This is a genomic window from Kordia aestuariivivens, from assembly GCF_014397005.1.
GTDB lineage: Bacteria > Bacteroidota > Bacteroidia > Flavobacteriales > Flavobacteriaceae > Kordia > Kordia aestuariivivens.
In genome coordinates, this window is sequence record NZ_JACGWS010000010.1 from 173,015 (window position 1) to 230,685 (window position 57,671).

At 34.6% G+C, this 57,671-nt stretch carries 51 protein-coding genes; 24 read left to right on the forward strand and 27 right to left on the reverse strand.

Annotated features, from left to right (window positions below; genetic code table 11):
- Positions 1-102 precede the first annotated feature (102 nt).
- Positions 103-363 carry a hypothetical protein gene (locus H2O64_RS16470; RefSeq protein ID WP_187563309.1) on the forward strand — a complete coding sequence of 87 codons (261 nt, stop codon included), beginning with the start codon at positions 103-105 and terminating at the stop codon, positions 361-363.
- Positions 364-370: 7 nt separating this feature from the next.
- Here H2O64_RS16470 and H2O64_RS16475 read toward each other — a convergent pair whose 3' ends face one another.
- Positions 371-1,087 (reverse strand): DUF6090 family protein, encoded by a 717-nt coding sequence (locus H2O64_RS16475; protein ID WP_187563310.1) that lies wholly within the window; start codon positions 1,085-1,087, stop codon positions 371-373.
- A gap of 292 nt (positions 1,088-1,379) precedes the next feature.
- Here H2O64_RS16475 and H2O64_RS16480 point away from each other — a divergent pair, with 292 nt between their 5' ends.
- The 5 genes from H2O64_RS16480 (at position 1,380) to H2O64_RS16500 (ending at position 10,322) form a co-directional block, all read left to right on the forward strand.
- Positions 1,380-3,677, forward strand: coding sequence for a TonB-dependent receptor (locus tag H2O64_RS16480; protein WP_187563311.1), 2,298 nt, complete (start codon positions 1,380-1,382; stop codon positions 3,675-3,677).
- Positions 3,678-3,695: 18 nt separating this feature from the next.
- The gene (locus tag H2O64_RS16485) at positions 3,696-5,342 is read left to right on the forward strand and encodes a PQQ-dependent sugar dehydrogenase (RefSeq protein ID WP_187563312.1); all 1,647 of its coding nucleotides are present in this window, start codon (positions 3,696-3,698) and stop codon (positions 5,340-5,342) included.
- Positions 5,343-5,477: 135 nt separating this feature from the next.
- Positions 5,478-7,193, forward strand: coding sequence for a peptide-N-glycosidase F-related protein (locus H2O64_RS16490; protein ID WP_215907185.1), 1,716 nt, complete (start codon positions 5,478-5,480; stop codon positions 7,191-7,193).
- A gap of 79 nt (positions 7,194-7,272) precedes the next feature.
- Positions 7,273-9,432 carry a M1 family metallopeptidase gene (locus H2O64_RS16495; protein WP_187563313.1) on the forward strand — a complete coding sequence of 720 codons (2,160 nt, stop codon included), beginning with the start codon at positions 7,273-7,275 and terminating at the stop codon, positions 9,430-9,432.
- Entirely contained in the window at positions 9,429-10,322 is an 894-nt protein-coding gene (locus H2O64_RS16500) for a patatin-like phospholipase family protein (RefSeq protein WP_187563314.1), read from the forward strand. Before H2O64_RS16495 ends, H2O64_RS16500 begins: the two co-directional genes overlap by 4 nt.
- 17 nt (positions 10,323-10,339) lie before the next feature.
- Here the strand turns inward: H2O64_RS16500 and H2O64_RS16505 are convergent, their stop codons facing one another.
- Positions 10,340-10,864: a DUF7935 family protein gene (locus tag H2O64_RS16505; protein ID WP_187563315.1), complete on the reverse strand. Its 525-nt coding sequence runs from the start codon at positions 10,862-10,864 to the stop codon at positions 10,340-10,342.
- A 277-nt stretch (positions 10,865-11,141) separates the two neighbouring features.
- Here H2O64_RS16505 and H2O64_RS16510 point away from each other — a divergent pair, with 277 nt between their 5' ends.
- The 3 genes from H2O64_RS16510 (at position 11,142) to H2O64_RS16520 (ending at position 13,105) form a co-directional block, all read left to right on the forward strand.
- Positions 11,142-11,690, forward strand: a complete 549-nt coding sequence (locus tag H2O64_RS16510) for a hypothetical protein (protein ID WP_187563316.1) — start codon at positions 11,142-11,144, stop codon at positions 11,688-11,690.
- Between the two features lie 140 nt (positions 11,691-11,830).
- Entirely contained in the window at positions 11,831-12,475 is a 645-nt protein-coding gene (locus H2O64_RS16515; protein ID WP_187563317.1) for a hypothetical protein, read from the forward strand.
- Positions 12,476-12,625: 150 nt separating this feature from the next.
- The gene (locus H2O64_RS16520; protein ID WP_187563318.1) at positions 12,626-13,105 is read left to right on the forward strand and encodes a hypothetical protein; all 480 of its coding nucleotides are present in this window, start codon (positions 12,626-12,628) and stop codon (positions 13,103-13,105) included.
- Between the two features lie 92 nt (positions 13,106-13,197).
- Here H2O64_RS16520 and H2O64_RS16525 read toward each other — a convergent pair whose 3' ends face one another.
- The 5 genes from H2O64_RS16525 to H2O64_RS16545 form a co-directional block, all read right to left on the reverse strand.
- On the reverse strand, positions 13,198-14,757 hold the full coding sequence (locus tag H2O64_RS16525) for an FMN-binding glutamate synthase family protein (RefSeq protein ID WP_187563319.1): 1,560 nt from the start codon (positions 14,755-14,757) through the stop codon (positions 13,198-13,200).
- A 5-nt stretch (positions 14,758-14,762) separates the two neighbouring features.
- Positions 14,763-16,031 (reverse strand): amidohydrolase, encoded by a 1,269-nt coding sequence (locus H2O64_RS16530; RefSeq protein WP_187563320.1) that lies wholly within the window; start codon positions 16,029-16,031, stop codon positions 14,763-14,765.
- Positions 16,032-16,196: 165 nt separating this feature from the next.
- The gene (locus H2O64_RS16535) at positions 16,197-16,382 is read right to left on the reverse strand and encodes a hypothetical protein (protein WP_187563321.1); all 186 of its coding nucleotides are present in this window, start codon (positions 16,380-16,382) and stop codon (positions 16,197-16,199) included.
- 182 nt (positions 16,383-16,564) lie between these two features.
- A complete protein-coding gene (locus tag H2O64_RS16540) occupies positions 16,565-17,281 on the reverse strand; it encodes a protein-tyrosine phosphatase family protein (RefSeq protein WP_187563322.1) in 717 nt (238 codons plus the stop codon).
- A gap of 25 nt (positions 17,282-17,306) precedes the next feature.
- A complete protein-coding gene (locus H2O64_RS16545) occupies positions 17,307-18,563 on the reverse strand; it encodes a hypothetical protein (RefSeq protein ID WP_187563323.1) in 1,257 nt (418 codons plus the stop codon).
- Positions 18,564-18,710: 147 nt separating this feature from the next.
- Between H2O64_RS16545 and H2O64_RS16550 the strand changes: the two genes are divergently transcribed.
- From H2O64_RS16550 to H2O64_RS16565, 4 genes are all read left to right on the forward strand, one after another.
- Positions 18,711-19,745 (forward strand): hypothetical protein, encoded by a 1,035-nt coding sequence (locus tag H2O64_RS16550; RefSeq protein ID WP_187563324.1) that lies wholly within the window; start codon positions 18,711-18,713, stop codon positions 19,743-19,745.
- Positions 19,746-20,050: 305 nt separating this feature from the next.
- Positions 20,051-22,387, forward strand: coding sequence for an ATP-dependent helicase (locus tag H2O64_RS16555; protein ID WP_187563325.1), 2,337 nt, complete (start codon positions 20,051-20,053; stop codon positions 22,385-22,387).
- A gap of 37 nt (positions 22,388-22,424) precedes the next feature.
- On the forward strand, positions 22,425-22,595 hold the full coding sequence (locus H2O64_RS16560) for a hypothetical protein (RefSeq protein WP_187563326.1): 171 nt from the start codon (positions 22,425-22,427) through the stop codon (positions 22,593-22,595).
- Positions 22,596-22,598: 3 nt separating this feature from the next.
- On the forward strand, positions 22,599-22,934 hold the full coding sequence (locus H2O64_RS16565) for a hypothetical protein (RefSeq protein WP_187563327.1): 336 nt from the start codon (positions 22,599-22,601) through the stop codon (positions 22,932-22,934).
- A gap of 258 nt (positions 22,935-23,192) precedes the next feature.
- Here H2O64_RS16565 and H2O64_RS16570 read toward each other — a convergent pair whose 3' ends face one another.
- The 5 genes from H2O64_RS16570 to H2O64_RS16590 all read right to left on the reverse strand — a co-directional run bounded on the left by H2O64_RS16570 (position 23,193) and on the right by H2O64_RS16590 (position 26,710).
- Positions 23,193-23,672 carry a hypothetical protein gene (locus tag H2O64_RS16570; protein ID WP_187563328.1) on the reverse strand — a complete coding sequence of 160 codons (480 nt, stop codon included), beginning with the start codon at positions 23,670-23,672 and terminating at the stop codon, positions 23,193-23,195.
- Between the two features lie 143 nt (positions 23,673-23,815).
- Positions 23,816-24,262 carry an SRPBCC family protein gene (locus H2O64_RS16575; protein ID WP_187563329.1) on the reverse strand — a complete coding sequence of 149 codons (447 nt, stop codon included), beginning with the start codon at positions 24,260-24,262 and terminating at the stop codon, positions 23,816-23,818.
- On the reverse strand, positions 24,255-24,584 hold the full coding sequence (locus H2O64_RS16580; protein WP_187563330.1) for an ArsR/SmtB family transcription factor: 330 nt from the start codon (positions 24,582-24,584) through the stop codon (positions 24,255-24,257). The genes H2O64_RS16575 and H2O64_RS16580 overlap by 8 nt, the downstream gene beginning before the upstream one ends.
- A gap of 186 nt (positions 24,585-24,770) precedes the next feature.
- Complete coding sequence (locus tag H2O64_RS24315) at positions 24,771-25,745, reverse strand: hypothetical protein (protein ID WP_187563331.1); 975 nt, start codon at positions 25,743-25,745, stop codon at positions 24,771-24,773.
- A complete protein-coding gene (locus tag H2O64_RS16590) occupies positions 25,742-26,710 on the reverse strand; it encodes a hypothetical protein (RefSeq protein ID WP_187563332.1) in 969 nt (322 codons plus the stop codon). The genes H2O64_RS24315 and H2O64_RS16590 overlap by 4 nt, the downstream gene beginning before the upstream one ends.
- A 209-nt stretch (positions 26,711-26,919) precedes the next feature.
- On the opposite strand from H2O64_RS16590, the gene H2O64_RS16595 reads away from it, so the two are divergent.
- The gene (locus H2O64_RS16595) at positions 26,920-28,080 is read left to right on the forward strand and encodes a pentapeptide repeat-containing protein (protein WP_187563333.1); all 1,161 of its coding nucleotides are present in this window, start codon (positions 26,920-26,922) and stop codon (positions 28,078-28,080) included.
- Positions 28,081-28,227: 147 nt separating this feature from the next.
- Here the strand turns inward: H2O64_RS16595 and H2O64_RS16600 are convergent, their stop codons facing one another.
- The 9 genes from H2O64_RS16600 to H2O64_RS16640 form a co-directional block, all read right to left on the reverse strand.
- Positions 28,228-31,434: a VIT domain-containing protein gene (locus H2O64_RS16600; protein WP_187563334.1), complete on the reverse strand. Its 3,207-nt coding sequence runs from the start codon at positions 31,432-31,434 to the stop codon at positions 28,228-28,230.
- A gap of 94 nt (positions 31,435-31,528) precedes the next feature.
- On the reverse strand, positions 31,529-32,071 hold the full coding sequence (locus tag H2O64_RS16605) for a GNAT family N-acetyltransferase (RefSeq protein ID WP_187563335.1): 543 nt from the start codon (positions 32,069-32,071) through the stop codon (positions 31,529-31,531).
- A complete protein-coding gene (locus H2O64_RS16610; protein ID WP_187563336.1) occupies positions 32,068-33,165 on the reverse strand; it encodes an aminotransferase class III-fold pyridoxal phosphate-dependent enzyme in 1,098 nt (365 codons plus the stop codon). Before H2O64_RS16610 ends, H2O64_RS16605 begins: the two co-directional genes overlap by 4 nt.
- On the reverse strand, positions 33,158-34,249 hold the full coding sequence (locus H2O64_RS16615) for a hypothetical protein (RefSeq protein WP_187563337.1): 1,092 nt from the start codon (positions 34,247-34,249) through the stop codon (positions 33,158-33,160). Before H2O64_RS16615 ends, H2O64_RS16610 begins: the two co-directional genes overlap by 8 nt.
- Positions 34,246-35,325 (reverse strand): hypothetical protein, encoded by a 1,080-nt coding sequence (locus H2O64_RS16620; protein ID WP_187563338.1) that lies wholly within the window; start codon positions 35,323-35,325, stop codon positions 34,246-34,248. Before H2O64_RS16620 ends, H2O64_RS16615 begins: the two co-directional genes overlap by 4 nt.
- A gap of 32 nt (positions 35,326-35,357) precedes the next feature.
- Positions 35,358-35,942, reverse strand: a complete 585-nt coding sequence (locus tag H2O64_RS16625; protein ID WP_187563339.1) for an aspartyl/asparaginyl beta-hydroxylase domain-containing protein — start codon at positions 35,940-35,942, stop codon at positions 35,358-35,360.
- A gap of 21 nt (positions 35,943-35,963) precedes the next feature.
- The gene (locus H2O64_RS16630; RefSeq protein WP_187563340.1) at positions 35,964-37,100 is read right to left on the reverse strand and encodes a glycosyltransferase; all 1,137 of its coding nucleotides are present in this window, start codon (positions 37,098-37,100) and stop codon (positions 35,964-35,966) included.
- Between the two features lie 81 nt (positions 37,101-37,181).
- Positions 37,182-38,189 carry a hypothetical protein gene (locus H2O64_RS16635; RefSeq protein ID WP_187563341.1) on the reverse strand — a complete coding sequence of 336 codons (1,008 nt, stop codon included), beginning with the start codon at positions 38,187-38,189 and terminating at the stop codon, positions 37,182-37,184.
- Positions 38,190-38,642: 453 nt separating this feature from the next.
- Entirely contained in the window at positions 38,643-39,515 is an 873-nt protein-coding gene (locus tag H2O64_RS16640) for an alpha/beta hydrolase (protein WP_187563342.1), read from the reverse strand.
- Positions 39,516-39,744: 229 nt separating this feature from the next.
- On the opposite strand from H2O64_RS16640, the gene H2O64_RS16645 reads away from it, so the two are divergent.
- The 3 genes from H2O64_RS16645 to H2O64_RS16655 are packed head-to-tail and all read left to right on the forward strand — an operon-like array spanning position 39,745 to position 42,882.
- The gene (locus H2O64_RS16645) at positions 39,745-40,368 is read left to right on the forward strand and encodes an L-threonylcarbamoyladenylate synthase (protein WP_187563343.1); all 624 of its coding nucleotides are present in this window, start codon (positions 39,745-39,747) and stop codon (positions 40,366-40,368) included.
- Between the two features lie 19 nt (positions 40,369-40,387).
- Positions 40,388-41,431 (forward strand): endolytic transglycosylase MltG, encoded by a 1,044-nt coding sequence (gene mltG / locus H2O64_RS16650; RefSeq protein WP_187563344.1) that lies wholly within the window; start codon positions 40,388-40,390, stop codon positions 41,429-41,431.
- Positions 41,431-42,882, forward strand: coding sequence for an FAD-dependent oxidoreductase (locus H2O64_RS16655; protein ID WP_187563345.1), 1,452 nt, complete (start codon positions 41,431-41,433; stop codon positions 42,880-42,882). The genes mltG and H2O64_RS16655 overlap by 1 nt, the downstream gene beginning before the upstream one ends.
- A 163-nt stretch (positions 42,883-43,045) precedes the next feature.
- Here the strand turns inward: H2O64_RS16655 and H2O64_RS16660 are convergent, their stop codons facing one another.
- The 4 genes from H2O64_RS16660 to H2O64_RS16675 all read right to left on the reverse strand — a co-directional run bounded on the left by H2O64_RS16660 (position 43,046) and on the right by H2O64_RS16675 (position 46,892).
- Positions 43,046-43,783 (reverse strand): hypothetical protein, encoded by a 738-nt coding sequence (locus H2O64_RS16660; RefSeq protein ID WP_187563346.1) that lies wholly within the window; start codon positions 43,781-43,783, stop codon positions 43,046-43,048.
- A gap of 262 nt (positions 43,784-44,045) precedes the next feature.
- Complete coding sequence (locus H2O64_RS16665; RefSeq protein ID WP_187563347.1) at positions 44,046-44,927, reverse strand: OmpA/MotB family protein; 882 nt, start codon at positions 44,925-44,927, stop codon at positions 44,046-44,048.
- A 454-nt stretch (positions 44,928-45,381) separates the two neighbouring features.
- A complete protein-coding gene (locus tag H2O64_RS16670) occupies positions 45,382-46,371 on the reverse strand; it encodes a glycosyltransferase family 2 protein (protein WP_187563348.1) in 990 nt (329 codons plus the stop codon).
- 71 nt (positions 46,372-46,442) lie between these two features.
- The gene (locus tag H2O64_RS16675; protein ID WP_187563349.1) at positions 46,443-46,892 is read right to left on the reverse strand and encodes a type I restriction enzyme HsdR N-terminal domain-containing protein; all 450 of its coding nucleotides are present in this window, start codon (positions 46,890-46,892) and stop codon (positions 46,443-46,445) included.
- Positions 46,893-46,952: 60 nt separating this feature from the next.
- Between H2O64_RS16675 and holA the strand changes: the two genes are divergently transcribed.
- On the forward strand, positions 46,953-47,957 hold the full coding sequence (gene holA, locus H2O64_RS16680) for a DNA polymerase III subunit delta (RefSeq protein WP_187563350.1): 1,005 nt from the start codon (positions 46,953-46,955) through the stop codon (positions 47,955-47,957).
- A gap of 195 nt (positions 47,958-48,152) precedes the next feature.
- On the opposite strand, the gene H2O64_RS16685 is transcribed toward holA, so the two are convergent.
- Positions 48,153-49,046: an HNH endonuclease family protein gene (locus H2O64_RS16685; RefSeq protein ID WP_187563351.1), complete on the reverse strand. Its 894-nt coding sequence runs from the start codon at positions 49,044-49,046 to the stop codon at positions 48,153-48,155.
- Positions 49,043-51,442, reverse strand: coding sequence for an AAA family ATPase (locus H2O64_RS24320; RefSeq protein WP_187563352.1), 2,400 nt, complete (start codon positions 51,440-51,442; stop codon positions 49,043-49,045). The genes H2O64_RS16685 and H2O64_RS24320 overlap by 4 nt, the downstream gene beginning before the upstream one ends.
- Positions 51,443-51,612: 170 nt before the next feature.
- On the opposite strand from H2O64_RS24320, the gene H2O64_RS16695 reads away from it, so the two are divergent.
- From H2O64_RS16695 to H2O64_RS16720, 6 genes are all read left to right on the forward strand, one after another.
- On the forward strand, positions 51,613-53,109 hold the full coding sequence (locus H2O64_RS16695; RefSeq protein WP_187563353.1) for an eCIS core domain-containing protein: 1,497 nt from the start codon (positions 51,613-51,615) through the stop codon (positions 53,107-53,109).
- A 74-nt stretch (positions 53,110-53,183) separates the two neighbouring features.
- Positions 53,184-53,783, forward strand: a complete 600-nt coding sequence (locus tag H2O64_RS16700; RefSeq protein WP_187563354.1) for a hypothetical protein — start codon at positions 53,184-53,186, stop codon at positions 53,781-53,783.
- A 2-nt stretch (positions 53,784-53,785) separates the two neighbouring features.
- Entirely contained in the window at positions 53,786-54,448 is a 663-nt protein-coding gene (locus H2O64_RS16705) for a YkgJ family cysteine cluster protein (RefSeq protein WP_187563355.1), read from the forward strand.
- Positions 54,449-54,511: 63 nt separating this feature from the next.
- Positions 54,512-55,765, forward strand: coding sequence for an eCIS core domain-containing protein (locus H2O64_RS16710; protein WP_187563356.1), 1,254 nt, complete (start codon positions 54,512-54,514; stop codon positions 55,763-55,765).
- Positions 55,766-55,868: 103 nt separating this feature from the next.
- Positions 55,869-56,213 (forward strand): hypothetical protein, encoded by a 345-nt coding sequence (locus tag H2O64_RS16715; protein WP_187563357.1) that lies wholly within the window; start codon positions 55,869-55,871, stop codon positions 56,211-56,213.
- Between the two features lie 25 nt (positions 56,214-56,238).
- The gene (locus H2O64_RS16720) at positions 56,239-57,384 is read left to right on the forward strand and encodes an eCIS core domain-containing protein (RefSeq protein ID WP_187563358.1); all 1,146 of its coding nucleotides are present in this window, start codon (positions 56,239-56,241) and stop codon (positions 57,382-57,384) included.
- Positions 57,385-57,671 lie beyond the last annotated feature (287 nt).

The following is a 57,671-nucleotide window of genomic DNA, read 5'->3' on the forward strand; positions in this document are numbered from 1 at the left end:
AGATAGAAAAAGAAACCTATTCGTACTGCTGTGAAATAATATTCGTTTCGCTAAAAATGTATATGTGGTACTTAGTGGATAATTTTCTATATTTGAAGCCTTATGAAAAAAGTCTTTGGATATATATTTTTAGTGATCGGTATTTTTATAAGCTTAGGATTGTTGAGTAGCTTACCAAAATCACTTAAAGAAATTTTCGGCAAGTCCCAAACCGGGATAGCTAACGATACTGCCTATATAGCAGGTTTTATATGTGGGATACTTTTCTTGGCTGTAATAGCCTTTCTTTTAATCAGATTTGGTTTAAAATGGATTTCAAGAAAGCCAGTGATACGCGAAGTAGATGATATTGGACGCAAATAACGTTTGACTATTCTTTCACCTTCGAAAGTCGTATAATTTCTTTCATATAGTGTTCAATGCTATTTTCGCCTTTAATGGAGTTCACAATATTTTTATTAAAATGTTGCTTACGAACGAGCATATTGATAAAGATAGGATCTTGAATCAATTGTAAATTTTCTTCACTGTTCATTTTTAAAAAATTCCCATGATTGATCACATAGGGTTCTATTGTGTTTGACCATAAATTGATGTCAATTTCCACGTATCCAGTATAATTTGTCAATACATCTTTCCACGAAACCAAATGCCTTCGGAGTGAATCATTTCGAATCAAATTAAAATCTCCTGAACTAATCAACGATTCCACAACGCCATTGGAAGGATGATACGAATAGCCACCAAACATGCCTTGTACATATTTATAGACAGAATCTCTCGATTGTGGAATGTGCATTTTCGGAAGATTTCTAAATACAATATTTCCACTATTAAACGTGTTGAATTGGTATTGCTTTACAGGATAAAAATCAGCTAAATTCTTTGAAAACTCCCTGTGGAGCTCACCTAAAATAGCTTTCTCTTTAATACGATCTTTTCGTCCTTCATTCCATGTATTCACTTGCAAGGCTAACAAAATCCCGATCATCACTAAAATAATTTCGCCGAGCGCATACTTTACATACTTTCGGATATTATTCTCCTTCAAACTTTTATCACGTTTCTTTCTAAACAAATTGAGCATACACGAGTAGTTTTTACAAGTACTACGAATATATAAAAATTACAGCGGAGTCGGATACTTATAATTTTGTATCCCTAAGTAAGCCCAATACTTCGACTCCGCTCGCATAAAAAAATCTAATATTCCAAGTATTCCAAGTAAGTCCAACAAGTCTAAGTAAGTCTAAGAAAGTCCAAATAAGTCTAAAAATACAAACAGTCTAATTAACAATCAACTAAAGAAGTGTTACATTTACACAACGATTTACAAATCAATAAAAATCTACGTAATTTCACAATCTAAAACTTACAGCTTGCCAACACAATTGAAACAAACCATTCTCTTTTTCTTATTATTTTTAGGTGCTTCTACGGCTGTCATGGCACAGTATATTCTTGAAGGAACTGTCATTGATCAATCCACCAACGTTCCGTTGGAAAATGCAACAATTACAGATTTCGATACCAAAAAGAGCGTGCAATCTGATGCGAAAGGAAAATTTTCAATACCTACCAAAACAATTTATGCTCGACTAATCATTTCCCATGAAGGTTATTACACATATACATTACTAAACGCAGCTAAAGAAAACATCATCATTGCTATGTATGCAACTTCAAATGCGCTAGACGAAGTTGTCATTAACGGAATCACGATCAATCAAAAACTAAAACAAGCTACGGAAGCTATAAGCATTGTCACACAAAGTGAAATTAATAGTGAAAACACCGTACAATTAGCACCTATATTAAATAGAGTTCCCGGCGTATACATGCAAAGTGGTACGTTGAGTACAAACCGAATTACCATCAGAGGAATTGGCGCAAGAAGTCCGTTTAGTACAGCTAACATTCGTGCGTATTATGCAGACATCCCACTAACAGACGGAAATGGCGAATCGGCAATTGAAGATTTAGAATTAGCTTCAATTTCACGCATGGAAATTCACAAAGGACCTTCATCGAGCAGTTACGGTGTTGGTTTGGGCGGAACCATTCTTTTATATCCTGAATATGCTTCTTTTAATGCGTCAAGCGCGAATGTATACAGCACGGTTGGAAGTTTTGGACTCTTCAGAACCGTTGCCAAAGTCTCGCATGGAGGCGAAAATGCAAATGTAAACGTTATTTACAGCAACACACATTCCGATGGATATCGTGACAATAATTCGCTTGACAAAGCAACAGGAGCCATAACGTCTAATTGGTTTATAAATGATGCCAATGAACTCACGTTTATCGGAAACTACACAAGTCTCAAAGCATTTATCCCAAGTTCGTTGAATCGTGAAGATTACGAGAATTCACCACGAAATGCAGCAACCTTCTGGAAGAATGCACGCGGTTTTGAAGATTTCAAAAAAACCTTGTTTGGAATCAATTGGAAACATGATTACAACGAAACCTACACACAAAAAACGAGCGTATTTACAAGTTTTAATAACAACTACGAACCGCGACCTTTTAATATTCTCGAAGAAAAAGCGACAACGTTTGGTGTACGAACACGTTTATTAGCCACAAAATTATATTCAGACAGTTCCCTAAAATGGTCGGTTGGTGGCGAATTGTTCTTTAATAACTACAACGGAAAACAGTTTGACAATCTCTATCAAGATTTCCCTGATGGAACAGGAAGTGTAGCGGGCGATATCCTATCAAACATCAACGAAAACAGAAACTATTTCAATCTGTTCGCGGAAGCAATTTACACACGAAAAAAACTATCTATCAGTCTTGGATTGCATTTGAATCAAACAAAATATACGGTTGACGATCAAATCAATACTTCAGAAGGCGAACAAGACTATACGTTTGACGCGATTATTTCTCCAAAATTAGGTGTCAACTATGAAGTTTCAAGCAATTTCAATCTCTTTGGAAGCATTGCGCATGGTTTTTCAACACCAACTACGGAAGAGACCTTATTGCCCGATGGCGTTTTCAATCCAGACATCAAAGCAGAACGCGGCTGGAATTTTGAAATCGGTTCCCGATTCAACACGACAAATAGAAAATTATCAGGTTCAGTTTCCGTCTACACCATGGCTGTCAGTGATTTATTGGTCAATCGCAGAACTGCAACCGATCAGAATATCACGCTAAACGCAGGAAAGACAACGCACAACGGAGTAGAAGCGGCAATTCGGTATGAAGTCTTAAAAAACAAACATTTCGAGCTGAATTCATACATAAATGCAAGCGTAAATGATTTCAAGTTCAAAGAATTTACGGAAACCAACGCAAACTTTTCTGGTAATGACCTAACTGGAGTTCCAAAATCTGTTGTAAATTTAGGAATTGAAATAACAAACTATAAAGGTTTCTATGGACGACTCGATTTTCAAGCCGTTGGCAAAATGCCCGCAAATGATGAAAACACCGTATATAGTGATGCTTTTGAATTGTTAAATGGTAAAATAGGCTATCAGAATACCATTGGAACAAAATTTAGATATGACCTATCAATAGGCGCAAACAATATATTTGATACCGCATACACATCACAATTACAAGTAAATGCATTTGGAAATGATACGTCAGCGCGTTATTTTTATCCAGGACTTCCGTTCAATATGTATGGCGGAATTCAATTAAATTATAGATTTTAAAATTTTAATATACACACCATGAAACTATCCGTACGTTTATTAAGCTTAGCAATGCTGTTCTTTATTTCTTGTGGAAAGAAACAAAATGAAGTTGCAAAAGCAGAAATCACGCCCAAAACGCCGTTAACTGCCGTAAAGCCAACGGAAGAAATTGTAACAGATCAACAAAATTATGCTTCGGAATTAGTCGTAGATGGAATTGATGTTCCGTGGGGAATGACATGGCTTCCCGACGGAAGTATGCTGGTTACAGAGCGTTCAGGAATTTTATATCATGTAAAAGATGGTAAAAAAATAGCAATCAAAAATGTGCCAGAAGTTTTTGCGAAAAATCAAGGTGGATTGTTAGATGTTATGTTACATCCAAATTATAACGATAATGGTTGGGTGTACATTACTTATTCTATTGTAGACAAAAAAGAAAAAGGAAGTCATACCGCGTTGATCCGAGCTAAAATCGTTGACAATGCGTTGACATCTATTGAAAAACTATATCAAGGAAGTCCAAATGTAAAAACGGCGCATCATTTTGGTTCACGTATTGCATTTGACAAAGAAGGCTATGTGTATTTTACGATTGGCGATAGAGGACGACGTGACGAAAATCCACAAGATATCACCAAAGATGGTGGAAAAGTATATCGTTTACACGATGACGGACGCATTCCGGAAGACAATCCGTTTGTGGGACAGAAAGATGCGAAAACAGCGATTTACTCTTACGGACACAGAAATCCGCAAGGAATGGCTGTCAATCCGCGCACAGGACAAATTTGGGTGCATGAACACGGTCCACGTGGCGGCGATGAAATCAATCCTGTGACGAAAGCAGTAAACTATGGTTGGCCAGTTATTACGTATGGAATCAATTATAGTGGAACAACTATTACTGACGAAAAAGTTCGTGAAGGTATGGAACAACCTTTATACTATTGGGTTCCATCGATCGCGCCAAGCGGAATGGCATTTGTGACAAGTGATCGCTATCCAGCATTAAACGGACACTTATTGGTTGGTTCATTAAAGTTTCAATACTTAGAATTGTTAATCTTAACAGACGATGAAAAAGTTGCCAATCGCGAAAAATTACTAGACGGAATTGGACGTGTGCGTTCGGTGCGTCAAGGTCCTGACGGTTTTATTTATGTTGGAATTGATGGAAAAGGAATCTATAAAATGGTTTTGAATTCAAATAAGAAACAAACACCGAAAGAAACTCCAAAAACTGCTGAAACAACAGAAACCACAGAAACAACAGAATTGACAGAGAAAGTAACAGAAAAAGTTGCCGTTGAAAAGCCAAACGTTTCTGAAAAATTTGATAAAGAAGTAATGGCAGCAAGTCTGAAACGTGGAAAAGCTGTTTATAATAAAGTATGTGTACAATGTCATCTAGGAAATGGAGAAGGCGTTGCCAAAACATTTCCTCCATTAGCAAAATCGGATTGGTTAAAAGATAAAGTAACCGAAAGCATCCGATCTATTAAATACGGATTGAGTGGTGAAATCATCGTGAATGGTAAAAAATACAACAATGTCATGACACCACTAGGACTCAGCGATCAAGAAATTGCCGACGTGATGAATTATACCTCGAATACGTGGGGAAATACCAGCAATCAGTTATTCACAGCGGAACAAATAAGCAAAGTAAAGAAGAAGTAGTTTCGACTCCGATCAACTACCTTTTTTGACTTTGTTCAGTGATATACAAAAAAACCTCAAAATCAACATTTTGAGGTTTTTTGTTGGGATAAAGTTTCATCTTTTTTACTTACATTTATGGCAAAATAAAATTACATGAAAAGCAAACCAACCATTAAAAACCTATGCTACACATTTTTGGCGTTTACATTCCTATTCATTGGGTGTAAATCCGACGATGGATCTGGCGTTTCAGCTCCTACATTTAGTGCAGCGAGTACGAGTATTACATTTGAATCCATTCAAGCAGGAACAATTTCTTCACCAAAAACAGTCGCTGTGACAGGCGCACGTTTATCGCAATCTGTAACTATGAATGTTTCTGGTGCTTTTGAGATTTCAAAAGACAATACTAGTTTTAGTTCTAGCGTAAGCTTAACAGCAACACAAGCAAATCAAAGCAATACAATTTATGTGCGTTTTGCGCCATCAATTACGTCTTTAGGAGCATTGACAGGTACATTAACAATTACGTCTGGTGAATTTGATACCATCAACATAGCGCTTACAGGAACTGCGTTAGAAATAGCAAGAGAAATACAAATTATTGGAACGGTTGCTAACTTAGGCGCTGTCAATGTTGGAACGATGTCTTCTGCGCAAACGGTTCAAGTAAAAGGATTGAATTTAGAAAATGATGTTACCGTAACGGTTACGGGTTCTTTTGAAATTTCTACCGATAATATTACATTCGGAACAACAGCAACATACAATCATACAGCAATTAATGTAACTGCGGAAGATTTATATGTGCGATTTATTCCTGGGACCACAGATCTTGGCGCGCAAACAGGCGTCATTACACTTGCAGCTACGGGCGTAACCAATCAAACAATCGATCTTGCAGGAACTGGAACAGCTGTACGACATAATTATCAAACGTTTGATAACCAGCGAATTGCTTTTGGTGGCGGATTCAATCAAACAGTAACAAATACCTACGCATTGCACAATACAATGTCCAACATTGAACAAATTATGATGTATGTGAAATTGCGTTGTCCAGCTGGCGGATGTAATGCTTGGGATGTGTATGCAAACATTAAAGTAAAAGATGCAGCATCAGGAGAATTCTATGAAATTGGCCGTTATATCACACCGTATGGAGTAGATAATTCGCAACTAGCACGTGGTTTTGAGATTGATGTCACAGATTTTAAATCCTTATTACAAGGAAGTACAGAATTGTACGCACGTATTGAAACCTGGGGATCTGACGGTTGGGAATTATCAGTTGAATTTGATTATGTAGAAGGAACACCAGATTATGAATATTATGCAATTGCAGATGTGATTACCTATGACGCTTGGTCAACTTCGGGTGTGCCTTATGGAGTAACTATTGATCCAATGACGTGGGATTTAACCAAAACCATTTCAATTCCTGCGAATGCAGAAGCAACAGAGTTACGTACTATTATTTCAGGTTGGGGACACGCTACGCCTGTAGATAGTGACAACAGACCGTGTGCAGAATGGTGTTTTAGAACCCACAATGTAAAAATTAACGGCGCAAATATGTTCCAACACAATATGTCGCCAATAGGTTGTGCTTCTAATCCTGTGCAACCACAATCAGGAAATTGGACGCCAGACAGAGCTGGTTGGTGCCCAGGAATGGCAGTTCCAGTAAGGACAGATACGTTTAGTACGGCAATGAATGGAAGTACATTTACGTTTGAATATGATTATCAAAATTGGACTTCTGACGGTGGAACAACTTCTGGGCAAACAGGCGCATATTATGCAACATCAACCTTTGTAGTAGTAAAAAGTACTACGCCAATTGTGAAGCCAACTGTAACAGATTAAGTAGATAGAAATTATAAATTGAATTAAATAATACATCAAAATATACTATTTTGGTGTATTATTTGTTTTATACCACTACATGAAATATATCTTCCTTCTTTTTATATACTGTATTTCCTTTACAGGATTCGCGCAACAAACTGCTATTGTTGATTTTAAAACTGCTACTGTTGATATTGTACTTCGACCTACTTTGAAAGAAGTTGGGATTGATGTTCAGTACACCTTTGAGATTTTAAAAGATACCGATTCTATTTATTTCGATCTGAGATCAGTTGATACGTATAAAATCTATCAACAAAGTTTTGAAGGCACAAGTTCGTACGTTGATAAAAAGATTATTCTTAAAAGTAATTTTAAAAAAGGCGAGAAACATACCGTAGGATTGGCAGCTTTTACGCATCCTGCAAAAGCGATGTATTTTATTGATTGGAATGCAAAAGATGGCAGACAACAAGTGTGGACACAAGGACAAGGAAAATACACAAGCAATTGGTTGCCAAGTTTTGATGATGTAAATGAAAAGGTTGAGTTTGACTTTAGCATCACGTTTGATAAGCGTTACGAAGTCATTGCAAATGGAAATTTACTCAAAAAAGAATCGCCCAATGATTCGTTGACGAAATGGTATTTTGACATGAAGCAACCGATGAGTAGTTATTTGGTGGCTTTCGCGATAGGAAAGTATAAAAAGAAAGTGGAGATTTCTAAAAGTGGCATTCCGCTAGAAATGTATTATTATCCTGAAGATGAAGCAAAATTTGAACCAACGTATCGTCACACGAAACGAATTTTTGATTTCCTAGAAGAAGAAATTGGCGTTGCGTATCCATGGCAAAATTACAAACAAGCACCTGTAAAAGATTTTCTCTACGCAGGAATGGAAAATACAAGTGCTACCTTATTTTCGGACAGTTTTGTGGTTGATAGTATTGGTTTTATAGACAAAAACTACGTAAACGTAAATGCGCACGAACTCGCGCATCAATGGTTTGGAAATTTAGTCACCGCAAAAAGTGGTGAACATCATTGGTTGCAAGAAGGTTTTGCAACGTATTATGCGCTCTTAGCGGAAAAAGAAATCTTTGGCGATGATTATTTCTATTGGAAATTATACCAATCAGCATTACAATTGCAAGCGATGAATGATGGAAAAGGAGAATCGTTGTTAAATCCGAAAGCAAGCAGTTTAACGTTTTATCAAAAAGGCGCTTGGGCTTTGCATGTTTTGCGAACAAAAGTAGGAGAGAAGCCTTTTAAAAATGCTGTACAACGATATTTGAACACGTATAAATTCAACAGTGTTGAAACGGATGATTTTATCAAAATAGTTGAAGCAGAAAGTGGACAAAATTTAGATACGTTTGTGAAAACCTGGTTGGTAAATGCGCAATTGTCTGATGATTTTTATGATTTTGATAAATTGCTTACGCAAGATATAAGAATTAACAAGGAAAGTATGTTTGCATATTTAGGTGAAATGCTTGGTGCACCAGCACAAGTAGCTTCTTTTAGAGAAACAAATCATCCAAATATTTGTTTCAGTATAAGTAGTGTTATCAAACTATTTGGTTCAGATAAAAATAAAGGATATGTTTCTGAAGAACTAGCTGTAAACTTAGTTAAAAATCTACCCAAAGAAACTTCTGATATTCAAATAAGAGCGTACAAAGAAGCTTTCCAAACCAACAACATCAAAATCCGTCAAGCGATAGCACAAACATTGACAAAAATTCCACTAGAATTAAAAACTGAATACGAAAGCCTCTTGAATGACGATTCTTATGTGACAAAAGAAGCCGCCTTGTACAATTTATGGGCAAATTTCCCCGCAGATCAAAAGAAGTATTTAGATCAAACCAAAAATATACAAGGATTTAGCGATCAGAGTTTCCGAATTTTGTGGCTCACGTTGGCAATTGTCACCAAAAGTTATAGTGGAAATAACACGCCATTCTATTATAAAGAACTTTCAGGCTATACAGATCGTAGCAATCATTTTGAAGTCCGTCAAAATGCTTTTATATACATCAACGAATTGCAAGCGTTCAGCGATAAAAACCTAGCCGATTTGGTCAATGGCGCCTTGCATCACAATTGGCGATTTGCTTCGTTTTGCAGAAACCTACTAGACAAATTGATCAAGAATCCTGAATACACGCCAAATTTGAAACGCGTAGAAAAACTACTCAACGATAAAGAGAAAGCATATTTAAACAAACGAAAGACTACTAAATGAAAGCAATTGTAATTTCTGGAGGAGGAAGTAAAGGTGCATTTGCTGGTGGCGTTGCGCAGTATCTTATGGAGGAACAAAATAAGAAATACGATATGTTCTTAGGAACTTCTACAGGAAGTTTAATTGCTCCTTTGTTAGGTTTAGATGATGTGCCAAAGCTTAAAAATATTTACACATCTGTAAACCAGCGAAGTATTTTTAGCAGAAACCCATTTATCGTTCGAAAGAAAAAAGGAGAAACATTTATCAGTATTAATTATTTTAATGTTTTTGCACAGCAGGTGAGAGGAAGACGAACTTTTGGAGAAACAAAAAAGCTCCGAAAACTGATCAGGATAAAATTTCCAATAGAAGAATTTACAAGGTTAAAAGCTTCCGGGAAAGAAGTTGTGGTCACGGTGACTAATCTTACTAAAAATAGCGTTGAGTATAAATCAATTAAGGATTACGAGTACGACGATTTTTGTGATTGGATCTGGATTTCCTGTAATTATGTTCCTTTCATGAGTTTGGTTACAAAAAATGGTGATGAATATGCCGATGGAGGTTTTGGATGTATTGTTCCAATTCATGAAGCCATTAAAAGAGGCGCAACAGAAATAGATGCCATTATATTAGAAACCGAACATGGTGTAGCCAATAAAAAATTAGGAAGAAACCCTTTTTCGCTCATGGTAGATTTATTTGGCTTTTTAATCGATCAAGTAGAACGACATGATATAAATATTGGAAAGTTATCTGCTAAATTTAGAGATGTAAAACTCAACCTTTATTTTACACCTACAAAGCTCACGGATAATTCATTAGTCTTCAATAAAAAACAAATGTCCGAATGGTGGGAACAAGGCTACGATTACGCAAAAATGAAAAATGAAGCCTTAGAAGAATGAAAATATAAATTGTTATCTTAAGGATTCAATAAATCTCCAACTTCTTTTTTAATAAAGGATAACGCAGCGTCCGTAGGCGACGGTATTTCTAGCATTTCTCTAAGAACGACTTCGCGAAGTTTGTCTGCTGAATCTGTTTTTTCAGATAAATTTGCCTTTTGAATCAGTTGGATTACTTTGTTTTTAGAAACAATAATTGCGCTCCAGCACTGATCGCTCATATATATTTGTTGTGCTAAGTTGTGACTGAACTCTTGCTCAATACTCATAATCAACAAACGTTCGTAATCTGTTTTGTCAGAAGAATTTGGTCCTACTCTAATTAATAATTTTGAAGGTGTAACGCGTTCTAAAAACAGTGAAAGTCGCTCATACGCTTGCAAACGGATTGGCAAGGCTTCTTTTTGTGCTTCTTTGTGTAATAAATAACGTCTTCTTTTATCTTCGTTTGCAATGTGATCTCTAAAGAAAAAATAAGCAATTCCTCCAGTAATAACTGCTGGGACAGCATACATTAACAAGTCAAAAATTCTATCTTCCATAAATAATAGCAGTTTTAGCAAACATAATACGTTTTTACTAACTGAGCAAATAAACATTTATTGTATGAAAGTACTGTTTACATTCATAAAATAGCTGTTTCTTTCAATGGAAACTATTTTAAAGTTACCAAAAGCCTTTCTAGTGTTTTTTTAATAAATATGCGAGATGATTTTGATTTCCGTTGAGATTCTTCTAGTTTTAACAACAAACAAATTCACAAGAGTTCTTGTTAAGTATACCTTGTATATGCGCTGAAAAAATCAACAAACTAAACGAATGAAAGACCAGAAAGTTACCCTAAAATATATTCTAACAGGAATACTCGCCGTAGCATTCACTTGGTTTATTCACGAATTTACACATTGGCTTACAAGCGAATTATTAGGATACGAAACCATTATGCGATTAAATGGAACAGCATCTGTTAAAGGACAAAACCCTACCGAACTGCATAAAGCTTTGATTTCTATTTCTGGACCAATTATAACGATTATACAAGGACTCATTGTTTTTATATTGCTAAAATCAAGAGGTTGGAATAAATACCTTTATACACTGTTATTTACAGCATTTTATATGCGACTTTTAGCGGGACTAATGAATTTTATAATGCCGAATGATGAAGCGCGCGTTGGTCAATATCTAGGAATCGGAACGTTTACACTATCTATAATTATCAGTGGACTTTTATTTTTTATGATTTATAAAATAGCAAGAAAATACAAACTAAATTGGAAATTTCAACTTTGGACAGTTCTTATTATTTTGTTAGCCAGCTCGATTTTGATACTTTCAGATCAATTTTTTAGAATTAGAATCTTATAGAAAATTCTTGTTAATAACTTTGATTTTAAGTAGGATTCTTATAGTTTTAGCAATAGACAAATCGATTTAGACTAAATGAGAATTCATATTAGTTCCTTTTATACATGCGTTGTATATAATTAACCAAAAAATGTTAAAAAATGAAAAGTTGGACTAAAAAAGTATTCTCTAAAAAAGAGAAGAATAACTTAGGGAAAACTCTTGAAAAAGCTGAATTAATTAGGCTAGATGATATTGATACAACTCGTGAAATATGGAATGTTTTACAAAAGAGTGGAATTAATAATTATGACGAATTTTATAATGTTTGTCTATATTCTTCGATTGTGTATAATGATATATCTATTTTATTTGACAATTATCAAACCTCAAATAGTGAAACTCAAGTAAATTTATTCGGACGTTTATTATGTATGACAATAATTGAATTTCTTGATGATATTAACCCTCTAATTGGCAATAGTTTGAGAAAAGAACTTGAATCCAATGATATGCCTGAGTTTATAGATGAATTAAAAGAAATTGGAAGAGAATTTGCATTGTTAAAAAGAGAAAATAATATAGAACTACGTATGATACGAAATAATTCGGCTGCTCATAAAACAAAAAAAGCAAAAGATTTAATAGATTTCACAAAAGAAACTCCTTTTAAAAATTTAGACGAATTAGCAACTAAAATTAGTGTAACAAATAATAAATTGACTAATCTAACCACAAAAATAATAGTTAAAATAACAGAAATCATTAGTTTGAAGTTTGAGAATATAAATAATAAAAAGTCGTAAAATATGGCTATAAAACATAGTAAATAATTGTTAAATTTAAAGGCTTGTGCTTATTTGTAAAAAACATTCTCATCGAGAAGCTCTACAAACTTCATCAATTTAAAATTACCGTTCTTTACGTTTAAATTATCCCGAAAGCATAACATACACATGAAGCCAGTAACCGTAACAATATTAAAAAAAGAATTAAAAGAACATACGCATCAAGAACTGATTGAGATTTGTTTGAAACTGGCGAAATTTAAGAAAGAAAACAAAGAATTACTGACGTATGCACTTTTTGACTCTCGCGATGAGGATCAATATATTCGGGAAATTAAAGAGGAAATTGACGTAGAATTTTCAAAGTTAAATCACGACAGTTTATATTATGTCAAAAAAAGCATCCGTAAAATTTTACGCTTGCTCAAAAAATACATTCGATACTCCAAAAAGAAAGAAACCGAAGCTGATATTTTATTACACTTTTGCGGAAAATTAAAAGAATTAAAGCCCGCACATAAGCGAAGTCTTCAAATCATAAATATATACGACCGACAATTAGCAATGGCTAAAAAAGCAATCAGTACGCTGCATGAAGACATACAATATGACTTTCACTTGGAGATTGAAGAATTAGAGGATAACTAATCTATTTGCAACTTCTTATTCTACAACAATTATTAAAAATTAAAAAGTTGTCATAGAAAGTCTTTTTTCTTGACTCTAAAAGCGCAGCGATCTTATTTCTTCACATTTCCACCCAAATACACACAATCTTTCAAAGCTTGCATGTTTGTAAACGGTACAACCGTTTTTTCATAGTTATACGTACTGTCCAATTCTTTGGATAAATTATGATCGGCTACATTGACTTCTACATCTTTCATGTTGAATTGACACGGATGTTCATGACCTGCGGCATGTGTAATTTCAATAAACTCTTTTCGGAATGTTTTAAAATATTGCGCCAATCGAACTGATTTTAATGTCGGATCAATTCCGGCTTGCAACCATTTACTTTGTGTAGCAACTCCTGAAGGGCATTTATTCGTATGACAAACTTTAGCCTGAATACAACCAATACTCATCATAGCTTCACGTGCTACATTAATACAATCAACGCCCATTGCGAACGCCATTGCAGCTTTTGCAGGAAAACCTAATTTTCCACTTCCAATAAACACAATACGCTCTGTCAATCCTTTTTGCTGAAATAATTTATACAAATCTGTAAACCCGTATACCCAAGGCAATGATACATGATCGGCAAAACTTGGTGGCGCAGCTCCGGTTCCGCCTTCGCCGCCATCAACCGCAATAAAATCTGGTCCTTTTCCTGTAGCTTTCATAATATCAGCCAATTCTTCCCATTGTTCTAATTTTCCGATAGCTGCTTTAATTCCAACTGGCAAACCAGTTGCTTCAGCAATAGCTTCTACAAAATCGACCAATTCAGGTACATTAGAAAACGCTTTGTGATTTGGAGGTGATAATACATCTTTCCCAATTTCAACACCTCTAATTTTAGCAATTTCAGAAGTAATTTTTGCACCAGGTAAAACACCACCTTTTCCGGGTTTTGCACCTTGTGATAATTTTACTTCAATGGCTCTAATAAAAGGATTATCTTCTACCAGTTTGATCATTTTCTCCATAGAAAAACCACCATCTTCCGCACGAACCCCAAAATAACCTGTTCCGAAATGAAACACAACATCGCCACCATTACTGTGATACGGAGACAATCCGCCTTCACCAGTATTATGATAGGCATCAGCCATTTTTACACCTTTATTCATGGATTCTACTGCTTTCGCAGACAATGAACCAAAACTCATTGCTGATATATTAATCACTGAACCTGGACGATACGGACGTTTTCTTTTATTAAATTCACCCATAACTTTGGCACATGGCAAAAATGTTTTATCAATTGCATTGGGATGATTTTCAGCTATTTGATATGGCATCATGGCATTATTAATAAACACATGATGATGCGCATAAATATCTCTATCAGTTCCAAAACCTTCGTAATTGTTTTCTTTTTTCGCAGAAGCATAAATCCAGCCGCGTTCAATACGGTTAAACGGTAATTCTTCACGGTTATTTGCTACAAAATATTGTCTTATTTCGGGACCAATACTTTCAAGCATATATCGAAAATGACCAACAATTGGGTAGTTGTGACTTATAGTATGACTCTTTTGTAAAATATCTCTAATGGCAACAATAGCAAGCCCAATAAGAATCCACATCCACCATGAAATACTTCCTAAAAAGTGTAAAACTGCATCCATATAATTTAGTTATTTAGGTAATCGATACTTAATTGAATAAACGTTTTTACGCCGAGTTTCATTCCGCTTTCATCAATATAAAAATCAGGTGTATGATGCGAAGTTGCTTCTTTATCAACTGATTTTCCGCCTAAGAAGAAATACAAACCTGGTACTTCTTTTTGAAAGAACGAAAAGTCTTCTGCGCCTGTAATCGCTCTAATTATATTTACATTGTCTGCACCTGCTGCTTTTTGTAATGAAGGCAACATTTGTGCTGTTAGTTTTGGATCATTATAGGTAATAGGATATCCTTTTTCAATTTCTATAGTTGCTTCAGCTCTGTATGCTTTTGCAATTGCGGGAACCATTTCTTTCATTCGTTTGTTAATGAATGCTTGCATGTCATAATCTAATGTGCGAATGGTTCCAATCATCGTTGCTTCTTCAGGAATGATATTGCTACGAACACCACTTGTAATTTTTCCAATAGTAATCACAGCGCCTTCTTTCGTCAATTCAGATTCTCTACTGATGATGGTTTGCAATCCGTCAATAATTTTTACACTTGTCATAATCGGATCGATACTTGACCAAGGCCGTGAACCGTGACTCTGCTTTCCTTTTACTTTGATTTCAAAACTCTGTGAAGCAGCCATAATTCCGCCAGCTTTATAATTGATTGTTCCAACATCTTGTCCAGCGCTAATGTGCAATCCGAAAATGGCATCAACATCAGGGTTTTTTAAGACACCTTCTTTTACCATCATTTCTGCGCCGCCTTCTTCGCCTTTTGGTGCGCCTTCTTCCGCAGGTTGGAAAATAAACTTGATGGTTCCTCTAATTTTATCTTTATGTTTTGAAAAAATCTCTGCAACGCCCATTAATATGGAAATATGTGTATCGTGTCCGCATGCATGCATTACGCCAGTTTCAACACCATTAAACGTAGTTCTAACGTTTGATTTGAAAGGAATATCTGTACGTTCTGTGACTGGAAGTGCATCAATATCAGCACGTAAAGCCAATACTTTTCCGGGAAGATCACCTTTTAAGATTCCGACAACACCAGTATGTGCAACACCTGTTTGTACTTCTAAACCTAACGAACGAAGGTGTTTGGCAATTTTTTCCGCAGTTTTAAATTCTCTATTTGACAATTCTGGATTCTCGTGAAAATCACGTCTCCATTCAATGAGTTTTGCTTCAATAGCATCAATATCCTTTTCAAATACGTCTTGTGCATGTGTATAACAAAAGCCAAGAAAAAATACTGCAAGTAATAGTTTTTTCATAATAGTGTAAGATTGGATGATTGTAAACATAGTTTGTTTACAGGAAATTCAAATATATTCAATTTTTTTGTTTGTGAAACGCTATTTACAAAAGAAGGTATAATAAGAAAGCTTCCAGTTTCCTGAAAGCTTCTGTTATTGTAGTCAATATTCTTTTTTTAAGTACTAATAATCATAGCCAATATCATCATCGTCATCATAGTCATAATCATCATTGTAGTCATCATCATCATCACACTGAAAATTATTAGAATTTACTTTAAACCCAGCTAGCATTGGATCGTTTTTAACATGAAAACTTGAAACAACCGCTCTTTCTAGCGCCAATTTTTTTAAGATTTGTTTTTCCATAATTAAAAGTTTTATATCAATAAGTTAGAATTATAAAATATGAAAACTTGATCATTACGAATGCTCGTAATATTTTTTACTTTTCATTAAAATAAAGTTAAGAAACAAAAAAATATATAACAAAAAAACTTCCAGTTTCCTGAAAGCTTTTTTTGATCTTTTTAAAGTTAAAATATGTTGTATTATGAATTGTAAACTGGTGTTGGAAATAATTCTTTGAATGTAGTTAGTACCTCATAAGCATTTTCACAAATTCCTTGCGTTGGCACATGATTTGTAGCTTCAGAAAAACGAGCACAAATTACTTGTTCATATACCTGTTGAAAAGTATACTTACCAACATAAAATTTATAATAAATATAGAGCGCAGTAATAGTAACAGATCTGCTTCCACCATCATGGCAATGTATATATAAGTTTCCTTGTGGAAAAAAGTTGGTCATGCCATCTTCTTTTTGTTGTTCTTCAGATGGAAAACTTAATAATTGCTCAGCCATATATATTGCGGCTACCAATGTCATCATTTTATTTTCATTCCCATCAACTAATCCTACCTTACTTAATTGTGTGTGATAATAGTTTGAATGCGGTTTTGGGAATTGTCCTGCCAATGAACGACAATCATCTACATCATATGCTACATTCAGTACACCAGCAATATTATTATCTTGTAAAATTTTAGCAGTTAAATTATAGCCAATACCAACAAGAATAAATTGTGGTGCTTTTGGCAGTAAATTAGGAATCGGAAAAATTGCAGTCATTTTATCTGTACTTGAAAAACCAGTAGGAAGTTTCCAAATAGGAAATACTGAACAAAAAGTTGGCGGTTTGGGATGATGTACTCCGATAACTTTTTTTGCAATTTCTTTTAATTCTTGACAAAATGAATCTGACATAATATTAAAATTTTGGTTGGTTAATTTATACTTTTGATAGTTTACGCACAGGTTCAGGAAATAATGCTTCGTATGTATTTAATACCTCATAAGCATTTTCGCAAATTCCCTGTGTCGGATGGTGGTTCATCGAATGGTTCCAACGCAAACAAATAATACTTCTATATACTTCTTGGAAGATAATATCCGTATGAATAAAGAATTTATAATACAAATACAAAGCTGTAACCGTTACAGAACGACTTCCGCCATCATGACAATGAATAAGTAAGTTTCCTTGTGCAAAGAAATTCACCATTCCGTCCGCTTTTTGTTCAGTAGGCGAAGGGAAATTTAACAATTGATCAACTTCATAAATTGCTGCAAGTAGGGTTTCTATTTTATTTTCACTTCCGTCAACCAAACCAACTTTATTGAGTTGATTCAAATAATACTTTTCATTATTTGAAAGCTCAAACGGCAATGCTGCTCTTTTGTCTACTTCTGGATCTGAGAATGGAATTTGTAAATCTGCCGCATCATTTTCATCATACGCTACATTTAAAACTGCCGCAATTTGATTGTCAATAATAGCTTGCTCGCTTAATAAAAAACCTGCACCAACAAAAATATATTGTTCCGTCATTCCTTTTGGTAAACTTTCAGTAGGAATTTGAAAAATACAAGTCATGGCTGTGTTTGAAAAGTTTCCTGCGGGTTGCAAAGGATTTAATCCACATAAATCGATAGCACTGATGGTTTGTAATTCTTCACAAAAAGAAAGTTTTTTGGGATCAACAATAATATGATCTGTATCTCCAAACATTAACAATTGTGGAATTTGATCCAAAGAATAGCCTTTATTTCCATTATAGGTAAGTTTCCAAACCAAATCAAAACAATCTTCTGGCCATTTTGTAGTGGGTACTTTTTCTGCTCCAAAAGCAGTTGCAATCGCTGCAATATCTGTGTGTTGCCATGCAATTGCAATAGTTGTGTCTGTATGTGTATCATCTCCAAGAATATGTGTAATCATTTCTTGGTATTGAAATTTTAAATAGGTGTCATTTAATTTCTTGCCTAATTTTTCAGCCAAAGGCGTTACGGTTTCCCGTGGTCGTTCACTATGGCTTTTAGCTCCAACACCAGCTGCAAAAATAGCATCAATAGTACCGAAAGTGTTTGGTAGATAATTAGCAAGCGCTGCCGCACGATCATATCCTTTGGCAGATAGGTTTTCATTACTTGTATCAGTAGGCTTTTCAGCGTGTCTTAAAATCAAGATTTCTTTAGGATATCCCATGGAATAATTTTTTTATAAAAGTAGAAAAATAATCATAATCTACACAAAGGTGTTTCTACGTGATTTTAATGCTTTACTTTACAGGAAAACCACTCTTTTGTTTCAAAGTTAAATACACTACTTTTATAACAATAAATCGTTTAAAAGATGAAAAACTATACACTATTATTATTCACAACTTTGCTTGTGTATACAAGTTTTGGACAAAATACAACTTCGGCAGAAGATAACAATGCATTTAATGATTACTATCCGATTGCGGTAAAACCTTCTTTCAGTTATCAATCAAATATGAACTCACAAGAAAATATTCTTTTTGATGCCAAACCAGTTGTGTATTATAGTATTTACAACAATATGCGTAAAAATATGCAAGAAAGTATCAGCAAACCAAGCGATGCTATTTATATTACTTTTCAACCGCATATTCGCATGTATGCGGAAAATTCAAAACCTGTAAAAACACCTTCGTACCGCATTCTATTTGGTTGGCAACGAATGGTTAAAACAAAGAGTAACAACTTTTTTGCTTGGGCAATAGAAACGGGGCATTATTCTAACGGACAATCTGGATGTGCATTTTTAAGTGGCGCAGAGGATGAATCAATGGAATGCAACGATTTTCATGCAACGATTACGGATGCAAGTAATTTATCAAGTTTATTAAACAGAACCAACGGGAACTTTTCAACCAATACTACAAAATTGTCGTTTAACTTTAGGTTTAATAATTTGAATCAATTTGACAAACCCTACAAAGTACATTCATTTACCGTTTCATGGGAACTCTATCACAACAAATTCATCGGACTGTTTGATTTTGGTGGGTATTCAGATTTTGACATAGATATTTATGGTCACAATCGGTTTAACTTAGGCTACGAGTTCGTTCATGTATGGAAACCAAACTTGCGGTATGCTTTTGAGCAAAAATTTGAAATCATTCAAGGTGCGCATCCTTTTGTAGAACCTTTGCGCAGCGAAACTACATTTACATTGTATCCGTTTGATCGTGATATCGGTATTTTTGCAAGCTATGTCTATGGACATGACAATTACAATTACCGTTTTGTCGATTCGGGAAATCAAATCGCTATTGGCGTAAGTTGGGATTGGTTTACACCATTTCAAATAAAAAGAGCAAAACAAATTCGAGAGTCTAATACCGAAGATGAACCCTAAGAAATTATAAATGTTGAATGCTAAATTTTAAATGTAAAAGTATTTTTGCAAACAACTAACAACTAACAACTAACAACAAACAACAAACAACAGAGAACAGAGCGCAAAGAACAAAGCGCAAAGAACAAAGAACAAAGAGCAAAGAACAAAGAGCAAAGAGCAAAGAGCAAAGAACAAAAAGCCACGAATAGTTGGTGATAAAAAGCCAAAAGCTAACCGCAAATAGCTAAAAGAGGAAAAAAGTGCATAACTTTCAAATAGAACAGTTGTAATAGCGAGTTGAGTGTTTTATTTTTGGGATAATTATGGAGCAAGACATTCAACACTACATTGCGCAGCTAAATGAAGCACAACGCGCACCAGCAATTCACAAAGATGGCGCGTTAATGGTGATCGCAGGCGCAGGTTCTGGAAAAACAAGAGTACTTACGTATCGCATCGCTTATTTAATGAGTCAAGGTGTAGATTCATTTAATATATTGGCATTGACGTTTACCAACAAAGCCGCGCGTGAAATGAAAAAGCGTATTGCGGATATTGTCGGTGGAAGTGAAGCGAAAAACTTATGGATGGGAACTTTTCACTCCATATTTGCCAAAATCTTACGTTTTGAAGCAGATAAATTGGGCTATCCAAGTAATTTTACCATTTACGACACACAAGATTCTGAACGTTTAATTCGCTCCATAATCAAGGAAATGCAACTTGATAAAGACATTTACAAATACAAACAAGTACGTTCGCGAATTTCTTCTTTTAAGAACAATCTCATCACAGTTCGCGCGTATTTCAATAACTCAGACCTAGTAGAAGCAGATGCGATGGCAAAACGTCCGAGAATGGGCGAAATCTATCAAGAATATGTAGAGCGTTGCTTTAAAGCTGGCGCAATGGATTTTGATGATTTATTATTAAGAACGAATGAATTACTAAATCGTTTTCCAGATGTCTTAGCAAAATACCAAAACCGATTCCGATATATATTAGTGGATGAGTACCAAGATACAAACCATTCACAATATTTGATCGTGAAGGCTTTGGCAGATCGTTTTCAAAATATATGTGTTGTTGGTGATGATTCTCAGAGTATTTATGCCTTTCGTGGCGCAAATATCAACAACATTCTAAACTTCCAGAAAGATTACGAAAATGTTGAAATGTATCGTTTGGAACAAAATTACCGCTCTACCAGAAACATTGTAGAAGCAGCGAATTCAGTCATTGAACAAAACAAAACCCGAATAGATAAAGTAGTTTGGACCGCCAATGAACCTGGTGGACAAATAAAAGTAAACCGAAGTGCAACCGATGGAGAAGAAGGTCGATTTGTAGCAAGCTCAATCTTTGAAACTAAAATGCGCGAGCAATTACACAATGGCGATTTTGCTATTCTGTATCGCACCAATGCACAATCGAGAGCAATGGAGGACGCGTTGCGTAAGCGTGACATTCCGTATCGTATTTACGGAGGTTTGTCATTCTATCAACGTAAGGAAATCAAGGATGTTTTGGCGTATTTACGTTTGATTGTGAATCCGAAAGATGAAGAAAGCTTAAAACGTGTCATAAACTATCCTGCGCGTGGAATTGGACAAACGACGATTGACAAATTAGTGGTTGCAGCCAAACATTACGGGCGATCTATGTTTGAAGTGATGGAAAACATTTCCAAAATTGATCTCAAAATAAATAGTGGGACAAAAAATAAATTAGAAAACTTTACCACAATGGTTAAAAGTTTTCAGATTATGAGTGAAGGCGCAAATGCATTTGAATTGACAGCGCATGTGACTAAAACTACAGGTTTGGTACAAGAACTCAAAAAAGATGGAACGCCAGAAGGAATTGCACGTATTGAAAACATTGAAGAATTACTCAATGGTATCAAAGATTTTGTGGAAGGACAAGAAGATGTAGTAGATGCAACAGGCGCTTTGGCGGAATTTTTGGAAGATGTGGCTTTGGCTACGGACATGGATAATGACAAAGGCGATGATGATCGAGTAGCTTTGATGACGATTCACTTGGCAAAAGGATTGGAATTTCCGTATGTATATATTGTTGGAATGGAAGAAGATTTATTTCCTTCCGGAATGAGTATGAATACGCGAAGTGACTTGGAAGAAGAACGTCGTTTGTTTTATGTAGCGTTGACACGCGCAGAAAAGCAAGCCTATCTAACGTATACGCAAAGTCGTTACCGTTGGGGAAAATTGGTCGATGCTGAACCAAGCAGATTCATTGAAGAAATTGACGAAAAATATTTAGATTACATCACACCAGTTGATAGTTATCGTTACAAACCATTGATTGACAATGATATTTTTGGCGAAGTAGACAAAAGTAAGTTGCGTTTGCAGAAACCAAAAACAGGACGTCCACCAGTTGTGGGAAGTCCATCAGCAGAACAAATTCGGAAACTAAGAAAGATAAAACCATCTTCTTCAGATTCACCGCCAAGTCCAAGTTTATTTGATGGCGATTTAGCACCAGGAACAAAAGTAGAACATACACGATTTGGTCGTGGGGAAATCTTAAAAGTTGATGGCGTTGGAGCTGATAGAAAAGCAGAAATTCGTTTTCAAGTTGGCGGAATCAAAAAGCTATTGTTGCGCTTTGCGAAGCTGAAAGTGTTGGAGTAGTAAGTTGCTGTTTGTTGTAGAGCATAAAAAAAAATAGATGATTGAAATAAAAACATATTGGTCAAAAGAAAATCCTCCTTACGGAGCTTTTGACGAATATGTAATTATAGAATCAATTGTTAATAATAAGCGAATTTTAATACGACCTGAAGAATTTGATTTTTTAGCATCCAATCAAAATAGCGCTTTAAAAATCAGGAAAGATTAATAAATGGCTACACCGAAAAAAAAGCAAGGATTTAGAAAAATTGTAGTTATTAATATCTCTTTTAATTGGAAGTTCTCTGGAGGAATAGATGTTAGACCTGACATTAATAAAAATAATCAACTCCTTATTGATTATGGCTGGTATGATGATTGGTTATATATGAATAATAAAGAAAACAAACCTCCAGATTATAAACCACAAATAGTAACTCCGAATTTCGTTAGAAAGTCAATAGAATTTGCTCTTAAAAACGGTTGGAATATAGATAACAAAACTGGGAAGTTTGAAATTGAATATAAAGCTGGCGAATACAAAATAAAAACCAACAATGAAACATAAAAACGGTCTACAACAAAAGCATAATTGATACACGTTTTTGTGTTTAACCGAAAAATTAATATGTTGGTAAATTATGCTCAATTCGTCAAAAATTGATTGTGTTGGAGCTGATAGAAAAGCAGAAATTCGTTTTCAAGTAGGCGGAATCAAAAAGCTATTGTTGCGCTTTGCGAAGTTGAAGGTTGTTTCTTAGTAGGTTGGTATTTTAGTAGTTGAGAGAGACTTTAAAATTTAGCATTTAAAATTCATCATTTAATATTAAGCCGTTAACTCCTGAATCATTCTTTTAAAATAAGAAAAATAAATTCTTCCCCAAATTGGTTTTTTATCAAAAGCGAAGACTTCTTTCGTTGAAGCATCAATCACTACGGGAATGGTAAATGCTGCCCATTTTTTACCAGATTTCAGTTTTTTACAGTAGATTTTAGCTTCTTCTGTGACATTTTCAGAGATTAGTATAGAAATCACACCAACACCAGATTGCAAGCCTCTTGGCCAACCTTTATAGTTTTTACGACTATACTCAAACGCTTGTTTTAAGTGTGCCTCAATGGTTTGTACCGTAATTTCTTTGTCTTTAAAATCAGATGCGACTATAAAGGTATTTAATTGTGTTGCCATCCAACTCCATTTGAACTTTTTATCATAACCAATCACAGTTGGTTGTTCCAAAATTGAATCTTCAGAGTGAAAGATATTGTCTGATTGTAATTTGCTTTTAATGGATGCTAAATTCATACGATTCGTGTTATTCTTTTAAAAATTTATCTAACAAAGAGAAAAAGGCTAAAAATAATAGTACTCATACGTTTTTAACGCATGTTATTTGTTTTCAATATTGACTACAAGATATAGAAAAATTTAAAAAGAAATCACTTTTATTACGAATTAACAAAAGCGTCTAATCGATCAAAAGCACTTCCCCAACCATTGTAAACGCCCATTTTTTCTTGTTGTTTGCAATATTCTTCCGTTTCATGGATACAATGGAATGTAAAGTACGTAGTATCTCCATCAGCTTTAAAAAGTACATGAATTTCAACATTTTCAGTCATTGGTTTAAAATCGGCAGTAAACACTATTTTTTCATGTTCAATAATTTCAGAATACACACCTTCAGAGATAAAATCGCTTCCATTTGGCATTGGCATGCTGAATTTCCACTTGCCGCCAGCTACAAAATTGTGTTCAATAATATCTAACTTCATTCCGTTTGGAGCCCACCAAGAAGCAATATGTTCCGGTTTTGTCCAAGCTTTCCAAACCAATGCAAGTGGCGCGTTAAAAGTTCTTTTTATTGTAATGGTGCGATTGTCAAGATTACTCATTGTCTTTGTTTTTAGATTGTAATTGTTGTAGATAGTTCTCGAAATTATCAAGCTTATCTTCCCATAATTGTTTATACTGATCAATCCATAAAAATGCGGGAATCAATTTTTTGGGCTGAATCGTGCAAAAACGTTCTCTGCCTTGCTTTTCAATGGTGATAATATCACATTCTTTCAATATTTTTAAATGCTTTGATATGGCAGGACGACTTACATCGAATTTTTCTGCGACAGCATTTATTGTTAGCGTTTCGGTTGCTAATAGTTCAATAATATCTCTACGAACAGGATCGGCAATTGCTTGAAAAACATCTCTTCTCATATTTTATGTAACTAATCGGTTACGAATATAAATGTAACTATTCGGTTACGCAAATATTTTTGAGATTATTTTTGCTTAAAGTAAAAAGTAAATGTGTTTAGAAAATAGGGTAGGAGAATGACAAATTATCTGACAAGTCTAAAAATCTAAGCAGTCTAAGAGATTCCCGCCTACGCGGGAACAAGCTTACCGAACCATACAAACCGAATTGATATTTCCTTTGTAATCGTATTCTTTGACAGGATTTGCTGGATCTAACATCCATTCTTTATCTACAATAAATTTATATTGATGCTTTCCGCCAGAAAGTAATATGGTGAATTTCCAGCCATAATCTGTTTTAAACATTTTAAATCCGTCTTCTGACCAATCATTGAATGATCCTGAAAGTAAAACTTCTTTTGCAGCTTTGTAACCGCGCAATTTAAACGTGTAATACGCTTTTACTTCCACAATAGAATTGTATTCATTAAATTCGTTTCGCACCTTATTTGGATTGCCTTCATCGTTCATCCACCTACCATCAACAATGAATTTATATTCGTATACATTCGGTTTCAATTGTAAGGTAAGATACCAACCGTTTTTCGTCTTTTTCATTTCAAACAGTTGTTCATCCCATTTGTTAAATGAACCAGCCAGCACCACTTTTTCAGCGTTTTCATGACCTTTTAAGAAGAAAGAAGTATTTCCATCTTCGGAAACGTGCGAAGTGTACATTTTAAGATTGTATACGTGTAAATTTTGCCCGTCTCTATCTTTTGCATCTGATAAGTTAATAACTTCACCTTTAGGTTCAGCCCAATAACGTTCATTGATTACAAACTTGAATTCCCATGAAAATTCATCGGTAAAATCAGCAATCTTTTTGCGGAATTCATAGCGATTTTCATCAAGTTTCGTCATGATCCATTTGTCTTTAGCCCAATCGTTGAACTGTCCGGCAACGGCAACATTTTCAATCACAAAATCATGATTTCCGATCGATTTCCGATCTTGTGTTTCGCCATGCATCACTTCTTGATATTCACGTTTATCAAACGTAAAAATCACTTCTTCGCCTTCTATACGGTAGCCTTGCACGGTTTTTTCTTGTGCAAAAATACTCGTGGAAACACAGAGTAGTAATAATAAAGTGATATGTCGAATGATTTTTTTCACGGTTTAAATATAGGCGATTTGATGAAATATAACTTTTCTTTTTTATAATTTATAATCGTACGCTTGTATTTTAGAAATTCGTAACCCAAAACGCCGTCAACGGAAGTTCCATACGCTTCTCGCATTTTCCGAAGATTTGTCACAATTGTATACATTGGACCAACTCCTGAGGTTTCGTTCAGTTTGAAACCATACAATTTCCCTGCCAAAACCCGAATCTTTTTACCATCCGCACTTACCAACGACAGTTTTCGCATTGGACGAAATTTTTCTAGTATTTTTCGGTTGCTATTTTTATTTAATTGATTGAACTCAGCGCCCGTATCTAAAGCAAATCGTACTTTTTCATCGTTGACAAAACCAGAAACTACAATAGTATGTTTTACGAGTTGAAAATCTAAACTGTCTACAATTTCTTCCGCGTAGACTTTTGTGTCAAACTTATTTCCATGCTTATCAACCCGTGACAGCGTAATTTGATTCAAATACAAATCGATAAATACTTCGTAATCTTTCAGAATATTGTAACCAATAATGCCCAATAAGTGCATTTTCTTACTCTTTTCAATATGAGACAAATCGATTACATCCGATTTTTTATTTTTTAGATTGAAATTTTGTAGAATGAACTCGCTCAGCTTTCGTTCGTACGGTTGATCTATAATGCGCGTAACGCTTGTCGTTTGCGTTTTCTTCTTCGTTAATCGTTGTCCTTTCGGGAAATGTACTTTGTTTAAAATCAAGGTTTCAGAACCTGTATCAATGATAAAATTTCCTTTCTGATTTAGAAATTCGGCTTCTACCACAATTAGTTGATCGATGATTTTAAATGGAATTCGCGCGGTATAATCGTTTAAAAACTCTGCTTTTGGAAACAGAATTTTTATAGGATTTTCTTCTTCGCCAGCAAAAAGATTCGTGTAGCTAAAAAAGAAAACCAATGTGGTTAGAATTAGTTTTCGCATGGTATTTTGATTGATGCTATTTAAATATAGACGATCATTTTGGAAAATTGTTGCACTTTACGAAGGATTTAGGATTGTTTTAACATGAAACGTTAGTTTGAGTATGTCAGTTCGAGCGCAGTCGAGAACTACTCTGAAAACTAAATTCATCATACAAACCCAATTCGTAAACTTTTTCTTATTTTAGTGATTGAATAATTTGTAGTTGTATGACTAAGAGAGAAGAACAAACATTACGTAAGCTCACCCAAGAAGAATTAGATGTAATTATTGAAGATCATGCTAATTGGGTAGACTTACTTTTTAATAAGGTAGACCTTAACAAACCTCCAATAGTTAATACAAAAGCGAACCTGTCTTATGTGGACATAAGTGGATTGGATTTGAGTAGAAAGCCTTTAGTTGAGGTAGATTTTACGGGTTCAAATTTAGAAGATGTAAACTTTAATTTTTCTAATTTGATACTTGCAAACTTTAGTCATGCAAATGTCACAAATGCTAATTTTATAGGATGTAACTTAAACAAAGCAGATTTTACTAATACAAACATAACCAATGCCACCTTTCAATACGCATCACTAGATAGTGTAAAATTTACTAAACAGCAACTAGACTCAATTTTCATTACACCAAATTATAATATTGAAAATGAAAAAAATATAGAAGATGAAGCTAGTTTTGAAATTAAAGCACTCAAAAAAGAGTTAGAAGAGCAGAAAAAGAAATTATCAGCACAAGAAGGCGAGGAAGATAAAATTAAAACTGCTACAAAATTATTAGAAGATAAATTAGAAGAAACTGAAGCTATTCTGGCTAAAGAACTTGCTGCAAAAAAAAGCACAAAAGAAGATATCGACATTGGAATCGGACACTTAAAAGCTCCAAATAATTATTTAAAGGCACAAATTAATATTCAATATTGTTTAACTATTTTATATGGAGTTTTAGCAATTATTGCTGTCATATTTTTGTTTCACTATATCAAAGATCATTATAATGAGTTTAAAACTGATTTAACCAAAGAAACTACATTTTTACAATGGTTATTCTACGCCTTGCCAATTGCCGTTTGTTTTTCTTTGATTATTACATTTATCAATCAAATTAACTCACGGTTAAAGAGTGTAATCGCTTTACATGAAAAGAAACGCTATGTAGATTCTATAAGTGGCGGATTGAAAGCTGTGCAAGAATTAAGCGAAAATAACAAAGAAGCACGTTCACGAATTTCTGGCGTGTTAGATGAAATTTTAAACAATACCATTACACTTTCCGAAAAGCTTCAAGAAGATGTATTACCAGATGAAAAACCGATAGATAATAAGGTTTCTATGAGTGTGAAAGATTTAAAGGATTTTTTTTCGAAGTAGGGTTTAGTGCTATTTCACGTCACCTTGAACTTGATTCAAGGTCACATAAAATGGTGTGTGATGCTGAATCAAGTTCAGCATGACGAGAACTTAATTTTTTCAATAATTCACTCTAACGGCTAACAGCCAAAGGCTAAAGGCTAACAGCTAAAAAGAAAGCTTCGCCACCACCAATCGATCACTAGACTTTGTTAAGCGAATGATTTTGACTTCTTTGGTTTCTTTCTTTGTTCCGTAGTATTTGTACAAGGTTACTTTCATAAAGGTCGGATTCTCCACTTTTTGATAGCGATCGCCGAAGTATTTAATCTTTACAAAATAGTTTCCTTTGATGGCTTTTTTTAACGTGAATTCTTCTGGACCAAAACCTTGCGTCATGTCTTGCGACATACGACCGCCAATTTTAGTTTTTGTATGACTGTACCAGCATTCTTCCAAATTCGGATCAATCACGTGTAAGTCAATATCCGTATCATTATGATTCCAATCAACCACGATCCGCACATCAAAAGTTTCTTTCGGAACAGTTGTTTTATCGAGTGCACTCGTAGTTATATCATTTTCATATTCTTCAAGCAAATGATTCAATTCATTGAGCACAATTTTATTGAGACCTCCAAAATTTCGTCTGTGTGAATTCTTGTAAATTTCCCCAGAAATTATTCCGTTTAACAAATCAAAAGCTTCCTGACATTTGCCAACATTTCCATACGCTAAGGCTAAATCTCTGTATGATTGTGCATCTTCCGAACGCAATTCTAATACGCGATTAAATATAAAGACTGCCAACCAATTTTGATTGTTCGCTTGCAATTGATAGCCGTATACTTTCAACAATTCATAATTATCAAAGTCCGTTTCAGCAATGTTAGAAGCAATTCGTTCTGAATACTCCATTGTTTTAAATTCATCTCTAAAAAGATTGGAAACATCTACGTAATACGCTGGTACATCGATGTATTTTGTACGTTGTAATAAGTAAAAATTGTATGCTTCTTCTTTCGTTTTAAACTGACGCAATTCGTTGATATAGTCGGTTTTTACCGTTAAATCGGCAACTTGTAATCGCTTTTTAGATGGTTGACGATGATTTTGAACACTCGTTGTCGTTTGCTGTACTCGTGTTGTATTTGTGAAATTAGCTCCGTTTGCATTTACATTAAAAATGATAGGTAAGGTGTAACGAACACTTACAGTTCTTCCGCCTTGTTTCCCTGGTGTCATTTGTGGTAATAAATTCAATACACGTTTTACTTCTGCTGAAATGCGTTCATGTGGCGATCGGACTGCAATAGTTCCAATAGTTCCTTGTTCAGTAATCGTAAACATAACATCTGCACGTTTTCTTCCTTCGGGAAGATTGAGTGTATTTACCAATGCCAGATTAAAATTTTCTTTTATATGTTCTTGTATTTTTTGTGCGAAACATTGTTTGCTTTCGCTTTTACTTCTAATACTTTCACAACCCGGAAATATTGGAGCAAATTCTATAATATAAAAAGGAATTTCCTCGATGGATTCTTCTATTTCGACGATTTTGACTTCTTGAATAGTATTTAGGATATTAGATCGCACTTCTTGATTTGTACTTCTAATATTTGGACTTTCATTGAATGAAACAGAATTTTCAGATTCTATGACAGTTTCTTCAACTTCTACTTCATCTGCAATAACTTCTATAATATCGCCATTTGGAAATTTCTTTTTGTGAAGTTCAATATCAGCAAGTATTTTGTTGTATTCTTCCAACAATTCTGCTGGCGGTTCAATTTTATAACGCACATAATCCATAACTTGTTCCAACACAATTAAGGATGTAAAGTCAGTAACTAAGCCGTATTGAGTGGCTAAGTTGATAATTTCTGCTTTATTTTCTTTTGAATTTTGGTGTAGATCGTTCAACTTTTTCTGTGCCCACATGCGTGGAACATTTTGTGCTTTTTGCTGTCCGTCTTTAAAGTTTACAATGATGCTTTGTTCCACAGTGGTTCCATATCCAAAATGTAAAACAATACTATCGCTATTGCCTATGTTTTTTCCAGCAATGGAGAATGTATTCCCAACATTTACAGGCAAATTCGGATAGGCTTCTATATGTTGAGCGCTAGAGGTGTAGCCTAAAAATCGATATTGCTGATATTTTAAACCAGAAAATCCTTCTAATGCCGTTTTTGTAGTCAAATTGAGATAAGTTCCATTAGATGATTGTGCCATTCTACTTAAAGCAGCGTGATTGGATTTTGTCAAACTATTGACCACGAATAAAGGAATGGTAGAATTATAGCTTGAAGCACTTAACGACTGAATTCCATCTGAAAATAATAACACAAGATCAGCATCTTTATGTTTGGGATCTTGTATGTCATAGTTTGTTCCGCCATCATAAATAGTATTCTTAATTTCGGTTTTTAAATCGTTCCAATTTCCGTTACGAATGTTGAATGTTTTTTCGGTGATTAACACATTGCTAAACGATTTGAAGTTTACTTTCACATTCTCTAAGTATGAAAAATAAGCGTCTAATAACGCAATTTCTTTTGCTAAATTTCTGTCTTTCATTGAAAGTGAAGCGTCCCAAAAAATAGTAATTTCGGTTGCTTTCTTACGAATGCTTTTTTTCGGGTTTAACGACATAAATGCATAGAAATGATCGTCTGAAATAAATACTTTTTTTGAATTCACTTTCGTTGGAATTTTTATCAGGATGCTTTTATCGGGCGTGTAATTTGACTTTGAGAGCTTTGTTTTAAAATTACGTTGCCAGTTTTCAAATTGCAATCCAGAAACTTGTCCTTCTTCAATAACAGGTTGATCTTCTTGTTCAAAAACGGTAATTTCAAGATTGAACTTGTCTAATTTATTTTTGAAGTGTAATGGTAAATTATAAAAGAAACCATCTTTTTTGTGGAGCAAATCTTGCTCGTACGCTAGCACAACGCGTTTGTAACCTTTTGCCGGAATAGGGTAGATGCGCGCTTTGTAATTGTTTCCCGTGCCTTTTTCTAGTAATGCCGGATCAACTCTTCGGCGAACGACTGCTTCAAAGGCAATTCTTCCGAGTTCTTTGTCAACAACGACGGCTTCTCTAAGTTTGCCGTTTACATCTAGCGCAAAGCGAGAAACATTAAAATTTTCTCCCAAAGGGAAAGATAACTCGCCTTCTAAAATTTGATTGGTAGGATTGTAATACAGCATATCAAAGGTTGTAGTGGCTTTGTTGCCGATAATTTCTACTTTGATATCTAAAGAAGATAAACCTACTTGTGTGTTGCCTGTTTTTAGTACAGGCGGCTCTTGTGCGTTACTGAATGTGGTAAACAACAGTAACAGTACAAATGGTACGAATGTTTTCATAAAATCGGGTTTTGAGACTAAAGTTTTGTCTCTAGAATCAATTTTCATACCGTTTTTTAAGAAAACTTTATGATATGCTTAATCGCGAGTAGCTTTATTTAATACAGACTGGCTTATAGCGTTTGATAAGCGATGTATTGAGCGAAGAAGATAAATACTTTGATTTTTTTAGTAAAAAATGCTGATAGGTTTCATCTTGACTTTTATAATCGGCACCAATCTTTTTTGCAATGGTGAGCGAGTTTATATTTTCAGGAATAATGCTAATGTGTAGGGTTTCAAAATTTAATATATGAAAACAATAATAGAGGATTCCTGTGACCAATTTACTGGTGAGTAATGTTCGTCTGGCACCAAGAATATCATTCACCATGATTCCTAATTCTCCAGAGCCATCAGCAATATTTTTAATCAATACAACGCCTTTTGCTTTGTCTTCGTCTATTACGATAAAAAGGTGCGTATTCTCGGTTTCAATTAAGTTTGCTTTCACCCACGAAACATGACTTTCATACGGAATTACAGCACTATTTCGCATTCCTTTCCGAACTTCAGGACTATTAATCAAGTCATACAGCTTATCGGTATGTTCTGGCAAGAAACGCTCCATGGTTATATTACCAACATGAATTATCATAGGAATTTTTTAACGATTTTACAGGCTTCAGTCAATTTTGACAAATCCACTAGAAAGCTAGGGAAAAATCGAATGTATTGATCATAAAAGCTGACTATTATTTTATTAGCCATGAGTTCTTTCACCACAGCTTTTGTATTGCTTTGTGAACCCAAATTAATATTCCACAATGCACCTTGACCAGCTAAAGATGCTGCAGGCAAATGCTCCAAGACACATTTTTCAATTTCAGTGATATATGTTTCCACATCAAGTTGTTCGTATGCTTTTAATGTTGCAATCACAGATGCACAAGCCATTGGATGATTGAAATAGGTGCCGCCTCCGCGAAATTTTTCTGGAGTGATAAACGTTTTTTCTTGTAAAACTACAGCGATAGGAAAACCACTGCCCATTGCTTTTCCTCCCAAAACAATATCAGGTTTTAAATTGTGTGTTTTAAAGAAGAAAGAAGAACCAGTTCGGTGAAATCCTATGAGAATTTCATCATAAATTTGAAGCACACCAAAGCGTGATGCCAAGTCCTGTAGACTTTGGTAAAAGTTTGATGATGCTTTGAAACCGCCACCACTCATTTGAATGGGTTCAATAATAACAGCCGAAATTGTTCCTTCACGCATGTGATTTTCGCAGATTTCTAGAATTTCACTTTCTTCTTTTTCGCCTACAAATGGAATTCTGATGATTTGATTGTCATCTTTAAGGCAGGATTCAAAACCAAGCTTGTTGGCAAATATGGTTTTTCCATGCATGCTATTTGCAAAACTGATAATTTTAGATTTGCCATTGGATGCCATTGCCATTTTTACTGCAATTTCTACTGCATTTGCACCCGAAGGATAAAAACCATGCACATTGTATCCTTCTACATATTTTTCTACAGCTTCTTTTGCTTGTACGTATACCGACGATTCAATAAATCCGGGAGATGTGTAGGCTTTCAATTGTTTTACTTGTGCACTGACCACTGGAGGAAAATTATGCCCAAGACATACGGAGCCGTAACCCATGCAAAGATCGAAATATTCCTGCTCAGACGTATCTATAAGATAGTCTTCATAAGCATTTGTGATGTTCATTTTTGGTTCAATCATTGGTAAGTGCTTTTACGATACTTTGTGGTGTTGGTAAACGATGGTATTCATCTAGAATACGTCGACGGTTTTCTTTTGAATACTGTTTTTCTAATAGTGTGTCAAGATTTGGTTCAAGTGGCGATAGAAAATCGATAAATTCAGGTTTTCCGCTACGATAAATTCCATCTGACATGTGGTTAAATAAATCTTCACTTAAATCGGCAATATGTCCTTTTCCAAAACATAAAAAAGGAACATCATAATAATAACACATTAATATTGAGTTTGAGAACACATTCCAATAAAAAACGATATCCGATTCACTAACGAGTGTTTCAAACTCTTCTAAGGTTAAGAAATTTAATATTTGTAAGTTTTTAAGCGGAGCTAAAGGTACGCGCAGCATATTTGCTATATTTTCAGGAAATACACAGCGAACACGATTTTCTGTGTTTTGACAAATTTCTTTTAATCTTTCGGCTAATTCCTTGATAAATAGTTCGCCATGTTTGACGAATAGTAAGGTGGAATCAAGCTCGCCTAATACAAAAAGCCAATGATCTTTTTTTTCAGTGTCGTGCTGTGGTTTTTTTTCCTTTAAACAATATTTGTCATTATAAAATAAATAGGCATTTTCCAGATTGCTTTTACATGGAAACCCATAAATATGTGGTAATTCTTTTAAATATTCACTGAGAAAAGTCATTTCATTTTTTAGCGATACCAATGGATTTCCATCAAGTTCAAAAGAACATTCAGGATAACTATCGTACACTCTAACAAAAGGGTCGGTAGTTATTATTGGGCAACCTAATTTCTTTAAATACTCATAAAATAATTGAAATTCCTCCATCGTTGCTAAACCACCATTGACTATTAAATAGCCCGTATTGAGTGAGATTACATCTGGCTTTTCATTTTCTATAATTCTTTCCAGTTCGGTGATAGAAGAGTAGACATATTTGATATCAACAACTTCATCAAAATAGGTTGCTCTTTTTTTTGGTACGACAAAAATGCTTTGAAATGGTTGATTGCGCGCGAAAAAAGTTGCCAGACTCAATTCGCCAAAATCATTTGACGTTATAAATAAGACCTTCATAATGCTTCTGTTTTGTTAGACAAAATTGCTAATGGAGTGTCTAATTCATAATATGGCTGGTGAAGTTTTGGGTTTTTCATGGATTCGTCATCGCATTCTAAACTTTTTATGAGTGTAGCTATGGAAGCGTCATCAAGTGGTATGATTTCTGGATCATTCTCTGGAAACCAAGACGATTTGATGTATTTGTAAAAACCTGGAAAAATTGTTTCCATGTGTCCAAGACCTAGAAAAACAGTCGGTTTTTTGTAGAGTCTGCACAGCAATGTTGAGGCAGAAAATACATTCCAATAGAGCATTAAATCTGATTGGGCTATGAGATCTTCAAAAGCAGCCATACTGCAATAACTCACGTAATTAATATTAGGAATAGCAGTTAGTTTTAATTTTAATATTTCATTTAAAGCTTCTGGGAATACCAAATTGACTTTGATATTGTGGTTTTGAACTAATGAGGTAAATAGCGGAATTAATGTCTTGTGATAACTTCCATCATTGCCGTTTTGCAATAGCAAAAATTCTTCCGATGACATGATAAAAGTCCATTGCTTTCTATCATCCGATGGAACGATTACATCACGCTTGAAAGGATTTGAGAAAGACTGACATGGAGCACCATCAAATTGAACTGGAACCGAATAAAGATGTCTATAAACTGTCAAACGTTCGCTGAGTTCTTTTAATTTGTCTCTTACTTTAGAGCGAAAATCGACAGAATCAGGGTCGTAGTCTAGTTGATCGTAGTAGCGCATGAATGGATCGCTGGTTGATACTGCAATTTTCTTTTCATCTAGATAGTCTAGAAAACTGTAGAATTCAGGAAAAGTTAGGATGTTATTTGGCGCGATTAAATAGGCACTAAAAAGGAGTACTTGCTCTGGTTGTATGTCTCCAATATTTTTTTTTAAATCATCACTTGTATGATATAAAAATTTAGTCGCATTCGGATATTCAACGTGTTCAAACAAACGTTCAGGCAATGCCAAATATACATGAACTGGCTGTTTGAATAGGAGCAATCGTAGCAATACCAACTCTCCAAAATCATTGGAAAATACGAATAGGGTTTTATTCATGGTTGTGAAAGGTTATTAGTAGCCGATTGGTATTACATGTGTAAATCGATCATTCTCTTTTTTAATAATTGAATTTGATCATTTTCTAACATGGTTTGACCGACTTTGATAAAATCTAATACAAGCACCACACGATCTTCCTCCGTATTATTCCATACTTCATGTTCAATGGTATCGTTGAACATCAAGAATTTTCCGGGTGTCCACGAACGTGTTTCATCGCCTACACGAATAGCGCACGCAGCTGCATCTTTTGGGATTTTTAATCCTAAGTGTGCACGATGCATGTTACCGTTGTTATATAAAAGTTTATCATCCTCTTTTATCCACTCATGGTGTGGATGAATGCTTGAAAAACCTGAAAGTTTGGATACTGACGCAAAGGTGATGTTAGGTATTTTTCTTAATAATTCAAACGTAAGTGGACATTGTTCTTCATATACGTCATTATACTTATCGAGCATAATAAACAGCATCATTTTCCATCCACCGTCTTTACTGTGCTCGTAATCTGAATACTGCTTTTTTCCCAGATTTTGAATTTCTGACCAAACAGCTTCCCATTGATTTTCTATTTCCAATAAAAATGGGTAATCGTCATTTACTTCATAAAACATAACAATTATTGTTTTTGGTTACTATTTTTCGATAATTTCTCCCGCTACTTTATTATACAGTTTCGCCATAATAATATTTGCGGCAATTTTGGCTCCATCACATTGCGCCAAATCGTTCGCAAACGATGCTAGATTAGATTTCACCTCTTGATTATGTGTTAACTCCTCAATAGTGTCTGTGAGCGCTTTAATGTCAATCGTATGATACGGTTGTGTAAGTAAGACTCCTAGTTTTAATTTTTCAACTCTACGACCAATTTCAAGTTGTTCCAAATTATTAGGAATAATAATCATCGGTTTTTTTTGCTTGATACATTCCATTACTGTTTCATGTCCTCCGTGACAAATAACCAGTGAGGTTTGTTTTAAATAAGAACGTAAATTCAAAAATTGATCATCTTTTTGTTGACCAACATACGAAAGTTTGTAATCGGATGGCAATTTATCAATGAACCAAGGCGTTAGTTTTTCAGAACAACCAGTACTTCCAAAGAATAGAAAAATATCATTCTTCTCTGGTACTTTTTGTATTTGTTGCCAACCTTCCCAGGAAAACATACCACATAGCATCCATTTATTTTTTATAGTATCTGAATCATGTTCAATTTCCGAATTTTCAAAACGATCTATGCCAGGGACCAATATGGTATTTTCATTCAATGGATACGGATATTCACCATGCACACGATGACACAAAGTAGGATATCCTATTTTATGAGAGATGCAAAATAATGGAATCTCTTTCGTTTTTGGAATCAACAACGGCGCGTAATGATAATCTAGCACAATGACATCTGGACAGACATGTTCAATAATTTCTGTATCGCGATCAATAATTTTTTTTAGGAGTTTACCACGTCTTTCTAATTCTGGAGTCTCAAGATGTGTTGAAGCTTCAAGTAATGCTGATTCGTTTACATTACCATCTTTTGCATACGAAATTTGTCCAAAACTTTTGGTTGCATCGGCATACATTTCAATAGATGGAAGTATCGTTATTCTTGGGTCTACGAATTCGAAAAGATTCGCGTAATAGTCAGAAGCTGAGACATAAACATCTTGCCCTTCTTTACAAAGTTGTTCCGCAAGTGCTAATGTTCTCGATAAATGACCGAGTACATTAGCCAACGGGAAAAGCAATATTTTCTTTCTCAGCATCCTGACAATTTATTTATTTCAACAAACACCATCTATAAACACTATTTTGTTTTTAAGTTGGGTAATGAAATCTGTCTAATTTTATTTAGGCGGACAGCTTAAATCGAATAGTTTTATATCAATTTCAAATTGTTTCAATACATTAAGGATTTCCGCAATTAATGCATCAAAGTTTGGAATACTTGGAAGATTAATATGGATATTAATTAAATCACTTAAACCTGGAATCGATGGCAATTTGATATGTAACGCATTCAATAAGTCATTAATTAGACCTTCAATTGGCTTCATAGCCAGATCAAGGAATTCTCCTAGCGTATTAAAGATATCATATAGACTTACCATGTGTGGATATGGTAACGGAATCATAATTTCGATTGTCTTTAATGCATGCTCTACTTCTTTCAATATATCCATTAATGGATTCAGTACTTTGAAAACATCGTTGATAGCATTCAGTATTGCTGGCAATGGGTTTAAAGCAGCTTTTATTTTAGCCAACTCATTATAAAGTGTATTAATTACTGAGTTAGTATCGCTCATCGCTTTGTTAAGCTTAACGGTTCCTGGCTCAGTTTTACTTGAAAACGTATTCAAGTAATTTTGACCAGTTTCTTTTACGGAACCTTCTGGTAAGCTGTTAATACAAGAAGCGATTTCTGTAAAATGAGTTAGAAAAGCACCTGAAATTTTAGCAACTTCATTTGCCGCAGCAATTCCTTTATCCAGAATAGGATCTAGTTTTTGCAGATTATCGTGCAGTGGTTTTACTGTTTTAGCTAAACGAGCCGCAGCGTCTTTGGCCGGTTTAATTTCTAACATCATTGTATTCACAAGGGTTTTATAAGCACTTGCTGCTTGTCCTACCTCTGGAACAACTGAAACAATAGTTAATAAATCTTTAGTTAAGGACAAAGCCTTATAAAGTTTGTTTAAATCGTCAGAAATTATCTGAGGATACCCCAAATATTTAATAACTTCGTCATTAGTATTCTTTAATCGAGTAAAGTTTTGACTTAATTCCGTAGCTAACTTTGGCGTTTGTGTTAACGTCCGAATAAAACTGTTTGTAGGTGTCATATCTACCATAACATTTGTTTTAGTTGGTTTCTCATTAATAATTTAGCAGATTTACTTCTTTATGAATATGAAATAAATTTACCTCTCTTTAATAATTAAGTAAAGTTAGATGTTTATGGAGAAAATATATCCCGTACAAATACCTGTTTTTTTATTTAAGTTCTTTAATAAATACAGCTTCGTAAATAACTTAAAATAAGTGTTTTAATTTGTAAGTCAAGATAGCGAGCATAATAGAATAAACAAGGTTTATAAAAACGATCCAAGTAGTTTTGCAGGCACTATACAGTCATAGCCTGATTTCAGGAAGTAAATAATATTGCCAGCACTTCATATCGAAATGTAAGACATTGAAAAAATGGTGCGAAAGCATGGACTCAATATGTAATATTTACAAAAAATATGTATGAATAATATTTTAAAAGAATGTTTTAATATGAAAAGTCAACGAGCAACCAAAAATTAATGATGCTCTGCAACAAACGCTTTCAATTTTGTCCAAGTATCAATTGCGTTTTGTCCGCCCCAACCATGTCCTTCTTCTGGATAAAATGTAAACTCGTGTGTAACGCCTAAATTGGTTAAGCGATCGCTTAAACTCGTTCCTTGCGAATTTGGAATCAACGGATCTTGTCCGCCATAAAACAAAACTGTCGGAGGTGCAGCAGTCGTTACTTGATGATACGGACTGAATTGTTCTAAAAACGGAAGTACCAAATCTAGCCCAAGCAAATCTATATATGCTTGGATGGTTGGATCTGCATTGTTCAAATACGCTTCATCCGTTAAATTTGTAGGACCTACAATACTTGCCACCATATTTACATTGGATTGTGTATCGTAGTCATAACTCCATAGTAGCGATAAATGTGCACCAGCACTTGTACCAAGAAAACCATAACTTTCCGAAATAATATATTCTTCATTTCTGGTTTTCAAATCATTAATAATGCTTGTAATATCGTCCAATTGCATTGGAAACGGTGAAGTAGTGTCGTTTGCCAATCTATAATTAATATTTACAATTGCGTATGTTGGTAACTCTTGTTGTATCAACTCTACAAAATTAGCCATATCAGCCTTATCGCCAGATGTCCAACCGCCGCCATGTATCAAAATCATTACTTTTGTTGCAAGTGTTCTATTTTGTGGTAAATAAATATCGTATACCTGATCAGTATCTGAACCGTACGAAACATTTAACAAAGTAGCTGCTGTAACAGTTGAAGATGTAGGATCTGATGGTGTGATATTAAAATCCGAATCTTCTGAACTACAAGCGTAATTCAATAAAATAAAAAGACTTAAAATACCAGTGTAAACGAATTTTTTCATGACGTATGATTAATTGTAATAGAAAACGCAATATCCTAAAAAAAGTATGCAAAACTCTTAATATTGACTTAAAATATTTTTTAATTAATTTCAAGCAAAAGAGTTTACATTCAGTGAATTAAGTTGATATTTACTAGTATTTTTAAATACACAGTTACAGATTAATTTGACAATGCGTTTTTTTAATAAAAATCGATTACTTTTGTGAAGCTGAAGATAAGCGCAAGGTATGGCCGAATTTATCAAAATATATAACGAAAATCCGAATCCGAAGGAAATCAAGAAAGTTGTGGACATTCTCCGCAAAGGTGGATTGATTATTTATCCTACGGATACTGTTTATGGTTTGGGTTGTGATATTACCAGCAATAAGGCATTGGAACGTATTGCGAGAATAAAAGGTATCAAACTTGAAAAAGCAAACTTTTCATTCATCTGTAACGATTTAAGCCATATTAGCGATTACATTCGTCAAATTGATACGGCAACCTACAAAATTCTCAAAAAAGCATTGCCAGGTCCGTATACGTTTATTCTTGAAGGAAATAACAATCTGCCAAAAGTTTTCAAAAAGAAAAAAACAGTCGGAATTCGTGTGCCAGATAATGATATTGCACGCATGATTGTCCGCGAATTAGGAAATCCTATCGTATCAACTTCTATTTATGACGAAGATGATATTGTAGAATATACAACCGATCCAGAGTTGATTTTGGAAAAGTGGGACAACCTAGTCGATGCTGTCATTGATGGCGGATATGGAGATAATATCGCTTCTACAATTATAGACTTATCTGGCGATGAACCCGAAATTATTCGTGAAGGAAAAGGAGATATAGATATCATTCTTTAAAATTGATTTGTAAATACTTATGAAGAGTTTAAAAATAATTGGAGTTATCATTCTTGTTGCAGCTATTGTTGTCGGAATTTATTTCTACCCGAAAGCATCTATGTATTTCTACGGAAATAAAACGACTTCTATCACTAAAGAAACCACGTTTTACGTACCGTCAGAAGCAACTTTTGCAGAAGTATTGAATAGCTTGAAAGTACAAGGAATTGTGGATGATGTTGAAAAATTTCAAGAATATGCAGCGTTCCGAAATTTAAAACAAGAAACCTTAGAAGCTGGAAAATATATGTTCCCAAAAAATGTTGCATATAGCAAAATACTAGAAGATTTACGCAAAGGAAACGGCGAAAAAGAAACGCAAGTAACGTTCAACAATGCACGAACAAAAAAAGAATTAGCTGAAAAAATCGCTGTTACTATTGAATTGACAGCGGACGATATTCTAAAACGAATTACTGACGAAAAATACACAAGCCAGTTCGGATTCACGCCAACGACCATAAACACCATGTTTATTCCGAATACATACAATGTATATTGGGACATTTCTGCGGATGATTTAATTGCCAAACTTGCCAAAGAATACAAACGTTTTTGGACAGCAGATCGCAAAGCAAAAGCAAAAGCGCTCAACATGTCGCAAACAGAAGTTTCTGTTTTGGCTTCCATTGTAGTTTGTGAAACGATCAAAATGGACGAAGCGCCAAAAATTGCAGGTGTATACGTAAACAGAATCAGAAGAGGAATTCCGTTAGATGCCGATCCAACACTAAAGTGGGTTTTGGGCGATTTTGAAATCAAAAGAATTTTAAACAAGGACAAAGAACTCGATTCGCCATACAATACCTATAAAAATCTTGGATTGCCGCCAGGACCAATCTACATTCCATCGGTGCAATACATTGATGCCGTGTTGAATTATGAAAAACATGACTATATATTTTTCTGTGCGAAAGAAGACTTTTCAGGCTATTCTAACTTTGCGAAAACGAATCGTCAACATGAAGTAAATGCACGAAAATATCACAAAGCGTTGAACGAACGAAAAATTTATCGCTAATGTCAAACTATAATCGTAGAGACTTTGCTAAACTAATGATGTTGGGTGGAATCGGTTATACGGTTTTTTCATGTGCCGATGATAAAAAACAGGAAAAAGGCGTTACTCCTGAAAAAGAAGCAGTGCCAACAATGCCCGAATTGCTTCCAGAAAATATAAAAATCTACCAAAAGGCGGACGCTGAATATCAAGACTTAACGATTCGGTTCAACAAACGCATTCAGCAAGCGCCAACGTATATTGCACAATGTTTCAATACAGAAGGAGTTGTCGCTGCAATGCAATTTGCAAACTTTAAAGACTTAAAAGTCGTTGTAAAAAGTGGCGGACACAGTTTTGAAGGCTTCTCTAGTACCAACGACGGTTTGGTGATTGATCTTGCTGAGATGAAAAAAATGGACTGGAATCCAGATCATAGTTTGACCGTAGAAACAGGTTGTATTTTAAAAGAATTGTACAATGAAATGTTGCCAAAACAACGCATTCTGCCTTCAGGGTCGTGTGCTACGGTTGGAATAGCCGGATTGACTTTAGGTGGCGGTTATGGTTTTTTCAGTCGAAAATATGGATTAACCTGCGATAGCTTACAAGAAATTACCTTAGTTGATGGAAAAGGAAACATTCATCACGAAAGTGGAACATCGGCTATATTAAAAGCCTGTAAAGGTGGCGGAAACGGAAACTTTGGAATTGTAACCAAAATGAAATTTAGAACCTATCAAGCACCAAAATTCTTTCAAGCATATCGTTGTAAAGCGTATAAACTCACAACTTCCAGAGCTAAAAAATTGCTAGAAACTTGGTTTACACATTCCAAAAACTTGCCAACTACGGCTTTTGCAGCTTTTGTACTCAACGGAAAAACATTGACCGTTCTCATAACCAATTATGCAGACGATAACAAAGGTGTACTTGACATGTACAACGCACTCAAAGAAATTTCGGATAAAGCTACGATTGGAAGTAAAAGACCATTAGCCAAAGCATTGCGAACGTTTTACGGCGTACAGCATCCAATATATTTTAAAAACGCTTGCGCGGGATTGTACAAAGATTTCGCTCAAATTGAAGGTTGCATAGACGATGTAATTTCTAAAGTAATCTCGTCTCGCGGCTTAATTTATCAAGTGAATACGCTTGGTGGCAACATCAATTCATCTTCTTTGGAAAAACGTTCAGTATTTCCACACAGAAGCTATCCGTACTTATCGGAATTGCAATCCTATTGGGACAAACCATCACAAGAAGCGAGTAGGCTAGAAGCGTTTCAAGAAGTGCAAGATCGTTTTTACAAACACGGAATCCGAGCGCATTACCGAAACTATCCTGATATCAATTTCAAAGACTTTGAAACTTCGTATTACGGAAAGTATCTTCCCGAATTAAAAAAAATAAAACAACAACTCGATCCCGAAAATCGAATTCAACATCCGCAGAGTATTTCTTTGTAGACTCGTTCCCGCGAAGGCAGGAATCTCTTAGACTTTTTTGGACTGCTTAGATTGTTAGACTTGTTGGATTTTTAGAAGAAGTGGCTTATTAATATTGATTAATGCTAAAACTCAAAAGAAAGACATCCTTAAAAGCGCTAAGAATGTCTCGTTTTTTATAAAATTATGGGCTTGCGCAACGGTTACCATTGTTGGCAAATCGTTTTTTTAATTCTTCTTTTTCTATAGTTACGGTCTTTTCAATAAAGTTTGTCCAAACATCAACCACTTTTCCTTTTTCTGTTGTTTCAATCGTATCATCCGATATTATTAAATAATTATATTTATCCAACTTTTTTAAACGTTCGTTTATGATATCAGGTTTTCGCTTGATTAATCCATCAATGTGGAAAATATATTCGATTTCTTTCTTTAGATTTTTTACAGTACAATGTCCAGTTTCTCGTATTATTTTTTTCAATTCCCAAATTAGATTACAATCCAATACATCAATATGTCCAAGTCCGTAAATTGAAACTTTTCCGTTTTTTTCTATAGTTCGATTAAAAAATCCAAGTAAGCCATCAAGTGAGTAAATTATTTGGTCAAGTTTACATCTAAAATGATCTAAAATTCTTTCTTTCCCTAATATATTTACTTTAAGCGCACTTCTTCCAAATCCGTTTGGGTCGGAATCAATATGATAGTTTTCGATTAGGTCAGTCAATTCCGATTCTATTATATTTTTGGCTATAATTAGACTTTCTCCTTCGAGTAATTCATCAGAAAAAAAGCCAATATTTTTATTATATCTATGATTAAATTTTTGAATCAGAGAGTTTAAATAAACAGTTAATTCAGATTCGGATGAGCAAGAGCCACCACCTTTATCAATATTATTTTTATAGACTATATATTTCATCAAATGTTTGCCAACTTATGTATATACGGAATTCCGTATATTTCTACTATAACCAAACTTTTTTATAGTTAAGTTTCTCATTGAAATCTAAGCTACTCTTTTCCTAATCAAAATCAAAATTATCAATTGAGTTTTTAATGTTTTCAATCCCTGTATGTGTAAATATTTCTTTGGTTTTACTTGAGCTATGCCCAATATAATCCATAAAAAAAGAGCGTTCAAACTAAACTTGAACGCTCTTTTAATATATTTTAAAATGATCTTATTTTCCTTCCGCAGAAAGTGTTTTCATTTCTTTTTCAATCATGTCGTAGAACTGATCAATTTTAGGCAATACCACAATACGTGTACGTCTGTTCGTTGCTCTGTTGGTTGCTGTATCATTTTCAACCAATGGTACATAAAAACTTCTTCCTGCTGCAATTAATTGCCCTGGATCTACACCCAATTCTTGCAATACACGAATAATAGAAGTGGATCTTTTTACACTTAAATCCCAGTTATCAATCAACACACCTTTATTATAAGGAACATTGTCTGTGTGACCTTCTACCATGCATTCAAAATCTGGCTTGCTGTTTACAACCTTCGCAACTTTCGCTAACACTTCTTTCGCTCTTGTTGTTACATTATAACTTCCGCTTTTAAATAATAATTTATCAGCAATAGAAATAAATACAACACCTTTTTCTACATTAATCTCAATATCCGGATCGTCAATTCCAACGGCTTTCTTCAAGCTAGAAACAATAGCAAGTGTTACACTATCTTTTTTATTAAGTGCGTCTTGCAAACGTGTAATTTTTAAATCTTTCTCTTTCATACTCTCTAATGACTTCTCAAGGTTTTCAGCACCTTTCGTTGTCAAAACAGTCATATCTCTAGAGTTTTGAATCAAGCTCTGGTTATTTTCTTTTAAATCATTATTGGCTTTTCTCAAATCTGCAACTTGATCTCTTAGTGCTTCTGCACTTGCAGTAGAAGAGGCTTTTTCTTCCAAACAAGAGTTCAACTTAACAGTTGCGGAGTTCAATAAATCTTTAGTTTCCTTGTGTCTTGCTTCTAAAGCTGCAAAATCCTTTTTAGAAACACAAGATGATAACAAAACAGACAGCGTTACTGTCAATAATAGAATCTTCTTCATAAATCTTATTTTTATATATTAAAACGGTTTTTTTAAATTTTACCCAAAAGTATTAAAAATGCTATTCAATTTACAAGTATTAACAAAGTTTTAAACCTATCATTAAAACTTTTTTTAACAATTCAAAAAGGAACCCTTTTTATTGATAATACTGTATCTAATTCGGTAGTAAACGGGATTCTTACTTTGATATTGCTTCTTTCATGTATTGATTTGAATATCATTTCAAAGTTATTTTTAAGTAGATTATAAGTTATCAACTACTTCTCGATACAATTTTCTTCGAAAATTACTCGAAGTGACGTTTTTGGACACTAAAAATTCTAAATTTTATACGAAAAAGAGTCGTCATTTCGAGTGACAAATCTACGATTTGGCGTATCGAGAAATGCTTTGTTTTTGAGAATTGGTGCAAAAAATATTCGTGAATTCGTGGCAAAGAAACAGGATACTTTTAAAGTTCACTATACGTTTTCTTGCCTTTCACAAAATATAAAAACACAATTGATTTCTGCTGAAAGTACTGTTTTTGCTGTGTTTCCCCACGTTTTTTTAGCATTTTGGGTAAGCGCGCGTAAAAATGAAAATGTGCCTTTAAAATAGCTGCAAAATGCTTGAAACGCAATTGCACTAAGAATTGAATTGCGGCAATTCCATCTAAAATTAGACGCGAAAATATAATTGGAAACAGTTTTCCTTTCGGGAGATTCTTCGCAAGCATGCACAACGAATTCCGAAAGTTTAAATAGGTTTTCTTCGGATGTAAACTGTCCAAAGTTGCGCCACCAACATGATACACCACACTTTCTGAAATATATTTGGTTTCATACCCTAAATTAAATGCGCGCCAACACAAATCGATTTCCTCTTGATGCGCAAAAAAATCTTCATCAAAACCGTTTAATTTTTGAAAAACAGCTTTTCGGATAAACAAACACGCACCAGAAGCCCAAAAAATTTGAAGCGAATCATTGTATTGTCCGTTGTCTTCTTCTAAAGTGTGAAAAATACGTCCGCGACAAAATGGATAACCGTATTTATCAATAAAACCACCAGCTGCGCCTGCATATTCAAAATGTGTTTTTTGCTTAAAATCTAGAATTTTCGGCTGAATAATTGCTGTTTTTGAATTCGATTCAAATTCCGATCGAATAGGAGCGAGCCAGTTTTCTGTGACTTCAATATCTGAATTTAGCAAACAGAAAATTGCTTCATCTATACTTGGCAACGCGTCATTATATCCTTTGGCGTATCCACCATTTTTTTCATTCTGAATAATAATAACTTCTGGGAAATGTGTCCGAACATAGCTTACAGAAGCATCACTCGAAGCATTGTCCGCCACATAAATTGTTGCTTCTTGCGAAAATGCAATCACGCTCGGTAAAAACTGTTCTAACAGCTTCTTTCCGTTCCAATTTAGAATGACAATGGCAATGTTCATGTTGTAAATTATAAATTATAAATGTTGAATTTTAAATGTAAAAGTATTTTCGTCTAACAAGTCTAACAAGTCTAACTTGTCTTATACTCTGGCAACTCTCTCAAAAAATGATACTGTTTCGCTTCGTAATCCATCGTGCAATAATAATGATTCAAACCGTTAGTCACCATTAAATATTGCGCTTCCAATACCATATTATAGCGTGCAATTTGATCAAATGTATTTTGTTTAATCGCAATCGCACTTCGTTTACATTCAACGACTAAAAAAATACTTCCGTCCGAGTTGAAAATTACAATGTCATATCGTTTCTTTAAATCGTTGAATATGAGTTCTTTCTCAACATTAATCAAGCTTATCGGATAGTTTTTCTCTTGCATAAGAAATTGTACCGTATGTTGCCGAACCCATTCTTCAGGAGTTAAGACTACAAACTTTTTCCGAATCGCATCAAAAATATAGATTTTATTTTCCCTATTTTTGAAGCGGAAAGTATATTTTGGAAAATTCAAAGGTTCCATAAGCACAAAACTAACGATTCGTGCATCGAAAACCAATACAATTCCGCATTTGTCTGAACAATGGAAGAAGCTAAACAGATTGTCATCGATATACAGAAAGGAAACATCAAACCTATTTATTTTTTAATGGGGGAAGAAGCCTATTATATTGATAAAATTGCCGATTATATTGAAGATAATGTACTGGCAGAAGAAGAAAAAAGTTTCAATCAAATGGTGTTGTACGGTCGCGATGTCACAATTGATGATATTGTTTCCAATGCAAAACGCTATCCAATGATGGCGGAACGACAAGTTGTAATTGTGAAAGAAGCACAAGATTTGTCGCGCACGATTGACAAATTAGTTGACTATATTGAAAATCCGCAGCCTTCTACGGTTTTGGTGATTTGTTATAAATATAAAAAGATTGCCAAAAACAAGAAATTGTACAAAGCCACGGCGAAAAATGGCGTCATGTACGAAAGCAAGAAATTGTATGAAAATCAGGTTGCAGATTGGATTCGTAGAGTCTTGGCTGGAAAAAAATACAATATCACGCCAAAAGCCGCACAAATGCTGGTTGAGTTCTTAGGAACGAATTTGAGTAAGATTAATAACGAACTCGAAAAATTACAGCTTATTTTACCAAAAGGAAGTGAAATCACGCCAATTCTGATTGAGGAAAACATCGGGATTAGTAAAGATTATAACAACTTTGAACTGCGCAAAGCCATTGGAGATAGAGACATTACCAAAGCATTCCAGATTATCAAGTATTTTGCTGATAACCCAAAAGACAATCCTACGGTGGTGACGGTTTCGTTGTTGTTTAATTTCTTCTCACAATTATTACAATATCACGGATTAATTGATCAAACACCGCGAAATGTGGCTTCCATTCTTAGAATCAATCCGTTTTTTGTGAAGGAATATCAAATTGCTGCACGCAATTATCCAATGAAAAAAGTAAGCGGCATTATCGCAACACTACGCGAAATGGACGTAAAAAGTAAAGGTGTTGGCGCAAGTAATTTACCTAATGGCGATTTGTTGAAAGAGTTGTTGGTGCGGATTATGAATTGATTTTAGACTTCTTGGATTTATTAGATGTGTCACTGCGAGAAACGTATGTGACGTGGCAGTCTTTTTATAGTTCAGCAAGCATGAGATTGCTTCGTCGAAACTCCTCGCAAAGACGTACTGTAATTTTCAAATTAACACATTATTCCATTACATTCATTTGAATGACAAAACAAAGTTGACTGAGCGCAGTCGAAATCAAGCTGCATGAATATCTACTTGGAAATTCTTCTTCATAAACTTCCCGATCATTTGTCGCGCTAAGCCCAAATATTCTTCATTAGGATTAAGAAAACTTTGCAAAGCTTCCATTTCGCGATGTAAAATTTTCGCAAATCGTTTGGAGCGAACAGGATCGTGTGAAAAATCATTATAATTAAACATCGCTTCTTCAACACGTTGCATTTGTGCACTGATGAGAATTGCTTTTTTCTCGCGATCTTGCACTAACGGAACACGCTGCAAGGCAAAAACTTTGATAGAAGATAACGCACGTTGTTTTAAAAACTTCTTTCTTTTTCGCGATTTGATTACGCCTGAATTGATATCATATTTAAAGTAACTTTCAGGATTTTCCACACACGGATTGAGCAACAAGCGTACTTTTTCTTCCTTTTTTAAATCGTCTTCATGCGATCGCGCTCTTTTTTGCTCATCAAATACAGGAAATTGGTTCATTTTTCCCATACTTTTGGCTTCCTGTACATTTATCGTTGATTGTTTCGATTTTTGATTGCAGTTTCGACACGATAATAACAAGTTATCCCAATCTGCTGCCAACCAATAATAACCAGGTTTTGAATTGCCCGAAGCTTTCAGTTCTTCAATTTCTCCTTTGGGTCTGAAATGCTCAATATCACCTACATAGGTTTTTAAAAACGTGCTTTCACAATAGGCACATTTGCTTTTGCAGAGTTCAATCAATGCTTTCTTTACAGAAGGATCACGGTAAACTTTAAAGTTTTTATACGTTTTATGCTTATCCGGACCTGTAAAGTGTTCGATTGCTTTTTCTAATTCTTTTTTTGCTGCACCATTTTCATCAGTCAACTTCTTTGGTGCAGTAACCAAATTTCTATCAATGAAAATCATAATTTATTTTTTGCGGAAATTGCTTTCCAAATATCTTGTACTTTATCTATCGTTTCTTTTTTGATGTTTTCGTCTACAATTTTGAGTTTTTTACTCTTCATTTTCTTCGCAAGCAACTCATCAATAGCATGATACATTAAATCTTCACGCGCATCATTTCCTAAGCGTTTCTTTTGCGGAAGTACTTTTTGCAATGCTGTAATTTCATTCTTTTCTGCTTTTGTCCGTTTTGATTCTTCAATGGCAAGCAATTCATAATACCGTTCAAATTCTTTCTCCGTTTTAGAATCCATCGTGCTATTCAGTCCAAAATATTCAGACGTTAATAATTGATCAATTCGTAGACTGCTCGGATTTGGCAAGTCACTAATAGCAATGATTGCATTTTCATCATCACGTTTTAAAACCACGACTTCATTTTCTTTTAAACCACGTAAACAGAGCGGTTCATGTGTAGTAATAATAAATTGAATTTTCGGAAATGTTTTGCGCAAGCGTTCTACTATTTCCATTTTCCATCGCGGATGCAAATGTGTGCCAATTTCGTCAATCAGTACAATTCCTTCTGCCAATTCGTACACTACATTTTCTTTCGATAAGGTATAAATCATATCAATGGCAATCGCAAAAATGGACTTGTAACCGTCGCTCAAATGATTAATGTCTACATTATCTTTTGTTTTATCATATTTAATGAAAATTTGTTCGTTTTTAATGCTTCGCTGAATGGAATCTAAATCATCTAACAAAAGCAAACTCTTCAATGTTTTCGCTACTTGATTGAATGTTTTTCGATCTGCGTTTAAAAACCAGTCTTTTGCATTTGATAATGAAATAGAGGCATCAAATAGATTTTTTACTTTTAAATAATTTGGATGATCTTTTTCAGGCTGCAAATTTCCAATCGGCAACAATCGGGTAGAACCGTAACCAATAATAAACGCAGGTGGGTTTTCAATATTGGCTATAATTTTATTATCCTTATTGTTGAAGGTAATCTCAAAAAATTCGTCCTTTCCTTTTCCGTACACTTGAATAGATCCGCTGCGTTTTCCATATTTCAGTAAATCGCCCACAGTAATTTCTAAAGCATCTAAATAAGTTTGTCCCATCAAAGCCAATGCGATGGCTTTTAGCACCGAACTTTTTCCAACACCGTTTTCTCCTAAAAATACCAACCAAGGTTCAGAACTTGTATCTTCTGCATAATCAGGTATTTGAAGTGTTAAATCGGAGAAACATTTAAAGTTTTTTAGAACAATTTTATCTAAATATATATTTTTGAGAATGCTTGCGTAAAATTCACCATCTTTTTCGTTAAAAATAGCTTTTTCCACTTTTGGCACTTTCGTTGTATCTCTTGTAAGTCCATCAACAAGATCGTCTTTTAATGGAAATTGAAGCGACTCAAACATGTTATTGCCACCTTTTACCTGTTCTTGCGGAGCAGGACTTTCTGTTGGTAACTGTTGTTGTTGTTGTTGTTGTTGTTGTTGTTGTTGTTGTTGTTGAGCTTGATTGTAATACGATTGTATTTGATCGGTAAGCCCAGAAAGCTTGCCATATATTTCTTTGTCTTCCAAGTAATGATCAATCAAGGCTTTTCGGAAGGCGAGATGATCTTTTCTAGAAGTTCCTTTCAATACTTCATTCCATTCTTCGGCAATTGCATGCGAATTTTTAACGCCTTTTCGCAAGCCTTCAACTTCACGTTTGGTTTCGTTGGCAATACTTTGACGCTCGTAAATCAAGTCTTTCCGATTCAATCCTAAGATTTGAATCGTAGCTTCGGCTTTTTGCTTGACCATTTCCCCGATTAATGGAGAGAATTTTATTTTTGAAAAAAATGACAGTTTATCTTCTTTCAGCGGCATAATTTCGCATGTGCTTAAATCAAACGTAAAAAACTGACTTGGATCATCGATACATGGATCAATTAGAAAAGCATTTTCTTTCTCTGAAATGGCTTCATGCGCAGTTTCAATAGCAGCTCTTTTTCCTTGTACTGGAAATAGGTTCGATTTGAATCGACTGCAATTATGGCAACATGCATATAAGTTTTCCCATTCGTATGTGAGCCACCAATAATGATCTGGATCAATTTCTTTACTATCAAACCCTTGTGAATTGTTGCTTGGGCGAAAGTGATTTACGTAGGATCCATATCCAATTTTTCTTGCGATTAATTGCGATTCACAATACCCACATTTATGATCAAACAACTTCATTAAGTTATTGACTACTTCATCAGAGAAGGAACTAACATTGTACGTACGTTGTGCACGTGTACTTTTGTGTAGTTTATAAAACTCACTAATTTCTTGCTTCAAACGTTCATAATCTTTGGAATGAAAGAAATCAGGTTTTGCTATTTTATGTCTGTCAATTTTAATCACAACGGATAGTTTTAAGAGAATAGTTTCTATATAAGTATATAAAGAACGTGAAAATTGATTAATAATAAAATAGTCAACCTAAAATACGGGGTTTTTCCCCTATGACAATTTACAGTATATCAGTACATTGTATTTCTGTAGTTTCAGTGGAATATAAAAGTAGTATTTGGATGAAAAATCAAAAAATAAAAGCAAAAGATGAAAAAGGGAATCAAAATATCATTCAACGCAAAAAAGGGAAATCGTTTGTAAAGCCAAGAGGAGCACAAGATAGTTTTACGCCTCCAACACAACAAAAGCAAAATAAAGCGTTGCCAAATGCATTGCAATCGAATATGGAGACTTCCTTGGGGCAAGATTTTTCAAATGTAGGTATTCATACCAATTCACAGAAAGCAGTTCAAATGAACGCACGGGCTTATACACAAGGTGAAAATGTTCATTTTGCACCGGGCGAATTCAATCCGAGTTCTTCCAAAGGACAAGACTTAATAGGACATGAGTTTACACACGTTGCGCAACAACGTGCAGGTGTTGTAAAACCTACAAAAGTGCTGCAAAAAGGTGTGGCTATCAATGATAATCAAGGTTTGGAACGTGAAGCTGATAGTTTTGGGCGTAAAGCTGCTAAAGGCGAAACGGTTTCAAAATATCGTTCTGCTGGTTTAGGAATGCGAAGTTCGTTGCGAACGGCACAAGCGAAGAGTAATGTGGTTCAGATGGCTATAGCTACTTTTGGAGGTTCATGGGATACTGATGAGTATAAATTACGCCAAGATAAAGCTAGAGGCATAAATTATCCTGCAGCATCAGGAGTAAGAGGAGCAGATATTAAATTAAAATTTATACCAAACGCAAACGCAGATGCAGAATTGATTGGGATTACACAAACAGCTCAATCTAAAGTTGGAGCAACGCGCCCATATATAGATGGGAATAAAAGTAGAGAAGATAGGGCAATATCTAAAGGAGCAGAGCGTGGTACAATGATAGATAGGGCAGATGACTATAATAATCCAATCTATGGAGTTATCACACAACCAAGTCTAAACTTACAAGACGTTAATACACATGGAAATGCTAGTTTAGGATGGCATTACAAAGACAAAGGAGTTCAGAAAACAAAAAATCCAATTTTAATTGATAAACCAACTTTATCAGGTGCATCAAAAGAATCACATCAAATATTTGAAACAACTGCTTTAGCAACAAAAGGAAATCAAACGGGAACTTATTATGGTTCAGTGCAATGGGGTTGGAAAACTAATGCCGCAGGAAAACATGAATTATTACCATTTAAGAAAATTAATGATGGAGTTCCTTCAGGCAAATTTATGCGTGCAGCCAAAATTTGGAATGATGCCAAAGATTCTACAGGAGCAGAAACTTTAAATTTACCATTACAATGGACAGGGACAATACATAATACTCCTTTAGCAGCTTTGAGAACAGGAAGATCAGTAAACTCGCAAATTTTAGCAGATGTGCCTCGAGGTGCTACGTTGACAGTATTAAATGATTCATCAAATTGGTTGCAGGTACAATTAGATAAAACGCAAGCAGGAATGGTATTGAATAGACATGGACAAGCTGCAGTAATGACTGGCAATTTAATTAGAGGTTATATTTATAAAAATTTAGTTAATAAAGACGCAAGTTATAGATAATGGTACAGCAAAAATTTAAGATAATGATATTATTGTTTCTAATATGCTCATGTACGCAACATAAATCAAAACAAATGAACGAATTATTAGATAACGCCCTTGAACATGAACTTATAGCTATAGGTTTCAAGGGATTATTTCAATTGTATTATGATAATCCTAAGAATAAAATATGGAACTCCGGAGCTAATGAGGAAAAACTTAAGAACATAATTGAGCAACCAAATAGTAGTTTATTAGGTTCTTTTTTAGCTGCTGAAACATTGCGATATTATGAAGTTAAATTAGATAAAAAGTATACTAACAAACTCAGTGAAGCGTATGTTTATGCTTTAGAGAAAACGAATATGGAAGATGACGACTTTATAGGAATTTCTGCTAATTCTTGGGGTTTTTTATACAACAATAAAAATGCTGGTTATCTTGGTGAAAAGCTTATTAGTTATGGAGAGATTACCATTTCTAATCTAGTAAAATTATTAGAAATTGAAGGCAAAGTTCTTTATGAAGGAAGTGAAGAAGCTACCATAGGAAATGATTACCAATACCGCATCAAAGACTTCGCAGCTTTTTACATCGCTAAAATTAAAAATATTCCACTTACGTTTTATCAGGATTTTGATGAAAGAGACGCCGAAATAGAACGATTAAAAAAAATCTTAGCAAACGAATAATTATGGACGAATTAAATCAAGACCAAGAAATAGTACAAGAGTTGGAACGCCAACTAGAACGTTCAGGTTATTTTACACACAGTTCTCTTAGTAATCAAGCAGAACGTATCAACGAAATAGAATCGTTCTTATATGGCTTAATTGATACATTAATCGACGATGGAAAAGTACAGAAAGAAAAACTTGAAGAAGTCGTTCAAAAAGTACGAATAGAAACCGTTCAACGAAAAGAACATTTTCATGCAGGAATTGCCATTAGAGTTGATGAAGAAGAAACGAAAGATGATTTTGTTCCCGTAAACTGCGAGGAACGCATGCATATATGTAAAGGTGTGTGTTGCAAACTCAATTTTGCGCTTTCAGTAGATGAAATAGAAGGCGGGAAATCAAAGTGGGATTTGGGACAACCGTATTACATTCGGCAAAAGTCAACAGGATATTGCACACATTTAAACGAAAAGAAACAATGTTGCTCTATTTATAACGATCGTCCGAAAGTATGCAAAAAGTACAGTTGCGCAAGCGATAAGCGTATTTGGAAAGATTTTGAAAAAATGGAATTAAACGCTGAATGGATTGAAAACAACTTACAAGAACGAAAAGTTCAATTGCAAGGTATCTATATGATTCCAGAAGCTACAATTGAATATAAAACCAAAAGCTAAGTCTCAATAAATCAATACACTTTATCGTTGTTGTTTTTTATTGCAACACCTAAAAAGCATCTCATGAAAGGAAAAAAAATAAATTCTAACGAAGAGAAAGGCGTGCATCAAATCATTCAACGAAAAGAAGGAAAATCGTTTGTAAAACCTAAAGGAGCACAAGATAGTTTTACGCCACCAACACAACAGAAAGGCTTGCCAAATGCATTGCAATCGAATATGGAGACTTCCCTTGGTCAAGATTTTTCAAATGTTGCTATACATACCAATTCTCAGAAAGCAACTCAAATGAACGCGCGCGCCTATACACAAGGTGAAAATGTGCATTTTGCACCAGGCGAATTCAATCCAAATTCTTCCAAAGGGCAAAACTTAATAGGGCATGAGTTTACACATGTTGCACAACAACGTGCTGGTGTTGTAAAACCTACTAAAGTGTTGCAAAAAGGAGTGGCTATCAACGACAATCAAAGTTTGGAACGTGAAGCAGATAGTATGGGTAGCAAAGCTGTAAAAGGTGAAATCGTTTCAAAATATAGAGGCGCAAAAGCTTCATCTGCATCTACAATGCAGGGAAAAAAGAGCGATAACAATTTATCAGAAAATCTTACTAGTGCGCTTTCTCCTGAACAACAACAGAGTGCAGTGGCACAATTTACGCTAACAAAAGACCTTAAAACGGCATTGAAAGCTGATGCTATAAGTGTTGCAGCTATTATTGACTTGATAAGAGCGGCTCCTGTGGCTGAACGTAGTGTTGCTGTTGTCAAAAACTCTGTTTTAAAATTGATTCGTGAAAAAGTATCAGGAGTTGAAGCTTCAACTATTATTTCTGAATTACTGGTAGGATCACAAAATTGGGCAAATCCACCAAATACAGACTTCTATTCTTATTTTGTACTGAATAATGGAAATGGAAAATTACCAGTATTAGCAAATATGAACTGTTGGGAAAGTATTTTATATGCTGCGTATTTGGCAAATAGAATAGATGCCAATTGGATTCGAAGTTATTATGTAAGTGCAGGCGCTATACCAAAAGCAACTGTGAGTCCTGTACCTAAACTATGGGCGCAGTTAAACTATTCAACGTCGCTTCCAGAACTTGATAGTTCTGATGCGTCAAATAGACCTGCTGTTGGCGATTTAATATTTTATATGATACCAGATCTTTCAGTTCCTGCGCATGTAGCAGTGTATATTGGAGGAGATGAAGTCATAAGTTTATGGACAAAACCTAACGGAATTAGTTCTATTCAAAGAATTCCGATTACGGCAATTTCAGGAACTCTTTTTTATTCGCCGCCACCGTGGTAAATAAAAAATAACTTACATTAATTATCTTAAAAGTTTGAAAACTGTAAAGATGAAATACAAAATTTTACTTTTATTTATTATATTTAATTACAATTGTGAACGAATGGAAAAAGCAACATGTTTTGATATAGATACATTTTCAATGCTAACCACATTGATTCAAGAAAAAGGAAGACAAATGCTGCTGCATAAGCGTTTGGTTGCTGGTGAGAACGAAACAGCAAAAGAAATTCGTTTTGAAAACTACTTGATTGAATTAGTTACAGAAAGTAACACACACAAAATTATTGTGATCGCTATTGAAAGAACAATTCCAACCTATGTTTGTGAAGTGAAAGATGAAAAGTTGTTTTTCTCAGCGTATGAAGCGCGATTTGATATTGACAAAGACGTTCAAGACAGAAAAGATAATTGGTGTATGCTTGTGACAAAAATCTTAGCGAAGTAATCTTAGCTTTATATATAATGTATTTATGAAAAAAATCAAGTTGAATAGTAATGAAGAAAAAGGTACTCAAAATATCATTCAACGAAAAGAAAGGCAATCATTCATAAAATCAAGAGGCGCACAAGATAGTTTTACGCCGCCACAAACTTCAACAAAACAACACAGTCGTTTACCTACTAAATTGCAATCAAATCTAGAAACTTCACTCGGACAAGATTTTTCAAATGTTGCTATTCATACCAATTCTCAGAAAGCTGTTCAAATGAACGCACATGCATACACACAAGGCGAACACGTTCACTTTGCGCCGGGCGAATTCAATCCAAGTTCTTCTAAAGGGCAAAATTTAATAGGGCATGAGTTTACACACGTTGCACAACAACGCGCTGGTGTTGTAAAACCTACGAAAGTTCTGCAAAAAGGCGTGGCTGTTAATGATTATAAAAGTTTAGAACATGAAGCGGATACTTTTGGAAAGAAAGCTGCTAAAGGTGAAACCATTTCAAAATATAAAGGCGCAAAAGCTGCTGAATCTTCAACAATGCAGCGAAAACTAAAAATAGATGGTGTTACTGCACCAGAAAGACAAGCATTCGTTCAAAAGATAAATGATGGCTCAAATATGAAGTTTGAATTGGACAGTGCAAATTTTTTGCAACTAAAAAACTTAGTTCAAATTCCTATTGGTGAATATGACAAACGAATTGAGGAAGCCGTAATAAGTCCGCAAACGGTTACTTTACGTTTGGTTAATGCAAGTAATAACGCTTTTATCGATAATTATAATTCTGGAGAAGTAGATGTTGATGATATGTTTGCGATGTCTGCAGATTTGTTTAGAAGTTCGTTTCTTCATTTTATAGTAGAACGATTTCACTATCATAATTACGATACTTTACGCAATGTGGCAACACAACAGGAATTTGATGCTGCACATAAGTATGCAATTTCCTCGCAAGAAGCTTTTTTACGAGAACAATATCCGCTTAAAACGATTAAACACATATCAAGTGCACTTGACCAAAGTTCTAGTCTCGTTGATGCGGCTGGCAACGGCACGGTTGATTATGTCATAGATTTTACGGATGTGAGATACATTTTAACACAACCTATTGTAAATACAAATTTATTAGAAAATGTAGTGAGTTCACGAATTGATATTGTCCGCTAAGTATGATCATTTCTATCTAATTAACTTTTTTAATCCCTTTTGCCAACTGTGCTTTAGTTGTACAACTATAAAACCTGTTATAATTAACAGGCCTTCTAAGCCTGAGTTCGATATAAAATTTAAAAGCTGTTTTCTTCTTTTCCGCAGTATAGCATGAATTTTTCGTTAAGAATTTTTGAAGCCTTGGAGAAAATTTAGAAAAATTCATGTGGTTTTAGTTTTTCAATAAAAGAAAAACTAAAAATACCTCTGGAAAAGCGCACTTTCTTTTGTTGAAGCCTGTGCTG

Excerpts from the sequence above, each read along its gene's own strand:
- H2O64_RS16470 (WP_187563309.1), top strand. The coding sequence starts at position 103 with ATGAAAAAAGTCTTTGGATATATATTTTTAGTGATCGGTATTTTTATA.
- H2O64_RS16475 (WP_187563310.1), bottom strand. The coding sequence starts at position 1,087 with ATGCTCAATTTGTTTAGAAAGAAACGTGATAAAAGTTTGAAGGAGAAT.
- H2O64_RS16485 (WP_187563312.1), top strand. The coding sequence starts at position 3,696 with ATGAAACTATCCGTACGTTTATTAAGCTTAGCAATGCTGTTCTTTATT.
- H2O64_RS16490 (WP_215907185.1), top strand. The coding sequence starts at position 5,478 with ATGAAAAGCAAACCAACCATTAAAAACCTATGCTACACATTTTTGGCG.
- H2O64_RS16495 (WP_187563313.1), top strand. The coding sequence starts at position 7,273 with ATGAAATATATCTTCCTTCTTTTTATATACTGTATTTCCTTTACAGGA.
- H2O64_RS16500 (WP_187563314.1), top strand. The coding sequence starts at position 9,429 with ATGAAAGCAATTGTAATTTCTGGAGGAGGAAGTAAAGGTGCATTTGCT.
- H2O64_RS16505 (WP_187563315.1), bottom strand. The coding sequence starts at position 10,864 with ATGGAAGATAGAATTTTTGACTTGTTAATGTATGCTGTCCCAGCAGTT.
- H2O64_RS16510 (WP_187563316.1), top strand. The coding sequence starts at position 11,142 with ATGAAAGACCAGAAAGTTACCCTAAAATATATTCTAACAGGAATACTC.
- H2O64_RS16515 (WP_187563317.1), top strand. The coding sequence starts at position 11,831 with ATGAAAAGTTGGACTAAAAAAGTATTCTCTAAAAAAGAGAAGAATAAC.
- H2O64_RS16520 (WP_187563318.1), top strand. The coding sequence starts at position 12,626 with ATGAAGCCAGTAACCGTAACAATATTAAAAAAAGAATTAAAAGAACAT.
- H2O64_RS16525 (WP_187563319.1), bottom strand. The coding sequence starts at position 14,757 with ATGGATGCAGTTTTACACTTTTTAGGAAGTATTTCATGGTGGATGTGG.
- H2O64_RS16530 (WP_187563320.1), bottom strand. The coding sequence starts at position 16,031 with ATGAAAAAACTATTACTTGCAGTATTTTTTCTTGGCTTTTGTTATACA.
- H2O64_RS16535 (WP_187563321.1), bottom strand. The coding sequence starts at position 16,382 with ATGGAAAAACAAATCTTAAAAAAATTGGCGCTAGAAAGAGCGGTTGTT.
- H2O64_RS16540 (WP_187563322.1), bottom strand. The coding sequence starts at position 17,281 with ATGTCAGATTCATTTTGTCAAGAATTAAAAGAAATTGCAAAAAAAGTT.
- H2O64_RS16545 (WP_187563323.1), bottom strand. The coding sequence starts at position 18,563 with ATGGGATATCCTAAAGAAATCTTGATTTTAAGACACGCTGAAAAGCCT.
- H2O64_RS16550 (WP_187563324.1), top strand. The coding sequence starts at position 18,711 with ATGAAAAACTATACACTATTATTATTCACAACTTTGCTTGTGTATACA.
- H2O64_RS16555 (WP_187563325.1), top strand. The coding sequence starts at position 20,051 with ATGGAGCAAGACATTCAACACTACATTGCGCAGCTAAATGAAGCACAA.
- H2O64_RS16560 (WP_187563326.1), top strand. The coding sequence starts at position 22,425 with ATGATTGAAATAAAAACATATTGGTCAAAAGAAAATCCTCCTTACGGA.
- H2O64_RS16565 (WP_187563327.1), top strand. The coding sequence starts at position 22,599 with ATGGCTACACCGAAAAAAAAGCAAGGATTTAGAAAAATTGTAGTTATT.
- H2O64_RS16570 (WP_187563328.1), bottom strand. The coding sequence starts at position 23,672 with ATGAATTTAGCATCCATTAAAAGCAAATTACAATCAGACAATATCTTT.
- H2O64_RS16575 (WP_187563329.1), bottom strand. The coding sequence starts at position 24,262 with ATGAGTAATCTTGACAATCGCACCATTACAATAAAAAGAACTTTTAAC.
- H2O64_RS16580 (WP_187563330.1), bottom strand. The coding sequence starts at position 24,584 with ATGAGAAGAGATGTTTTTCAAGCAATTGCCGATCCTGTTCGTAGAGAT.
- H2O64_RS16590 (WP_187563332.1), bottom strand. The coding sequence starts at position 26,710 with ATGCGAAAACTAATTCTAACCACATTGGTTTTCTTTTTTAGCTACACG.
- H2O64_RS16595 (WP_187563333.1), top strand. The coding sequence starts at position 26,920 with ATGACTAAGAGAGAAGAACAAACATTACGTAAGCTCACCCAAGAAGAA.
- H2O64_RS16600 (WP_187563334.1), bottom strand. The coding sequence starts at position 31,434 with ATGAAAACATTCGTACCATTTGTACTGTTACTGTTGTTTACCACATTC.
- H2O64_RS16605 (WP_187563335.1), bottom strand. The coding sequence starts at position 32,071 with ATGATAATTCATGTTGGTAATATAACCATGGAGCGTTTCTTGCCAGAA.
- H2O64_RS16610 (WP_187563336.1), bottom strand. The coding sequence starts at position 33,165 with ATGATTGAACCAAAAATGAACATCACAAATGCTTATGAAGACTATCTT.
- H2O64_RS16615 (WP_187563337.1), bottom strand. The coding sequence starts at position 34,249 with ATGAAGGTCTTATTTATAACGTCAAATGATTTTGGCGAATTGAGTCTG.
- H2O64_RS16620 (WP_187563338.1), bottom strand. The coding sequence starts at position 35,325 with ATGAATAAAACCCTATTCGTATTTTCCAATGATTTTGGAGAGTTGGTA.
- H2O64_RS16625 (WP_187563339.1), bottom strand. The coding sequence starts at position 35,942 with ATGTTTTATGAAGTAAATGACGATTACCCATTTTTATTGGAAATAGAA.
- H2O64_RS16630 (WP_187563340.1), bottom strand. The coding sequence starts at position 37,100 with ATGCTGAGAAAGAAAATATTGCTTTTCCCGTTGGCTAATGTACTCGGT.
- H2O64_RS16635 (WP_187563341.1), bottom strand. The coding sequence starts at position 38,189 with ATGGTAGATATGACACCTACAAACAGTTTTATTCGGACGTTAACACAA.
- H2O64_RS16640 (WP_187563342.1), bottom strand. The coding sequence starts at position 39,515 with ATGAAAAAATTCGTTTACACTGGTATTTTAAGTCTTTTTATTTTATTG.
- H2O64_RS16645 (WP_187563343.1), top strand. The coding sequence starts at position 39,745 with ATGGCCGAATTTATCAAAATATATAACGAAAATCCGAATCCGAAGGAA.
- mltG (WP_187563344.1), top strand. The coding sequence starts at position 40,388 with ATGAAGAGTTTAAAAATAATTGGAGTTATCATTCTTGTTGCAGCTATT.
- H2O64_RS16655 (WP_187563345.1), top strand. The coding sequence starts at position 41,431 with ATGTCAAACTATAATCGTAGAGACTTTGCTAAACTAATGATGTTGGGT.
- H2O64_RS16660 (WP_187563346.1), bottom strand. The coding sequence starts at position 43,783 with ATGAAATATATAGTCTATAAAAATAATATTGATAAAGGTGGTGGCTCT.
- H2O64_RS16665 (WP_187563347.1), bottom strand. The coding sequence starts at position 44,927 with ATGAAGAAGATTCTATTATTGACAGTAACGCTGTCTGTTTTGTTATCA.
- H2O64_RS16670 (WP_187563348.1), bottom strand. The coding sequence starts at position 46,371 with ATGAACATTGCCATTGTCATTCTAAATTGGAACGGAAAGAAGCTGTTA.
- H2O64_RS16675 (WP_187563349.1), bottom strand. The coding sequence starts at position 46,892 with ATGGAACCTTTGAATTTTCCAAAATATACTTTCCGCTTCAAAAATAGG.
- holA (WP_187563350.1), top strand. The coding sequence starts at position 46,953 with ATGGAAGAAGCTAAACAGATTGTCATCGATATACAGAAAGGAAACATC.
- H2O64_RS16685 (WP_187563351.1), bottom strand. The coding sequence starts at position 49,046 with ATGATTTTCATTGATAGAAATTTGGTTACTGCACCAAAGAAGTTGACT.
- H2O64_RS16695 (WP_187563353.1), top strand. The coding sequence starts at position 51,613 with ATGAAAAATCAAAAAATAAAAGCAAAAGATGAAAAAGGGAATCAAAAT.
- H2O64_RS16700 (WP_187563354.1), top strand. The coding sequence starts at position 53,184 with ATGAACGAATTATTAGATAACGCCCTTGAACATGAACTTATAGCTATA.
- H2O64_RS16705 (WP_187563355.1), top strand. The coding sequence starts at position 53,786 with ATGGACGAATTAAATCAAGACCAAGAAATAGTACAAGAGTTGGAACGC.
- H2O64_RS16710 (WP_187563356.1), top strand. The coding sequence starts at position 54,512 with ATGAAAGGAAAAAAAATAAATTCTAACGAAGAGAAAGGCGTGCATCAA.
- H2O64_RS16715 (WP_187563357.1), top strand. The coding sequence starts at position 55,869 with ATGGAAAAAGCAACATGTTTTGATATAGATACATTTTCAATGCTAACC.
- H2O64_RS16720 (WP_187563358.1), top strand. The coding sequence starts at position 56,239 with ATGAAAAAAATCAAGTTGAATAGTAATGAAGAAAAAGGTACTCAAAAT.